Source organism: Enterococcus sp. DIV1096b, from assembly GCF_050498765.1.
Lineage (GTDB): Bacteria > Bacillota > Bacilli > Lactobacillales > Enterococcaceae > Enterococcus_D > Enterococcus_D entomosocium.
The window spans coordinates 1610001-1667671 of sequence record NZ_JBMHEK010000001.1 but is presented as its reverse complement, the minus strand read 5'-3'; the positions used below and the strand labels follow the sequence as shown (position 1 = coordinate 1667671).

The window sequence follows — 57671 nt, the reverse complement described above, 5'->3', positions numbered from 1 at the left end:
TCTTTGTCAAACAAGTTCTTACCATTGACCAATAATTGACCACCTGAAATGGTTTCTAGACCATTAATCGTACGGAGCATTGTACTTTTACCAGATCCTGAAGGCCCGATAACAACAACGACCTCACCTTTTTCAAATTCAAGGTTGATGTTTTTTAATGCATGGAACTTTCCGTAATATTTCTCTACGTTCTTAAATTCGATCATTGCCATTGATTCACACTCCTAGCTTTTTTTAAAATTAAATGAGTAATTGGAAAGATTTGATTCATATTATAGCTCAATCTTTTTTCATTTGTAAAGGTTCTTTTCCAATGTTCCCCCCTTATTTCTGAAAAGACAAGTGCTATTTTACTTTGATGTGAGGTTTTTGTCCATGAAAATTTTTCTCACCCCATCAGATCACAAGGAGAACCGGTTGTTTCTTTTGCTAAAAAAAGGTAAGATAAACCATATAACAAAGGAAAAGGTGGAAAAAAAGTGAATACGATTTTAACTGGCGACCGCCCAACTGGCAAATTGCATCTTGGCCATTATGTGGGGTCTTTAAAAAAACGGGTCGAAATGCAAGCTGACCCTGAAAATCAGCTTTATATCATGGTCGCTGACATGCAGGCACTAACAGATAATGCGAAAACACCTGAGAAGGTCTCAGCGAATATTTTAGAAGTTGCTTTGGATTATTTAGCCGTTGGATTGGATCCAGCAAAAACAACGATGTTTATTCAATCGCAAATCCCTCAGCTCTCTGAATTGACGATGTATTATCTCAATCTAGTCAGTGTTGCTCGAGTACGACGCAATCCAACCGTTAAAGCCGAAATTGAACAAAAAAAATTTGGTGAAGGCGTTCCTTCTGGTTTCTTCATCTATCCTGTCTCTCAAGCAGCGGATATCACCGCTTTTAAAGCAAATTTAGTCCCAGTCGGCGAAGATCAAAAACCAATGCTGGAACAAACGCAAGAAATCGTGCATAGTTTTAATTCTACGTATAGTGAAGTATTAGTCGAACCAAAAGCGGTTTTACCGCCAAAAGGCATGGGACGTTTAGCGGGGATCGATGGGAACGGGAAAATGAGCAAATCATTGAACAACGGCATTTACTTAGCTGATCCAGCCGATGTATTACAAAAGAAAGTGATGAGCATGTACACGGACCCAAATCACATTCATGTCAACGACCCCGGACAAGTTGAAGGCAATATGGTCTTCACTTATCTTGATGTATTTGGTACCGAAAAAGAAAAAATTGCTGAATTAAAAGAACATTACACCCGTGGTGGATTAGGCGATGTCAAAATCAAACGCTATTTGATCGATGTTCTAGAAGCCGAATTTGCACCGATTCGTGAACGCCGTGAAGCTTTTGCAAAAGATCCCGGTGAAGTGATGAACTTACTAAAACTTGGTAGTGAAAAAGCTGAACAAGTTGCCGCTCAGACGTTAGCTGAAGTCAAAAATGCAATGGGCATCAATTACTTTGCTTAAAAAAACAAGCCTTTACGGCTTGTTTTTTTGTTTACAAATCGGAATGAATTCTTTCATGCAAAACCTATGTACAAACTCTGTGTTAGATTTCACGAGAACACTTCCTCCCCAGACCGACACTTTGTGTATTTTGATTTGATGCTGTTTCTTGCGCAAAAATCGAGGAGCTGTCCTAAAAAATAACTTCATAAAACGCTGATTAGAAAATGCATTTTTTCAGCCTAGCCAGTGTTTAAAAAAGGTTGTACCAAAAAAGCTGGAATGCCTTCTATAGAGAAATCTTTTAAGGCTTTCACTCAACTCCTAACATTCTTGTGTCATCTGAGCATCTATTATAATAGTAGAAAACGTTCCCCACCCAACTTCTTTGTATGGTGGAGAACGTTTTTCTACTTATTTGATTAGCGGATTTCTGCTTGAACGTTTTCTTCTAAGTTACGAGTAATTTTCGCTATTGCTTGATTGATCTCTTCATCCGTCAGGGTAGCTTCCGGATTGCTAAAGGTCAGACTGTACCCTAGAGATTTTTTACCTGATTCAATGTTTTTCCCTTGATAAACATCGAATAAACGAATATCACTTAAGAAGCGACCTGCACTTTCACGAATGATTTCCATCACGGATTGGTTATCGATCGTTTCATCGAGCAAGAGTGCCATATCTCGGGTCACTGATGGGAACTTAGAAACTGGTTGATAGACCAATTGTTCTGTTTTAACTGCTAACAACTGATCTAAGTTCAATTCAGCAACATAGGTTTCACTCACTTCGTAGGCTTTGGCGATCGATGGGTGGACTTGTCCCAAGAAGCCGATTTCTAGGTCATCTAGCAAGATCATTGCCGTACGCCCAGGATGCATCTCTTTGATATCTGCCGTTTTTTGATAACGAATACGGTCGGTTAATGCCAACGAATCAAAAAGATTTTCTAAAATGCCTTTCAAATGGAAGAAATCAACTTTTTGAGCTTGAGTTTGCCAGTCTTTCTCATGGATATTTCCTGTCAATGCTAGCCCTAAGTGATTGACTTCTGTTGGCAGTTCGTGTTTACTGTCGCCCGTTTGATAGAAGACGCGACCAATTTCATATAAAGCAACACGATTGTTTTTACGTGCCAAATTGTACGCAACGTCGTCTAACAAACCTGAAATCAGATTCAAGCGCAAGACGGCACGCTCTTCGGTCATTGGCCAATCCAATCGAGTCACTTGGCTCGATTTATCCGTAAATTGTTGCGCCTTCTCTTCCGTTGTCAAAGCATAGCTGATGGCTTCACTGACCCCGTTGCCTTCCAAAAGAGTCCGAACTTCTCTAGTCAGACGTTGCGCTTTGGTTAAATGACCGGCAACCGTTTCTCCTTGCGGTAAAGTCGATGGCAAACGATCATAACCGTAAATACGCGCCACTTCTTCAATGATATCTGCTTCGATCGTAATATCCCAACGACGAGGTGGGACTGAAACAATATAGCTGTCTGCTTCTTGACGATGACCAAAGCCTAATGCATCAAAGATTTCTTGCACTTCTTCATCAGTGATTTCTGTGCCTAAATAGCTATTGATCCGTGCTAAAGTAATCGCAACCTCCACAGGTTCTACTGCTACTTGGGAACCTATTACTGCCTCTTTTAAGACCGTTCCGCCAGCAAGTTCCGCAATCAGTGCTGCTGCTGCATCACAAGCTTTTGCAACCGTTGCTTCGTTGATCCCTTTTTCAAAACGAGCGGATGATTCGCTTCTTAAATTGAATTTTTTCGAAGTCAAACGAATCGCTAATGGATCGAACAAGGCCGCTTCTAAAGCGACTGTGGTCGTCGTTTCCGTGATTTCAGAATCAAGACCTCCCATGACGCCTGCGAGCGCAACTGGTGTCGTTCCGTTGGTGATAACGATGTCTTCTGGGGAAAGCTGACGAGTTTCTCCATCTAAGGTAACCAGGCTTTCATTTTCTTTGCCGCGACGTACCAGTATTTCCTTGCTGTCTAGCTTTTGATAATCAAAAGCATGCAATGGTTGACCAAATAACAGTAAGATATAATTCGTCACGTCCACGACATTATTGATTGGACGAATGCCTTCATTCATCAAGCGATTTTGCAGCCATTGTGGACTTGGGGCGATCGTTACGCCATCAATGATTCGAATTTGGTAGGCGGGTGCATCCGTTACTTCAGTGACCTTCACCTGAATTTTATCGGCAGCAGCTACTTCACTTTCGGTAAGCGCAATTTCAGGAAACTTCGGTGTTTGCCGATAGATTGCACCGACTTCATAAGCAACCCCCCGCATGCTCAACGCATCCGCACGATTCGGAGTGATCGATAATTCGATAATGTGATCATCCATATCAAGATAAGGAAAAACCGGTGATCCTGGTTCTGCTTCTGCTGGTAAATAATAAATTCCTTCTGCGTATTCTTTGGGAATCACGCTATCGGCATATCCCAACTCTTGCAACGAACAAATCATGCCGTTGGAAACTTCTCCCCGCATCTTGCCCTTTTTGATTTTTACGTTGCCCGCGATTCGAGAGCCTGGTAATGCCACGATGACTTTGATGCCGCTTTTGACATTCGGCGCACCACAAACGATCTGTGAGTCTTCATCCTCGCCAATATTTACTTGGCAAATTGATAGATGATCAGAATCTGGATGTGGTCGGCAGTCGGTCACTTCTCCGACAACGATTTTTTTTAAACCCTCTTCAGGCACGTCAATACCTTCGACTTCGATCCCCGTCACTGACATTTTATCCGCCAGCTCTTTGGGTGTGATCTCAGACAGATCAAGGTATTCATTTAACCATTTGTATGATACTAACATTTATTGTTCCCCCTTGAACTGGCGAATGAAACGCACATCATTTTGATAGAATTGGCGAATGTCGTTCACGCCGTAGCGCAGCATTGCCACTCGATCAGGACCTAAACCAAAAGCAAATCCTGAATATTGGGTTGGATCGATCCCTGACATTTCTAAGACGTTAGGATGCACCATTCCAGCACCGAGGATCTCGATCCAGCCAGTTTGTTTACAAACATTACAACCGGCACCACCGCACTTGAAGCAGCTGACATCGACTTCGACCGATGGTTCTGTGAAAGGGAAATAGCTTGGTCGCAAGCGAATTTGGCGATCTTCCCCAAACATTTTTTGCATCATGACTTCTAAGGTTCCTTTTAAGTCACCCATCGTAATATTCTTATCGATTACCAAACCTTCAATTTGATGGAATTGGTGGCTATGGGTCGCATCATCTGTGTCACGACGGAAAACTTTCCCGGGTGAGATCATCCGCAGCGGCCCTTTAGAAAAATCATGAGTCTCCATTGTTCTCGCTTGCACTGGTGACGTATGGGTTCGAATCAGCACTTCCTCTGAAATATAAAAAGTATCTTGCATGTCTCTGGCTGGATGATCCTTTGGCAGATTCATCCGTTCGAAGTTGTAATGATCTTTTTCCACTTCGTAACCTTCGACTACTTGGTAGCCCATACCAACAAAGATATCTTCGATTTCTTCCATGATTTGCGTTAGCACATGGCGTGTTCCTCGGTTCATCTTTTTACCAGGCAACGTCACGTCGATGGATTCTTCAGCAAGAGCTTTTTCCAAGTTTGCTGCTTCGATAGACGTCTTGGCTTCTTCGATCGCTTCTGTCAAGATATCACGAATCTCGTTGGCATAGCTCCCCACCTTCGGCCGTTCTTCCGCAGAAAGATCTTTCATTCCCCGCAGAACTTCTGTGATAGGGCCTTTTTTCCCAAGCACTTCCACTCGAATTTGATTCAAGTCATTCATGGTTGGACTTTCTTTGATTTTAAGCAATGTCGTTTCCTTCAATGCTTCTAATTTCTCTTGTAAAGACATGTGTTTCCTCCTTCTATGCTGTGAATAGTGTAAGAATAAAAAGACTGGATTGACTGAATAAAGTGAGTATCATTCATATAAAGACAAAAAAAGACATCATCCCTTAAAAAAGGAACGACGTCTCGTGTTACCATCCTCATTCGCGAAAAAAACCGCGCACTCACTTCGGCTAACGACAGCAAAACTGCCGACTGACTGTAATCAGCAAGCTCCAGAAGTGAAATTCATTTTTCGAATACAGGACTTGCTTTCAGTCTGTGACAAGTCTCCCTTTTTCTGATTCAGCCAAATTACTAGTTTCTATCAACGCTTTTTATCTATTCATTTAAGCTTAGTTTACCTAATTTCCGGTGAGAAATCAACTGCATTCTTCCTCACGCACCCAGGTTTCTGCCCAACGCTTCACACTCATCATACTCTTTTCAAGAGCAATACCTCTTGGCGTCAAGCAGTAAAGATTGTTTTCTTTGCAGACAATTTCTTCCCGCTCTAATTCTTTCAAGCGTTCGACTAACACCCGATCACTCACTTGAGGAATCTTGTTTGCTAACTCAACAAATCTTTGTTTGCCGTCTTCAAGAAGGACATCAATGATCAAGCCGTTCCACTTTTTGCCTAAAATAGAAAAAGCTTTTTCAAATTTAGGACAAAGGGCATAATCCGATTCTACTTTTATCATTCTCCATCACCTCTTTTACCTATTATAGCATATGACTTACGAATTGTAAGAAACTAGGATCGATCAGCTAGAATGCCACGATCATTTTAGGTTTTAACAGCACTAAATAGGTCTGTTTCACTGGTTTGCTCAATGCTTTCTCCAATGCTTGGCAGTAGAGTTTCAATTGACCATAATATCGTTCGCGCATTTTCTTTTCAATCTGAGCCTGACTGCCGAAAACATCATCTGTTTTAAAGTCATATAAAATGATTTCATCCGCCAATTCAATATAGCCGTCGATAATACCATGGATCAAAAGCGGCGCATCTGGTTCGTCAAACCCTTCAAAGATCGTATCAGCCTCTTTTAGCATCGAAAACGGCTGCTCCCGCTTCACCACATCAGAGGATCGGTTCAGCAGTTCACCTAGTTCAGTTTGATAAAACCACAAAATGCTCGATCGGTCAATTTTTTTGGCGATTTCTTCAGAAAAAAATTGCTTTTTCACGAGTTCAGCAATCAGGAGCTCCAAAGTATCTTGTGTTGGCGTCATTCCTAATGGGATCATTTGCAAAACCGTATGTGTTGCTGTCCCGATACTGCTGGCGAGAGGCTTCGTTTCTTGCAGAAATTTTGGTTTCGCCAATTCATCCTGTACGAAGCGATACTGCTGAGGATTCGTCTTCTCGGAAACCGACCGCCATTCCAACAAAGTGGTCTGTTGATCATCGGGATCGTTATAGAGTCTTTTCAATTCTGATACAGATTGATAACTAGTCGTTTGGGTCGCTTTTTGATAAGGATAGCGATATGCTAGGCGTTTCAAAAGATCATCGATATTGCTATCTGGCGCAAGCAATCGTTTAGACTCCTCGACTGGCGCAAGGGTCTCTTGGACTTGTTGCGTGATCGTTTCTTGATTCCACCATGACAGACGAAAATGAGCAGGATGATCGATCGTCCGCTTGCGCTCTGACGCTTCAGAGAATACTGCTTCCATATCTGGATGGCGCATCAGGGTCCGTCCGACCCAATCCATCAAGCTCCCCCGGGCAACAAGCCGTAATGCAGGATCAAGAACCATCTCGGCTTGTGTCAGGCCAGATTGCCAAGTCTTAAAGGCATCCGCTTGATTTTTATAGGAGCCCACTAAGAAAAGCTTCTGCTCTGCTCGTGTCAATGCTACGTATAATTTTCGCATTTCTTCTGACAAGGCTTTTTTCAAACGAACTTGCTTGATGGCTTGAAACGGCAGTGTCTCAAATTTAAGGTTTTCTGCTGGATTCACATATTGGATCCCAGCCCCCAGCTGTTCTTCAAAGATATAGCGTTTTTGAAAATCTTGGTAGTTAAAGAATTTTGTTGTATCCAGTAAGAACACAACAGGGAATTCCAAGCCTTTACTTGCATGGACGGTCATCACTCGAACGGCATCTTCTACAGGAGTAGCCACAGGCTCCGCCAAATCTTTGTTTTTTTCTTGCATTTTTTCGATGAAGCGAATGAATTGGTACAAACCACGGAAACTGCTCTTTTCGTATTTTTCGGCTCTGTGGATCAATGCCACTAAATTTGCATAACGCTGCTGTCCTGCAGGAAGTCCCACAACATAATCCAAGTAAGCAGTATCTTCATAGATTTGCCATAATAAGGTCGGGATCGGTAATCTGCGTGCTTCTTCGCGCCATTGATTTAGTTTGGCTAAAAACCCATCCACCGTTTGCCACAAGGGTGACTCTTCTTGTTGAACATGATAATCCAATACTGCATCATAGTAGTCGCTGGAACGATTTGCTAAACGGATCTCAGCCAATTGATCTTCTGTTAGGCCGACGATTGGCGAACGCAAGACCGCCACAAGGGGGATATCTTGGTACGGATTGTCAATGATTTGCAGCAAAGAAACGACGGTTTGGATTTCCGTTGCCTGAAAATAGTTTTGAGCATCATTCACCGCCATCGGAATCCCAAACTGCTTAAAGACATCTAAAATGACAAGATTGTTTTTACGTGTAGGGGTCAATAAGACGATATCGTTGTAAGTGATTGGTCGATTTGCTTTGGCTTTTTTGTCATAGATCATGAATTTTGATTCAATCAACTCTCGAATCTTCAATGCAGTAATCTGCATTTCACCCTCTGTTTTGTCATCGATCAATTGTTCTTCGGATTCATGCTCTTTTTCATATAACAAGAGCTCTGTGGCAAAGGCGTCGCTTTCTGGAAAATGAGGAAAACCGGTAATCAAGGCTGCCGCCTCATCATAAGGGATTTGTCCAACCCGTTCATCCATCAGCTGTTGAAAAACTAGATTCGTAAAATCCAATACGTCGGAGCGAGAACGGAAATTTTCTGCTAAGACGATTCTCCGCCCACCATTCTCCGTTTCAAATGCCAAGTATTTTTCGATAAATAGCGTCGGATCTGCTAGTCGAAACGAATAGATCGACTGCTTTACATCCCCCACCATAAACATGTTGCCGGGGTTATGATCGACTTGTCTCACCCAATATAAAATTGCCTCTTGCAGCCGATTGACGTCTTGATATTCATCGACTAAAACTTCTTCAAAGCGATCACGATAATAGGTCGACGCTTCACTTCCACTACCGTCTCCTTGTAAAATCTGCAAGGTGAAATGTTCCAAATCATTAAAGTCTAAACGGCCTTTTGAAAGTTTCCTTTCTTGGAATGCTTTCATAAACGCTTCGGTCATAGCTGCCATTTTTTCAACGACAGGTGCGGACCGATGAAGCAGCTCCATCATTTCAGCCGGTGGGTATGGAAAGGCCGCTTTCAATTGCTCAACCAATTTTTTCGCATCATCTCGCAAAGGTTTAATTTCTTGAGAGAGTTCCTTTTGTTCTGGTTTGCGAAAAGCTGGGTAGCGAGCAAAACGCAACACTTGGATTTGCTCATAGAAGCCATCAACATCGTCTGAATCAAGCAGAGCCTTTAAGGTTTCCACCATTCCTAATTCGGTATCGATCAATAGTGCCGCTTTTTCCATCGCTTCATCAGAACGGGCATAGTCTTGCGCCGCCTGCAGCAAATGCGCCGCTGTCTTCAAGTTTTCTTGCAAAGTCGGCTTGATTTGCGATTGGTACAGGGTATTTTCAGCAAAGGTTTCTTTGCCGATATAGTGATCACTTAGATGAGCTAACCAGTTTACTGGATCCGGATTTGCTCGGGCAAAGTCATAAAGAGACAGGATCAGATCCCCGACGCCTTCATCGGAACGATCACTAGAAAAATTTTCCGTCAAACGAAAGAACGCTTCATCATTGGCTTCATATTGTTGATCTCTCAGCTGTGTCCAGATTTCTTCTTTCATCAATAAAATTTCGGTTTCATCAGTCATCATGCGGAAATTTGGATCTAAATCGATCAAATAATAAAAACGCCGAATCACAGTTAAACAAAACGCATGCAAGGTAGAAATGTTAGCTGTCGGCAATAGCTGCAGCTGACGGACGAAGTGCTGGCGCTTTTGCTCGTCACTTTCTTGATTGATGGCCTGCTGCAATGCCGCTTGAATCCGTTCTTTCATTTCTCGAGCAGCTGCTTCGGTAAAGGTCACGATCAGTAAAGAATCGATCGTCGTTCCTGCTTTTAGCTTTTCAATCACTCGCCGAACCAAAACGGTGGTTTTACCTGAACCCGCTGAAGCGGAAACGAGGATATTATCCCCTTTATCAAAAATGGCTTGCCATTGGGTATCCGTAAAGGTTTCATTTTGCGGTTTTAAAGGGATCTTACTCATCTTCTTCCTCCCTTAAGCGATGGATAATCTCATCTTTAGATAAGTTTTCTAAATGGTGGTACTCATTTTCTTTCAATAATACATCAAAGTCACAGATGCTGCGAAACGGACAAAACTCACACGCCCTTTTTTTGTCTTTTAATTTATAAGACGGGTTTAAGGCGATTTCACCGCTCAACAGCTTCTCACCACTTTGTTGCATATTTTTCCGATTGTGTTTTCTTAATAGTTCAAGCTCTTCTTCTGTATAAAACTTGTTTTTCGCCTGTGTTGTTTTTTGATAATTGCCGTTTTTGTCTTTCCGAACAGGAAATACCGGCGAATTTTTGCTGGCTTCAACTTCCTCATCGAGTAACGGGAAAACAGCCGGTTCGTCAATAAACAACCCGTCATACTTGAAACGTTTTAAACGTTCTTCTTCACTGGCTTCTTGTCCGTCCAAAAGCGGATTATGCACATGCAGATAATATGCCCCCGCTGGTCGAACCTTTGGCGAACCAACCAGTTGGACAGCATCCGTCAATGCGACGTCGAGATACGTGATCAACTGCATCGCAAGTCCGTAGTAGGCTTCAGAAAGGTCAAAATCTCGGCTGCTAGATTTATAGTCAACAACGGAAAGCCATTGTTCTTCTTCCGTTTTCGCCGTATCGACACGATCAATCTTCCCCCGCACATGTAGTTTCCCGCCAGAACTTAATGGTAATTCGATCCCGTTAATCCCATTTGAGCCAGCGATCTGGCCGAACAGCACCTCCGTCTTTTCAGGACTAAAATGCATTTTTTGTCCTTGTTTCGCTAATGCCCACGCTACTCGCTGAATCGTCTTGCCTAATTGATACCGAATAAAATTCATCCGAGCAGAACTCGTCAGTAAGCGATAACGGCTTTCGCCAAAAATTTCCTGCAAAACGACTTCCACAAATTGCACGCGTTGGTCAGCAGTTAACTGGGTCAAGGAAATATTTTCAGCAATTAGGACTTTGACAAAGCGGTCCAACGCATCATGGAAAAACTCACCGGTCATTGCTGGATTTAAGCCATAAACTTCCCGTTCTTTTAACCGTAATCCGTAGCTGACGAAATACTTGTATTCACACTGATAGAACGTCTCCATCTGAGAAATGGAGCTGTAGATCGACGGGCCATATAGCGCCGCAGCTTGTGCTTGAGACAAAGGAATCGGAATATTTTGATGGGTTTGGCTTTCAAATACTTGGGCAGCTAAATCTGTCCATTCCGAACGTAACAGCGCTTGTTTCAGTTGCTCCCACACTCGAGGCAAATTCTCTTTGTTTTTTTGCGCTTGCTGACTGAGATTATTGATTTGGTAGATCAGGCCACGATAACTGCCAACATAGTCTCTCGGGTCACTGACTAGCGCCAAGATCCCCCGCTCTTGCAGTGGTACATCCAAATGCTTGACCACGCGGTCTAAATAAGGCGACATCTTGATGTTTTGCTGTGTATCAAAATTAACGGCATAGGACAGTGATAAGTGCTCTGTCGCTGAAAGCAAGACAGAATAAAAGGCAAATGGTTCTTTGACACTCCCCTCCACCACTGTGTCTCTAAGGTATTTTTCACCATTGAATAACTGATTGAAATGCTGACGTTCTTCATTCGTCAATAATGTTTTATTTTCCATTTTTCTTGGCAAAGCCGTTTCATTCAATCCCGGTGCAAATGTGATCTTCGCTTGTTTCGGACGTGCCAAATCAAGGCGGTTGATGTTGACTTGGTCGATCGCTGTTGGGATCTTTCCGAAAGTGACATTTTCTAAGCCAGTCAATAAGACATCTTCAAAGAGCGCAAAATCAAAGGGCTCATCTCCATAGATCGTGGCATACTCATCCAGCAGATCCATTAAAGCTTGCCATGCTTGTTCATGATTGCGGGCTTGATCTAATTTTCCTTGTTGGATTGCCTGGTCTCGCCAATGCCTCAGCTGTTGCTCGACACCCGCATTCAGTAAAAAGCGATACAGCAGTTCGACCGCATCGCGGTTCGTTCTAGCAGCCGTCAGCCAGTCTAGAGTATCAGCAACATCTTGTTTAAAGGCCCTGCGCAACTGGTTGGTATACGCTGTCAAATCCACTTTATCCGTCTGCTCTTCTTCCGATTGTAAATACTCGATCAGTTCCCAATCTTCGTTTCTCGTCCAACTCGCTCCTTGGAAATCATGAGCCAGCGCTTTGTTCTCGGTAATATCCACCAACTTACGAAACTGGTCACGCCCAACAAGCCAATCTGCTTCGGAGCGATAGGCTGCCGGTAAGTAAAGTTCCGTTCTAAGCAACCGTAAAATATCATTTAAGCGAAAGCCATAGGATTGACAAGCAAAAAAAGCATTCAAAAACTCAACCAATGGATGTTGCGCCATCATCTGCTCTTCATCGATATAAAAAGGAATCTCAAACTCAGTAAAAATTTTAGGAATATACTGATGATAGACTTCTGGTTCGGCGATCAGTAATTGGATATCACGATACCTTAATGTTGGGTACCGTTTCTTATCACTCATCCTCCCGCGGATCGACGCTGCGATTTGACGAATCTCTTCTTCGGGATTCCCAACTTTCCAGACAGCCAAGAAGTCTTTGACGGACGTCTGCTGATGATAATTGGCTTGTGATTGGGTCTGCCGCCAAAAAGTTTCTACTTCCTTGTATGCCTGCGGGATCGATCCCTCGTCTTCTTTGTCCACCTCTTGGTTGACGGAAAGTTTCTGATCTAAGTAAATGTTCACTTGATTGTCACGAGCAAAACTGATCAACTGATAATAGGTCCGTCCTGCTTCGTAAAATAAATTCAATGGCGTGGGCATCTCTTGTGGGTACCCGCGATCCAAAATAAGATCAATCACTACATGACTTCTCTTCATCAGTACTTGAATCAACTGTTGCTCTTGTGTTGAAAAAGCGGAGAAACCGCTGATAATAAATAAGGCGTGGGAAAGATCTGGCGCTTTGTTCAAAGAAACAGTGGTTGGCATTGCATGATCCACCGAGGAATCGCCCAGCAAGGAACCTTCCAGAAAGCGTGTCAGTAAGGTGATCGGTTGTTCGACTTGCAAGGCACGCTCTAGAAGTTCTTGTTCAAATCGTTGAAAAATTATCGCTAATTCACTGTATTTTTTTTCTTCGTCTTGGGTTGCGCTTGGTGCAGCACCACCTGCTAATAAATCTTCGATCCCCAATCGACTTGTATGCATTTCTTGATAGAAAGCCAACAATTGTTGGATAAAACCCGCTTTGTTGATCTCACCACGGTATAAGACGAGTTCTTCTTCTAGTTCCAAAAGCAGCTTACGCATGATCATGGAGGCACCATTTTCAGTGATGGCATTTTGAGAAAGCAAGCCGGTTTGCTGCAGATAAAACCAAGCCAAACGGTGAAAACTATACACTTGCGCGCGAATAGAAGCAAAATCTTCTACGCGATCCTCTTTCAGTAATTGAAGGATCTCGCGCTCTCGTTCAAATTTGTTGTAGTTAGGTACCAGGAAAAATACTTCTTGATGGTCTTTTTCTAACCAGCTTTTTGCATTTTCTATCACTGCTTGATCATGACGACAACGGCCATCGCCAAGAATAAATCGTAAACTCATGAAAGGACTCCTTCTCTCCATCGTCTTTTAAAAAAATCCACTAAAAAATCAGCGACACGCTTTTTCGAATGCGTCTTTATTTTTAAGAGACTCTCCTTAAAAACAAAATAACAATCGCAGAATTTCATTCTTTGCCTACCATACCAAAATCGGCAATTGGCCAGAAAACAAATTTTACATCCCCCAAAATTGTTGATTCATCGATCAGACCTAATTGACGACTATCTTTGGAAATTCGACGGTTATCCCCTAACACTAAAATTTGACCTTCAGGAATGACTTCAACACCAAATAACCCCATATCAAAATCACTAGTCAACGGAAAGCCATCTGCGACAGCTGCTTTGAATTCATCCAAGTAGGGTTCATCGTATGCTTGTCCATTGATATAAAGGGTATCGTTTTGATAGGAAACCTGGTCGCCAGGTAATCCGATTACGCGTTTGATATAGTTTTTGCCTGCTTCATCCGGTGCTTCAAACGTTATGATATCGAAACGTTCGATCTCGGTATTTTTCAAAGCAATCACCCGCTCACCATCATGTAATGTGGGGTCCATCGAATCTCCTTTTACGATCACAGGGGTAAAGACATACTGTCTTAATAACAAGAGGAATAAAGTAAAGATCACGACAAATCCTACTGTTTTTAAAAGCTCTTTTACTTGTTGCACGCGTCCCTCACTCCTTGAATGTTTTAACTATATTTTCCAAGAATCGAACAAACATTCTTATTTTTCTATTCTACCATAAAATGAAAGGAGCAGGACATCTCCTCTCTGGTTCTTTATGAAAATTTGGGGAATCATTGGACTTGCGTATGAATTGTCATCTTATCTAATCCGTGCTACGGTTGAAATAGAACCCATTATTGAAAGGAAGTGCCAAAATGAACCAACAGTTACCACAAGTGCCCACGAAGTTATTGATTGACGGAAAATGGCTTGAAGGAACAAAAGAGTCGGTTTCGGTTACCAATCCTGCCACTAATGAAGAACTGGTAAAAGTCAGCCAAGGAGGCATCGATGAAACAAAGCAAGCGATCGATGCCGCCGCGAAAGCCTTCACAGATTGGTCAAAACGTTCGCCTCGAGAACGAGCCGATTTGATGAACAAGATTGCTGATTTAATGGAACAAGAAAGCGACCGTTTGGCAAAAATTATGAGCATGGAACAAGGAAAACCATTAAAGGAGGCAGAGGCAGAAATCCAATCCAACGTAGACAATTTCCGTTGGAATGCCGCCGAAGCACAACGGGTCTACGGCGAAGTGATTCCAGCTCCTGCACACAATCATTGGCTGGTGCGTAAAGAAGCCATCGGTGTTGTTGGTGCGATCACGCCTTGGAACTTTCCTTCCAATATGATTGCTCGAAAAATCGCTCCTGCCATGGCAGTTGGCTGTACCCTTGTTATGAAACCATCTAAAGAAACACCCCTATCAGCATTGGCTTTAGGTGAACTTTTTCAACAAGCGGGCCTTCCTGACGGAGTCGTCAATATCGTCTTAGGGGATTCTTCTGAAATCGGGAAAGAATTGACTGAGAACAAACAAGTCAAAAAAATCACCTTTACCGGCTCCACGAAAGTTGGGATGAAATTATACGAACAAGCTGCACCAACTCTGAAAAAAGTTTCATTGGAGTTAGGCGGCCATGCCCCGTTTCTTGTTTTTGCTGATGCTGATTTAGATTTAGCTGCTGAAAAATTAATTGCAGCAAAATTCCGCAACAACGGTCAGGTCTGTACATCCCCCAATCGAATTTTTGTCGAAGAATCCATCAAAGAAGCCTTTACTAAAAAGCTATTAGGGCAAATGGAAGCCGTAACTGTTGGTAATGGTTTAGAGAACCCCACCGTTGGTCCTTTGATCAATCAAGCAGGCGTTAAAAAAATCATCGACCAGCTGGAAGACGCGGTAAATAAAGGGGCTAAAGTCTTATTCGGTGGGAAGAAGCTTACTGAAGGTGAATACGAAAAAGGCAACTTCTTTGCACCAACGGTCATCGACGGCATCACTCCTGACATGACTATTTACTATGAAGAAACCTTTGGACCCGTGATTCCATTGATCTCATTTACGGATCGACAAGCAGTCATCGCTGCGGCAAATGATACGGAATTTGGATTAGCCTCTTACTTCTTTTCAACGAATCTGCAAACAATCTCGGATGTAGCCCAAAACCTCCAATATGGGATGGTTGGGGTCAATGACATTGCGATCTCAAACCCAGCGGCTCCCTTCGGCGGCGTCAAACATTCCGGTTTTGGTCGTGAAAACGGCAAATATGGTCCTGAAGAATACGTGACTGTCAAATTTATCGCCATTGATGCCCAGTAAGAAAAAAGTCAGGCGCGTTTGCCTGACTTTTTTCTTACAAAGCATTTTGTTTTACTAACATTAAGTAAGAATGTATACTTCATTCTATGACAATAGAAAAGGTGGGAATACTATGACAAAATTTCTTGATACGATCAAACAGCGCCGTTCAATCTATGGATTAGGCAATGATGTTTCACTCTCAGATACAGAAATCGAAGCCATCGTGAAAGAAGCAGTAAAAAACAGTCCAACTGCTTTTAACGCACAATCGCCACGTGCCGTGATTTTATTTGGCGATGCCCACGAAAAATTATGGACGTTAACGGAGGCTGCTTTAGAACCATTGACACCACCGGAGGCGTTTGAAGCAACGAAACTAAAACTTGCTGGCTTTAAAGCAGGTTATGGAACCGTTCTATTCTTTATTCACACAGATACCGTTAAGAACTTGCAAGACCAATTTGCCCTTTATGCAGATAACTTCCCGGTCTGGGCAGAACAATCGAATGGGATTGCCCAAGCGAATGTTTGGGTAGCTTTAGAAGAAGCCGGATTAGGCGCCAACTTACAACATTATAATCCAGTAATTGATGATGCTGTTGTAGCTGAATGGTCAATTCCTGAAAATTGGCAGCTGCGGGCCCAATTAGTTTTTGGTTCAAAACAAAGCGAACCAAATGAAAAAGAATTTTTAAATGATGACGAACGTTTCCGCGTTTTCCATTAAAACGATTCCCGATTTTTAAACAAAAGACCCTTGATTACGGCCACATACGGCAGCAATCAAGGGTCTTTTAGTCATTTTTTCCTTGATCATGATCGACCAGAATATCGATCGGTGTTCCTTCATTCAAGTGCTCCGACAAAAAAACCACCAATTCAGCTAACGGTTGTTTGAATTTCATTAATGGTCCCCGCATCCCTTTTCGAAAATAGTTCATCTTGATGGGCTGCCCTTCCTTTTCTTGAAATAATACGACCCGATCAATGTCTTGGTACAGTACCCCTTTAATACTCATTGGATGGACAATAATTCGATCTAGGGCTAACCCGCGGCTGTCTAGCACAAAGCTTAAAAAGACAAAACCTGAAACGATTCCTCGCACCTGATTATCCAATTGGTCATCCATCATCAACATGGATAGGATAATCATTACTGAAAAGATCGTAATAGCGATTTTGCTTAGTTTGCGCTCAACAGCAATAAAGTGAATCTCTTTGCGTACCACCAATAAATAGAGGTACAAAACGATCGTAAAGGCACACATCAATAGCGTTAACCCACTCATAAAACTCTCCGTTCTGTTTTCTTTTCCCTATTTTACCAAAAAATGATCTGTTACAAAAGGCTTAGCCTATTTCCTAGGTTTTTTGATATCTATTTTCACCAGAATTCGGTACAATAAGAAAAAAAGGAGGAATTATCATGAATGCATTTTTTGATAAATTACAACGCTATGACTTGCTTCGTGCCGTCGTATATATCGTCTTCGGCTTCATTATCTTGATTGCACCACGATCTGTTTTCAACACGATCGTTTATCTCGTTGCCGGATACATCGCATGTCTAGGGATCATCAGCTTGTATACGAGCTACAAAGAAAAACAAAAGGGCTATCGCAATGTGCAGTCGGTCTCTGGTATCTTACTGTTGATTGCTGCAGCTGCGATTTTAGTTTTTGCCAAAGGATTACTTGCCATCGTGCCATTTTTCTTAGGGATCATGATCACCATCAGCGGATGCACCCGCTTAATGGCAAGCTTTAACCAAAAACGCATTGGCTTACCTTACATCACGAGCTTAATCATCAGTCTTTTGATTATTGCTGCTGGACTCGTTCTCGTATTGAATCCATTCGCCACTTGGCTACTGTTCTTCCAAATTTTTGGCGGTATCTTGATTTTCATGGGGGCATCCGACGCTATTAATCATTTTCAACGAAAAAGAGCCTAATAAATGAGAATGTTTTAAAATTTTCTACGAATCTAACATCTACATGTAGACTTTTCCCGCTATTCCTTTTAAAATAGGAGATATCAAACAGTCAGTCCATTGAGAGGCGGGAGGTGCGACATGAAGAAAATTAAGCAAGAAGCAAAACATCCAAATGATGTGCCGGTAATTTTTTTGACCGATGCAACTGGCAAAGTCGTACGAAAAATCTCGATCAATGAGTGGCGTGCGTTAAAAGCGAATCCAGAACAAATCGAAGAACTCGATATCAAATTGTATCGTGAAGCGATCAGTTTCTATCTTCAAGAAGACTATGCGAAAGCAAAAGATCTCTTGCACTTCTTGATTAATAAAACGGACTATAGTCATTACGAATATGTTGAACGATTAGCCAATATCTATCGCATCGAAAATCGTCCTGCTAAAGAAAAAGTCCTATTGCTGACTGCTTATCATGCAATCAAACCGTTAGAATCCTCTGAAGGAATTCTAAGAAGGATCGAAAATCGATTACAAAAAATCGATGCCTTTGATTTTCCAACTTCGACACAATTCAGTCATTAAAAAGCAGCTATCTTTCGATAGCCGCTTTTTTTATGCTTCTGGTAGTTTACGCAAAAGACGTAACCCGTTAAACAATACGATCAATGTACTGCCTTCATGGGCAAATACCCCCAACCCAATGTTCATCATGCCGAATAGATTCAAGCCGACTAATAACGCGACGATAAACATGGAGAAAAAAATATTTTGCCAAATGATCCGATCCATCTTCTTCGCTAAGCGATAGGCATATGCAAAACGCGAAAGATCATTCTTCATGATCACTGCGTCTCCTACTTCAATCGCAACATCTGACCCTTCCCCCATCGCAAAGCCGATGTCTGCTTGAACAAGTGCAGGGGCATCATTGATACCATCACCCACCATGGCGGTTTGTCCGTATGCTTCTTGGAGTGCTCGTACTGCTTCCGCTTTGTTCTCAGGCAAAACATTGGCAGCCACTTGGTCAACCTTTAAGCGCTGACCGATTGCTTCACCAGCAGAAGCACTGTCTCCGGTGATCATAACAGTATGGATACCTTCGTTTTTCAAATAGTGAATCACAGAAGCTGCCTGTTCGTTCGGCTCATCCATCAATGCGATGATCGCCGTAACCTCTTCGTTGATGGAAAACACGACCATTGTTTTTCCTTGCGCTTCCAATTGACGGTACTGTTGCTCCATCAAACCTGTTAACTGGGTGTTTTCGGTTCTTTTTCCTAATCGATAGGTTTTTGTTCCTGCGACGGCACCTAAACCGGAACCAATCTCGTTTGTGACAGTCAACTGTTCGATTTCTCGTATTTTCTCTGTCTTCTCGAAATAAGTAACGATCGCATCTGCTAATGGGTGGTTGGCTTGCTTTTCCATCGAAACGATGACCGCTGCTGCCTCTGCTCGATCGATCGTATCAGCGAAAACGGCTTCCGTGACTGTAGGTTTTCCAACGGTCAAAGTTCCCGTTTTGTCAAAAGCCACCGCTTTGATCTGAGCGAAATTGGTCAAGTAATTGCTCCCTTTAAAAAGAATCCCTTTTTTCGCTAGATTCGAGATCGCCGACAAACTAGCAGGGACGGCGCTTGCCGCTAAAGCACAAGGAGAAGCCGCAATCATCATTACGATCCCACGATAAAAACTTGTATACCAATCCCAACCAAATAGAAACGGTGCAGTCAAAATGAACAAAGGGACTGCAATGAAAACAACCGTTACATAGATTGGTTCGATTTTTTTGATTCGTGTTTCGGTCGGTGATTGATTTGATTGCGCCGCTTCCACCACTGAAAGAATTTTTGCGAAGACTGTTTCAGAGCTGTCTTTCGTGACTTCCATCAAAAATGTGCCGTTTCCATTAATCGTACTCCCATAGACTTCGTCTCCTGTAGTCTTTTCTCGAGGAATACTTTCCCCATTGATCGAAGCTTCATTGATGGCACTCGTTCCAGAAAGGATTACGCCATCTGTTGCTAACTGATCACCAGGTAGCACTTGCAAAATATCTCCTTTTTTTATCTCAGAAGCGGCAATTTTTTTGGTTTTCCCATCCGGACCCATCAAACGGGCTTCAGTGGGATTCAATTTGAGAAGATTGGTGATTTCTCTTCGACTTTGTCCCTCGGCGTATTCTTCTAAGAAGTGAGCGCCTGCAAAAATCAAAATCAACAAAGCTGCTTCATTAAAATTTCCTATGACCATGGAACCAATCGCTGCCAACAACATCAAAAGATGTACATTCGGTGTGAATCGCCGATTGGCTCTGGTACTCTTTAAGGTATCTTCGATTCCTTCCCACGAAATGTGATAACCTGCTAATAAAACCGCAGCAAAATAAAACCCATCTTTCACCCATTGGTTCGGAACAAAAAGTGCCAGTATAAAGAGCAGTAAGCCTACAAAATAAATGTTACGTGGGAGAGTCCCATGATCGTGAGTATGAGAATGCCCCTCCGTTTTTGTGTGATCATGTTGACAAGTATGTTCAGCCATCATTAAAACCTCCTCTAGTCCATCTATCATATGAACGATCAATCATATTTATAGACTTATTATATATGAATAAACAATCATATGTCAACCGAAAGAAGTTTTTCTTGTGAAATGTAAGCGTTTTGGGTTTTGTGATTCCTTATGGCATGCTAGAATAAACTTAGGAGAGAAAGGAGTGTTGGTTATGAGAACATTTACTGGCGGTATTTCACTAAGTCCCCCATTAAAAATGTTAAAAGAAAAATTAATGATCGAACAAGATGAAATTCTTACCTTTTCACCTACGATGGTCTTTATCCCTTTAGCACAACATATTGGTGCTCCGGTGGAACCGATTGTTTCCGTTGGTGATTACGTCAAGCAAGGGCAAGTGATCGCTGAGTCTGATGCGTTTGTATCTGCCAAAATTCATGCATCTGTTTCGGGTAAAATCGTCGACATGGTCGATTGGCCGAATCAAAACAATGAAGAAGGAAAAACCATCATCATTGAAAATGATTATGCTTATCAAAATGATTTTTTGTCAGCCCCCTTCGACTGGCAATCTGCTGCTAACGAAACCATCCTCAACAAAATCCGTCAAGGCGGCGTCGCCGGCAAAGGCGGTGCAACGTTTCCCACCCATGTCAAATTCAGTATTGATGAAACCAAAAAAATCCATACTTTGATCTTAAATGGTTCTGAATGTGAGCCGTTCTTACGCAGTGATGCTTTCTTAATGCAAAAAGAAGCCCAGAAAATCATTCACGGTGCAAAGATCGCCCAAAAGTTACTGGATGGTCCAAAAATCATAATAGGCATCGAAGATGACAAACCAAGAGCCATTTCAGCCATGCAAGCCGCAAGTGCAGAGGATGACACGATAGAAGTCGTTACTGTCCCAACTGTTTATCCAACCGGTGGTGAAAAGCAGTTAGTAGAGTTATTGACCGATCAAGAGGTGCCGTTAGGTGGTTTGACTGCCGATATCGGTATCGTCTTGATCAATGTTGCCACCAGCTTTGCCATCGCCGAAGCGGTCTGTTATGACAAACCGTTGATTGAACGCTATACAACCGTTACCGGCGATGTTCAAAATCCCTGCATCGTCAAAAATCCGTTAGGAACACTCGCAGGAGAATTGATCGACTTTGCCGGCGGCTTTCAAGGAGCCCCCAGCAAATTGATTCTTGGTGGACCAATGATGGGAAAATCCGTCAAAACCTTGAAAGTTCCGGTCACCAAAGGCAGCAACGGCATCGTTGTTTTTAATGAAGAAACCGATTGGCTCTATGCCGAAAACCCCTGTATTCGCTGCAACAAATGTGTCGAAGCTTGTCCAATGCGCCTCATGCCAATGGAGATCGATCAGTTTTATCGAGCGGGGGATTATCAAAAGTGTGAAGAATTATTGGCAGAAGCATGTATCAATTGTGGTGCCTGTACCTTCGTCTGCCCAGCTAAACGTTCCTTAGCTGCCAATATCACTGCCGCAAAAGGCAAAGTTGCCCAGTTGCAAAAGGAGGCGAAGGAAAGTGCCTGATTATTACAAGGATTCCGATAGCGAACGTCTCTTTCAGCAAAGGAAAAATCAAGAAACACCCCCAAGCCCCCATATTCGCAGCAATGACGAGACCATTAAAATCATGGGGTGTGTGGTATTAGCCTTGCTGCCAGCAGTTTTATTCTCTGGCTACCTTTTTGGATTGAAAGTTTATGGCTTGTTTTTCATTGCACTAGCCACGGCGTTTGCTGCCGACGGACTTTGGTCCTATCTTGTCAAACGGCCGTTTCGCTTCGATTTAAGCATCGTCGTGACGGCCTTGCTTTTAACGATGAACCTCCCACCAACCGCACCTTGGTATTTTCCCGTGATTGGGGTGGCGTTTGCCGTAATCATCGTCAAAGAATTTTTTGGCGGTATTGGTTATAATTTTCTAAATCCAGCCCTCGGCGGTCGAGCCCTGTTGATTGGCTTGTTTTATAACCAAATGTTTCTAATCAGTTGGCCTGATCCACCTTTTGGCAGCATCGCACCTGATGTCGTTTCGCAGGCTACAGCGAACGATGTTGTTTCTGGTGCCACACCATTAGCTGTCATGAAAGCAGGAGAAACGTTGAGTGGCTCTGAACTAGTGGACGCCTTTTTAGGATTTACCGGAGGACGAATCGGTGAAACCAGTGCCTTACTTTTACTGTTGGGTGGGATTTTTCTCGTTTACAAGAAAATCATCTCCCCTCGTATCCCACTGATTATCTTTGCGACGATCGGGCTCTTTGCTTTTATCCTTGGTCCAGAAGGACTTTTTACTGGCAGTTGGCAAACGGTCATCGGTCATATCATCAGTGGTGGTGCCATGTTGGGTGCGATTTATATGGCGACTGATTATTCTTCGACACCAGGAACAAAAGCAGGAGAAAATCTTTTTGCCTTAGGCGTTGGCCTCCTCGTTGTGCTCTTCCGTTTCTTTGGTTTTACAAATGAAGGCATGAGCTATGCCATCTTGATCATGAATTGTTTCACCCCACTTATTGATCGCTTCTTACGCCTTCGCATATTAGGGGAAGGAAAAAAGACCCCGTTCAACCTTAAAATCATGAGCTAAATCGTAAAAAAGGAGGGTTCCTTATGATGATCGCCAATCGGCTAGTGGTCTTTCTAGTCATTCTACTCACAAATTACGCCTGTCAAAATTTGGCACCGACCGTCAAAGAGAAAAAACCGAACGTGACGACACGGGTGGTTTTCCTCTCAGGGATCATTGCGGTCGCTTACTTGTTCAGTGGGTTAAGCTTTTATCTTTTACTTCAAAATCGTTTCGTCTATGGCAATCAAGTGGTCACCAACTTGGTAAGTGCTGCCATCATCGCCTTGATTGCGGGGGGCTTGTGTTTACTGATCGTTCCTGCAAAAAAACGTTTCTTGACGACTGATCTAAAAAAAACGCTCCTAGTCAATGTTCTCTTGCTGACGATCGCCACCGTGAGCCAATTTCCCTATACCGATTATTTAACCAATTTATTTGTTGCTGTAGGCATGTATTTCCTCTTTTCTTGTGCTTTGTCAGGGGTTCATACACGGAATCAAATTGCCACGATTCCGCCAATTCTAAAAGGTTTACCACTGGATATCGTAACACTTTTTCTATTCTATCTAAGCTTTTCCTTTCTCAATGGTGTCTTCTTCAATTATTTATTCTAAACAAAAAGCAAGTCCCGCTTTGGCAGCGGAACTTGCTTATTTTTTGCGGAATAACTCTCTGAAGGAACCGATCAAAAAACCAGTCGAAAAAGCATTTTGTGCTTTTTGCTCTTTTTCAGCAGCGATTTTTTGTCGGGTTCGCAGCCCCTTATTGGCATTTTTGGACTTCTTCCCTTCACGGAGTTCTTTCGAAGCCTTTTGAAACTCATTTGAGAAACGATTATACCCAACCATGTCGTTTCCCTCCTTTCTTTGTGCTTGACCTATAATAACGAGGATTTATTATAGGAATTGCCTTTCTGATGCAAATCAGGTAACATAACAGACAGAAAGATGATTTATCCCAGGTTTATCAGAAAGGAAGATCCCATGAACGAAACCCACACTGGATTGTTAGTCAATAGCCGCGTTTTTCAAGAAACGCCAATGATGCTGACAGGTATCCAACTTTTAGAAGACCACAAAATCGTAAATTGCATTATTAAGGATCGCTACTTAGCCAGCTATGTCTTACGCCTTCCATTAAATAAATACCAATTAGAAGTTGAAGGAAAATGGAACAAGCGGGAACAGTTAGTGATCAAACATATGAAGATCAAGAATATCGATGAATTTATTAAAATCGTCGGTACGCCAGAATAACAGGACTCACGAAAAGCAAGTGCAGACAACTGCCCTTGCTTTTTTTCTGAAAAAATCCAACTGATTTTTCCCGCGTGTTCCTCCGATGTTTATCGCGACATTCTGGTAAACCGATCGATCAAGGCTTTTTGCTCCTCTTTGATACCGATCGCCAACGGTTTGATCATTAATTTGACAGTGGTCGAAGGTGTCTGAATCTGAACTTTTTTATTTACCACACCGCCTAGTTGTAATTTTGTGATCTCATGGATCATAATTGTCTGCATCCCTTTTTCATGAAATTGCAGATCTAACTGAATCAAGTGGATTTTTTCTTCGTCAACCACCACGATAAAATACTTTGGTGTTGGCAGGGCAATCTTTTTGGCTTCCTCGGCATAACCAGCCAGTTTTCCATGGAACTTCGCACGGTAGCTTTCTAAATCATCTTTTTTCACGATCCATTTCATCAAAAGCCACATCCTTCCTTAGATACCTTAAGGATACCTGCAGAAAACGCTTTTGCACAACAATATGCCTGCTTGTTTCCTCACATAGCCCCATTCAACACGTTTGATCATCAAAGACTTTTTCTCTAGACATAGATGTTTTTGTCACCACGACTGCTGAGTCAAGCAAAAAGACAGCGAGGCGCTTAGTGCCCTTCGCTGTCTTTATTTGGATAGTAGTGTTGGAAAAGTCGCAGAAAAATCGGTGCCAGCATCAAATAAAAGATGCCATTCCCCGCTGCATGCAACGCATCAAAGCTCAATCCTTGAAAGTAATAAGCCCAAAAGCTGGGAAACCCATAAAGCTTGACACTGATCCAAGAAATCACAAAGCCATACGCAAAACCTGCAAATACACTATAAATGACTTGTAAATACAACTTTTTCATAAACAGTTTGCTTTTTGATAATAGATACATTCCAAAAATTACGACGGCATAGCTAATCAATTGGGCAATCGTCCATACCCCCATTCCCATGTAAAAATTGGTAATCAGCATCGAGAGCAGACAAACGATCAATCCACGACTAAGACCTAAATGGATGGTTACTAATAAAAAGATCACCGTCATTGGTTGAACATTGGGTAAGGGTTGAAAAAGTGTCCTGCCGACGACGGCTGCTGCTACAAGCAACCCTAAATAAGCAATTTCTTTTCCAGCAAATACAAGTGGTTTATTCGAATTTTTCATAGGTGAAAACCACTTTATCGTTGTTTCCTAAAAAGGTATCATCTGCCCCAGTCGTAATCATTTCATCATTGATCGTATATGTCCAATAATAGCCAGCTTTTTCATCTTGGGCTAAACCTTCGATGCTGGTGATCATCCCTTGATTTTCTTCCAAGTCAAAGTTCTCTTTCATGATAGTCATCAAAGAAACCCCTTCTTTAAAAGTGACGGTTTTGGTTTCGATCTCCTGGTCTTGCTCTTCACTTTTATTATTGAAGCTGATTTGGGCAGTGCGCTCTTCGGCATTTTGTTGGACTGACGAAGAGTCACTAGAGGAGTTACCCGCATCCATCGATGGTTTGGCACATCCGGCAAAAACCAGACTTAGTAAAAAAATATAACTAAAAATTACTGTTTTCTTCATAATAATGGCTCCTTTGATTTTTTTTACAACACCTTATTGTACTAAAAATAAATAAAAAAGGCGAAATTTTTTTGTTCCCCTCTATAGAAAGCATTGTAAATCCATGTGACTATGGGTATACTAGCTTCAATCATTCGTAAGAAGAAATGAAGGAGTGTTGGAAAGATGGATAGAAAAAAAGCGTCCTGTACCACTTTACTAGTAGGAAAAAAAGCATCGATTGACGGCTCGACCATGATTGCCCGTAATGAAGATTCAGGGAGCGGTTCGGAACCGCAAAAATTCGTCGTCATCACTCCAGAACAGCAAGGAAATGAATTTTACGCCGTTTTAAGCGGCTGTCGAATCCGTTTACCTAAGGATCCCTTACGTTATACTTCGACACCTGAAGCAGATGAATCCCAAGGAGTCTGGGCAGCTTCAGGAATCAATGAAGTAAATATCGCCATGACTGCGACAGAAACGATTACGACCAATTCACGCGTTTTGGCCATTGATCCATATGTGGAAGATGGTATCGGGGAAGCTGATTTCGTCAGCATTGTACTGCCTTACATTCATTCCGCTAAAGAAGGTGTTCTTCGCCTAGGGGAACTCTTAGAAACCTATGGGACCTACGAAGCCAACGGGATCGCGTTTTCTGATGCCGAGGAAATTTGGTATATGGAAACCATCGGTGGACATCACTGGGCAGCTGTTCGCATACCAGATGATGCCTATGTCGTGGCACCCAATCGCTTAAACATTGATCACTTCGATTTCGCCTCAGAAATGACGTTGTGTTCGCAGGATCTCGAACAGTTGATTGAAGACTATCAATTAAATCCTGATTTTGAAGGCATTAATCTACGCCATATTTTTGGCAGCTCCTCAGAAAAAGATACCCGTTACAACAACCCGCGGGCATGGTACATTCAAAAACACTTTAGCGGAACAGTTGCTGAACCGATCGATCAAGAGCTCCCGTTTGTATGCTACCCAAAACAAAAGCTATCCGTGGAAGATGTAAAATGGGCATTGAGCTCCCACTTCCAAAATACGCCTTTTGACCCTTACGGTACAGGGACCGAGACACAAAAAACACAATTTCGATCGATTGCTCTCAATCGCAACCAGCAAGTCCATATTTTGCAGATCCGCAACCACGTGCCTGCAGCAATCGCTGGCATTCATTGGCTCGCCTTTGGCCCCAATACCTTCAACGGCGTTGTGCCCTTTTATGCAGCTATCACTAAGACCCCACTTGGCTATTGTGATACGACAAAGACCTACGATCCAACAAATAGCTATTGGTTAGGACGCACCTTGGCGTTGATTGGGGACAGCGACTACGATCGCTATAGTGATCTTGCCAACCGTTTTGAAATGGAAACGATGGCGGCTTGTCGCCGCATCCAACAAGAAACTGATCGTAAAGCTTCCGCTGAAAAGGAGCCTACTCGTCTGCTTGAAGAAGCCAACGCTGAGATGGCCGAACTGTATTTAAAAAATGCAACAACGTTACTAGGAAAAATGGTGGAGTCTGGCAGTAATAAAATGGCCTTGCGTTTTTCTTTAGCCGATTAGTCAATCGTTGAAAATAAAAGAATTAACAAAATCTTTACATGGAATTGCAGCAATCTAAACATTGCTCTCCTATACTAAAGATACCAATTCGTTTTCTTTTTCCTTGCTGGTACAAATCAAGCAATTGATTTGTACTGGTCCCCCTATTGAAGACCAGTTGGGAAAAAACGTTGGGAGGAATGAGCATGACTGCAAGTATTTATCGGACTGTCACCAACGAAATTGTTAAAGGTGAAATCATCAAGAGCCAGAGTCAGCAAGATATGCTGATCATTCAAGACAAAAAAGGCTATTTCCATGTCGTTGAACCAATCCCCGCTACTACTACATCAACTCCCCACAGGACGAAAGACTAAAAAATCCACTGGCGATCAGAAAGAATACAGGATCTTTCTGATTGCTCAGTGGGTTCTTTTTTGTTATGTCAAACTCAATGTGAATCGGTTCAATCCATCAATGAGTTTTTCTCGCGAACAGCCAACGTTTAGGCGTAAAAAATTTCTCCCTTCATTCCCATAGATTTCCCCTGACATAATCGCGACTTTTCCCTTACGAATCATTCGTTGCTGCAATTCCACCATCGTTAAATCCAGTGCTGTACAATCAATCCACATAAGATACGTGGCTTCGCTTTTCGTGACCACGAGTTCTGGATGATATTCCTGTAAATAAGCAATCACATAAGCAATGTTATCATCCAGATAGTCATTGAGCTGATCCACCCACTTACTTTCATTATCGTAGGCAGCAATCGTTGCGGTCATGCCAAAAATACTGGTGGAGCTCAACCCATCGGCTTCTTTTAACTGAGTTAAGAAGCGATCACGCAATTTGGAGTCAGGAATGATTCCATAAGAATAAATCAACCCTGGGAAATTAAACGTTTTGCTACCCGAAGTAACAAGGGCTACATTTTTTTGCAACAAATCAATGATTGGTTGATGCCTTTGTCCTTTTCTTACAATATCCATATGAATCTCATCAGAGATGATAAATACATCATGGGTTTTCGCCAATTCGATCATTCGTTGCAACTCATCTTTTTGCCAGACTCTCCCAGTTGGGTTATGAGGACTACATAAGAGAAGAACTTTGTTTTCAGGCTGTGCCATCAATCTTGTTAGCTCTTCAAAATCAATGCGATACGAGTTGGCATCATAGATGAGTGCATTAGGTACGATTTTTCTTTTGTTCTCTTTGATCATTTTATAAAACGCATCATACGCTGGCGTCTGAATAATGATCCCATCTCCTGGATTGCTGAGTAAGGTGACGAGTAGTTTGATGCTATACATGACGGAAGGACTGTAGACCAGCCAATCGCTGTCGATCCTACTTTTAAAGCGTTCAGAATACCATTTGCAGACTGCTTGCTTGAATTCATTGTGATTCCAACGTGTATACCCAAATACCGGGTGCTGCATCCGCTTGATAAGTGCCGCTTCAACTGCAGCTGGCACCTTGAAATCCGTATCGGAAATCGTAAATGGCAACAAGTTTTTTTCACCAAAACGGTCTTCCACATAATCCCACTGAGTACACTGGGTTCCTTTACGATTGATTGGTTCATCAAAAAACATTTTCTTCACTCCTACTACTTGACAATTTTGCTAAAGAATCGCATCAAGTTGATTTCTGACTGTTGTTACTTTCGTTCCAATGATTACTTGAACGTTCGTATCATCTAAGTGAACGACCCCAAGCGCACCTAGTTTTTTTAGCCGTTCATCATCAACCAATGTACCATCGTTTAGAACGAGGCGTAGCCGGGTAATGCAATTGTCTAAAGAATCAATATTGCTTGCTCCCCCTAAAGCTGCCAAAATACCATGGGCATCGTAGCCACTCTTTCCAGAATAGGTCATTTCCTCTTCCAACTCATTCGTTTGATCGTTGTTCTCTTCTCTACCAGGTGTCTTCAAGTTCTTGCGAAGGATCACTGTTTTAAAAACAAAGTAATACAGGGCAAACCAGCAAGCTCCTACGATCAGAACGAGCCACCATTTTGTATATGCGCCTTGCATCACGCCAAAGATAAGAAAATCAAGCACGCCCCCATCGGTATTTCCAATCGTGACACCCAATAGACTCATTACCATAAATCCAGCACCTGTCATGATGACATGAAAAATCCATAATAAAGGGCTGATGAATAAGAATAAAAATTCGATTGGTTCAGTAATTCCTGTCACAAAAGTTGCAATGACGCCTGAAATCAACAAGCCTTTTATCTTTGAACGATTCTCAGGTTTTGCCGTCTGGTACATAGCTAATGCTGCTGCCGGTAAGCCAAACATAAAGGTTGGCATTTTCCCTTGAGACAAGAACGCCGTTGCACTTGGTGAGATGCTTAAACCGTTTTGTAATTCCGCATAAAAAATATTTAACGCCCCAAAGACTTGCTGACCATCGATCAGCTGACTTCCCCCTGCTTCGGTAAAGCGAATCATGGAAACCAAAATATGGTGTAACCCAAATGGCAGTAATAAGCGCTCACCTGAACCAAATAAGAACGGACCGAAAGGACCAGCTTGTTGGATCAAATGTCCGATTCCTGTGATGATCATAGCAAACAATGGCCAAATCATCGGAATGATCACCCCGACCACAGCTAAAGTAAGCGAGGTGATGATTGGAACAAACCGGGCTCCTGAAAAGAAGGCAAAACTATCTGGCAATTGAAAATGGTAGAAGCGCATATGCAATTTATAAACGATCAATCCTGCGATAATACCACCTAGAACACCCATTGATAATGTTTGAATGCCAAAAACGATCTCTTGTCCTGCTTCTCGAAGTTGATCTGCAGTAGCTAATTGATTCGTTTCTTGTAAATAAAAATTGATGGATAAATGCATCACGACATAGCCCACAAAGCCTGAAAATGCCGCAACTCCCTTCTCTTTTCGTGCTAGACCTAAAGGAATCGCCATCGCAAACATGACGGGTAAGTAACTAAAGGCAAACCCACCGATCGTTGACATGAAACGAAAAACCACTTGGAGCCAAGGAGCACCTAAAAATGGGAAAACGTCGATCGTTGAAGAAGATGAAAATGAACTACCAATCCCTAAAAATAAACCCATGAATGCGAGTAAAGCGACTGGCAACATAAATGTTTTCCCAAGTCCTTGAAAAATTTCCATCCAGCTTGCTTTCTTTCCTTTTTGCATATCATTTCCTCCTAACACTTTTATCTCTTAAAATGTAAACGATATCAAGAAGGCTTACAATACAGTTACCAAAACAAGAATGACCATTCACAAAATGGAATGGTCATTCAGGATCAAGTCCTGGTTCGATTTGATTGGCGTATTGAATAATTAAAATATCCAGTAACGCTGCTAAAGAGATCCGTGGGCTCAAATCGACTTCATGATGATAAATCGTTGTCATTTCAACAGAAAAAGAGAAGGTGGCAAGCTTTTCCAACGTGCTTGTTGATTGACCAATACAGGCTAAAATCGGCACACCTCTTTGTTTCAACCGGTTAGCATAATTTAGCATCCCGATTGTTTCCCCACTATGACTAATAAAAATAGCCATATCTTTTTTTGATAGTTGATTAGCGATGGTTGTCAATTCATCCCAATCCGTTGAAGCGCCAACCGTTTTTCCTAAGAACCGCAACTTTCGACTCGCAGATAATGCAACCGGCGCACTTTGCCCTAAAGCAAAAAATTCGATTCGTTGTGCTTGCTGAAGCATTTCCACGGCACGCTGAAAGTCGGCTTCTTCGATCATTGATAAGGATGCCGCCAGCTGGTCAATCATTTGCTTGATCAGTGGGGATAAACCAAGAGAAGCTTGAGTAGATGATTTTTTTTCAAGAGTTTGATAATTCTTCAGTGAAAATTTGAATTCTTGAAAACCGGTAAAGCCAAGCTTTTTTGCCATTCTGCTGATCGTCGCTTGACTGGTGTACGTTTGGGAAGCTAACTCATCGGCCGTCATTTCTGAAACTTTCTCGGGCGCCCTTAAACAATAGTTAAGGACCGTTCTTTCTACTCGGTTCAGCTCTGGAATTTTGTATTGGATTCGTTTATATAAATGATTCATCACCTGCTTCTCCTCTCTACTATTGCTTCATTCTTCCGTCTCCACTATGCTTCATTTACTCATTATACCTTCCCTCAACAAAAGTACAAACTGATGATGAATGGCTTGAAATAAAAAAAAGGACTCACCCTTTGAGGAGTGAGCCATCTTTGTTATTTTCTTTGCATCGGTCATCTGTAGACAGTCACTTCAGTAAACTCTTGCCCGTTGCCGTAATCATTTTCTTTCGTATGACGCTTTCCATCAATTCGTTGTTTGCAATTGGCAAGTCCATTTTCGACATAGTTCACTGTATTTGCAACGATCCTTATTATAGTTGCTAGACCTTTCATCAAGGGATCATTTGATTCCATCCTCTATTCCCCCATTTCTATCACGCTTAAGCCGCTACTGGCTTTTTCTTATAACAAGTATAAAAGAAGTACCTTAAACGAAACTAAAAGAGAAGAACTTCGACAAAAAGAAAAGCAGACTAGTTTCTCTTTTTGGTAAAATATGGTAAATGTAATAGGAAAGGATGATCAGTCTCATGATAAAAACTTTAGTGGTAGCCAGCCATCCGGATTTCCACAATTCGCTTTCCCAACGATTCTTTAGTGAAAGTGCCAAGCTTCCTAACGTCACCATGCATTTCCTTGATGATCTTTCTGATTTTTCTCTCGCCAATGAACGGATGCTGTTGCAAACATGCGATCGTTTGATTCTACAATTCCCCCTATATTGGTACAGCGTTCCAGCAAAAATGAAAGCTTGGATCGATACGGTTTGGGAAAAATGTGCCCCTGCATTGGTGGGCAAGGAAATTAGTTTCGCCGTTTCTACCGGCGTTGCCGCCAAAGAATTTCAGCTAGGCGGCCGAGAAAATACGACCTTCAATGAAATTTTGCACCCACTGGTACTCATGGCAAAAAAACACCAAATGACGGTACTCCCCATCGTTGTCCTCGATCAACTGATGTATAAATCAGAACAAGAGAAACGAGCCTTTGTCATTGCCTATCAGCAACTGTTATCAATGCCGGCTCCCTTTACATTTGATCAAAAGCAACAATGGTTTAGCGAAAAGCTGGCGCGTTTGGTTTCTGAAAAACCGCAGCTTGCTCCTTTGCTATCCCTGTTGCAGGAAAACCATGAAACATTGACCGAATTAGAAGACGCTTTAACTGAATTGGAGGTGCTGTGATGGATCACGAATGGCTGAAGCCACTGATAGAGCAGTCAATAAAAGAAACAGCTGACTATCACGAAAAAGCATTTTTGCAAGAACTAGAGAAGTTGCTTCATCAGCAAGAAATTCGAATCGAATTGAAACAAGGAGAACTTGACGGAAAATTGTGGAATCCTAGTGAATGGTAAAATCTGCACTTGTATCCAAGAAAAAACTTTGGTCCACCTAGCTATAAAACATGCTGGGTGGGCCAAAGTTTTTTTGAATCGTTTCTTTTGCTTGTTAACTAGGATTCGCACATACTCTTTGTAGCAGCGATATAGGCTGCTTGCAAACGTTTCGTGATCGAACCCAATGTACCATCGCCAACTGATTTCCCATCTACTTTGACGATAGGCACAATTTCCCAGACAGAATTGGTCAAAAAACATTCTTGCGCGTTGTTTAGTACCTCAACAGGGACAGGTTCTTCTCGATAAGGAATTTCTAATTGCTGACACAACTGTAGCACCTTCATTTTCGTGATACCTGGTAATACCAAGCGTCCATCCGGATGTGTATAGACGATACCATCAATGACAAACCAGAGATTTGATGCCGAAGCTTCCGTGAAACATCCATCTCGTTGCAGGAGTGCATCATCGAACCCCGCTTCGATCGCTTGATCTAGCGCTAACAGATTTCCTAACAAGCTCAATGATTTGATATCACAATGCAACCAACGCTCATCTGGAAGAACGGTCGCAGTTAGCCCTGCATGCTGCATTTCCAGAGGTCGTTCAAAGGGGATCACATTTGCGGTCACGACTCCTTTGACTGCTCCAGCAGACGGAAACTCGTGATTGCGGGGAGAGGCGATTCCTCTGGTGATTTGAAGATAGATCTCTCCTTCTGTGATTCCTTCGGTTTTAACCAGTAACTTAAGGTTTTCAGTTAATTGGGGAATTGTATAAGGCAACGTCAGTTTAATTTTTTGCGCACTACTTTCTAAGCGAGTCATATGCTCCCCTAACATAAAGCAGCGACCATTATAGATTCGAATCACTTCATAGATTCCGTCACCATACTGATAACCGCGATCTTCAATGTCAATTTTCACCGCTTCTCGATCAACGATTTGATCGTTCCATAAAACCTTCATTTCCTCACTCCTATCGTCCTTCTCGTTTCAATAAGTATAGCATTTGTCTTTAGGCCTTGCTACGTAGTGCTTAAAAACAAAAAAACCTGCTGATGGAGACCGCTCCAACAGCAAGGTAGAACATTTTCGTTATAATGAATCTTTATCAATTACAGATCGTTCTAATTTTCGTTCTTGAAAAAAACGCAACAATGTACCAGACATTGCCATCACGATCGAATACACTGGCAGTGCCACAATCATGCCTACAAATCCAAGCAAGTTGCCGGCAATCAATAATAAGAAAACCGCAATGATTGGATGGATATGCAATACTTTTTTCATCACTAATGGTGAAACAAGATATGATTCACCTAACTGAATGATCGTGATTCCGACAATCAGAAAAATAGCTGTTCGAATGTCTTGACTTAACGCAAATAAAAAGGCTGGTGCTGCTCCGATAAAGGGGCCGAAATAAGGAATAATGTCCAGAACGCCGCAAATTAATCCTAATAGTAAGGCATTTTGTAAGCCTAGCAAAGAAAAAATGAAATAGCTTGAAACCGCAACATAAGAACAAACCAGCAATTTCCCACCGATGTACGCTGACGCTGCTTGATGAAAATCACTACAAAGTTGTCGCATTAAGCCTTGATAGTTTTTCGGTGTCTTACTTGCCAAAAAATCAGGAACTTTCTCACCGTCTTTAAACATATACACTAATAACAGTGGGATCGTAAACAAGACGATCGCTGAATGAGAAACGATGGAGATCAAACTCGTCAGACTATTGGTTGCCCCGGTAATAAACTGTAAGGCAAAGTTGCTAGCTTGGGAAATATCAATCGAATCAATAAAAGGACCAAATAATTCTTCTAAATAAGAATGATCAATAGTATCGATCACCAAATTGATGATGATGGGAATTTGATTGATAAAACGCCCCATCTCATAGGCTAATGCTGGTCCAATCACCTGAACGATCAAATACGCTGCAAAAACGATCAGCAGCAATGTCGAATATAGCGCAATGCTTTTCTTTTTCGTTCTTTTTTTTACCCAATTAAAGAAAGGTAAAAAGATGTAAAAAATAAAAATTGAAATCAATACTGGTAAAAAGACACTAGAAAAGATGGCTTCCAGTGGTCGAAAGACAAACAGTATATTTGAATAGATCCAGACCGCGATCCCTAAGAGACAGACGATCACTAGACCTGCAAAAATTTTTGATTTTTTAAGAAACTCCAATAATAAATCCTCCTGATTCTAGAAAGTAATTCAACTTCTTTCAGTTTAGCATAATTTTAAAAACGAAGGATGATTTCAAGAAGAATTTTTCAAAAATCCATGTTTTTCATAGCAAACTTTCAATTAATTTAATTTTTTTCATCTCTATATCTCGAATCTAATCAATTTTGATGAGCTGAAAACGGCAACGGAATATGCAACCGTCTGACAAAGTAGACTGCTGAAGCAAACTGGAGCAACCCTAGCAAAAAGAAAATCACATGCAAGACATTCCATTCTTGTAATAAGATGACCTGCACGATGATCCAGACAACTAAACTCATGCCTAAAAGCATTACCCCGTGGTACCCTTTGTTAAGCCGCAAGAGGAAAACAACAATCAGATTACCCAAACCTAAGATAGCGAACAAAAACAAGCCGGGAATTAAGAAGGTCGTGAAGGGTGTTCCTTGCAGCATGGCCGCTTCCAAACCAGCAAATGTCTCCCCTTTGCTTAACGGCTCAATGCTTTTAAACGCCAATAGACTTCCTCCACAAGCGCCAACACCAATAAAGAGACACAAAAAAAGTAACGCAAAGCGCATCTTCATTTTTCTCCACTCCTTCTTAAAACCCAACGCAACTAAAAAAATATTCTCAGTGACACATCGATTTTCTTATTCCTTATTCGCTTTTTGCTGAATAGATAAATGCGGCAATTTGCTGCTCTTCCACAGAGGAAAAGCCACACGCCTCATAAAAATGACGCGTTTTTTCTGTGTTGTCCGTAATCAAAACCTTTTGCCGTATTGATGGATGATTCGCCAGCATTTTTTTGAGTAATCGCTGACCAATTTTTTGACCTTGGAACTCGGATGCTACTAATAGATCTTGAATATAAAGAATGGTTTGTCCATCGGTTATGCAACGGATAAGCCCCACTAGCTGCTCTTCAACATAGGCCGTGATCACCTCTGAGTGGGCTAACGCTTTTAAAAGACGCTCGGGATCTTTAGTATAGGCGCTCCAGCCAACTCCCTCATACAAAGCGAGTACTTGATTTGAATCAGATGGTAATTGGTCTTTAAAGACGATCTTCATACTTTTCCTCCTTGTAATAACTTAGCGACAGGGTGGAACAATAGAAATAGAGTTGACAACTCTTTTCCAAACAAACTCTTGTTATTAAGCCGTAATGCATTGCTTGACTAAAGAGTATCCTGAGGAAAAGCGGCTGTCAACTCTAATTACGAAATACTTGAAGAACAAAATTGAACTGGTTCTGTTTCTAAGCCAGGACGTTAATCAATCAACAACTCATTTTTTAAACGTTGGCTCGTCGTCTGTTGCTCTTCAGGCGTTACTTCTTGATAGGAAATTCCATATTCTCCTCTGAAGCCATCGCCGGTGAACCCACTGCCAGCCATTTGGTAAGACTCGACAGTCCCTAATGCTGATTGATATTGGATAAATAATTGACTCATTTGCGAAAAAGTTAGATCGGTTTCGCCATTTTCTCCAATGATCGTTAGCAGATCCTGAATCCGCATCACGCTGGAAAGTGAAACTAACTCTTTTGCCAGAATCTCAGTCACTTCTCTCTGACGGCGCTGACGGCCATAGTCACCTTCTGGATCATCCTTTCGCATACGAGTATACTGAAGCGCCTCCCAGCCATCTAAATCGAGGATCCCCTCTGGGTAATCGATTTTCTCAGCAGTAAAAGCAAATTCATTTTCAACCGTGATGCCACCAATTGCATCAACAAGATCTGCCATCCCATCCATGTTTAAGGAGAAATAATGATGGATCGGTATATCAAGATATTGTTCGACGGTTTCAATCATCATCTTTGCCCCACCAAAAGAATGGGCATGATTGATTTTATCATGGTACCCTTGTCCCACGATTTCCACATAAGCATCTCTAGGAATACTCGTGAGGGTGGTTTTTCTTGTGGCAGGGTTCAACGTTGCTACCATGATGGTGTTGGCGCGAAAATCGGTTTTGCGACGAGAGTCATTGGCGATCCCTAACAAAAGAAGGCTCAGAGGCTCGGCATTTTCGATGACTTCCGCCTCTTCTCGTCCTTCGATTGGACGATGGATCGAGTGGGCAACATCCTCTACTTGAAAATACACCCTAACCGCATAGACAGTTCCTGCTGAGATAATTCCGGTCAGCAATACCAGGAAAATGATTATTAGTTTTTTTGCTGTACTCAATTTATCTCCCCCTAAGTACATATTTTTTGATTGAAAAGACGAAAGCATAGGTGATATAACTGATCCCACTTGCCAATAAAATACTTGCTAGCAAGTCGCTGGGATAGTGAACCCCAAATAGCAACCGACTCATCATAATCAGCAACAAATAGATCAATCCTAGAAATAGGGCCATGTTTTGGATAAAGTGACGCTTGCCTCTTTTGGCAGGAACTGTTTGCCCCAAGAAAAAGAGGAGAGAAATAATCAACGTGGTCGCTAATAATGTATGTCCACTCGGAAAACTTGCTGATGCCCGTTCCATACTGTCAGCAAAATCCGGTCTCGGTCGATCAACTACTTTCTTGATCACTTGACCAACACCACTGATCACAATCATATTCCCCATCAACCAAAGACTTTCTAACCGCTGCTTGCGCATAAATAAAATACTTGCTAACAGGAAATGAACGACAGCTATGGGAATGATCGTAGCCGTACTGGCAAGTGGGAGAAAAAGCGATTCCACAGCAGGTGTCCGCCATTGAGGCAACTGGGAAAACAGGTTGTCGATGCTTTGGAACCAGCGCGGTTCTAATGCAACGAGGAAAAACAGCCATGCAAAACAGCTGCAGAGTATTCCGCCTATCACTCCTTTTTTTGCTGTTTTACTCATGTTAAGCCCCTACTTTCTTTTAATGGATACGACCTATTTTTGGCTTTTATCGGAAATTTGTCTAACCCAAAGATAATTCCCATAGCAATGCTGATCGCAATCAGAGAGGTTCCTCCTTGACTTAAGAATGGTAAGGGAATGCCGGTTAAAGGCAGCAAACCGATCGCCGCTCCGATGTTTTCAAAAATTTGAAAAACCAAACCAAACACATAGGTAATCGCAATATAGACCGATGCTTTGTTATTTGTTTTTAAAGCAGCAAAAATGATTTGATAGATCAGATAGAAATAAAGGAAGATGACTAAAGTACTTCCTAAAAAGCCATACGTTTCTCCAATGACTGTAAAGATCATATCTGACTCCCGAACCGGCACATACACCGTTGTATGGGTATCAGGTGCCCCCAATAAGCCGCCAGAACCAATCGCCCACATACTGCGGACTTGTTGGAAAGCGATGGAATCTTGGTACGCGAGTGGATCTGCCCAGGCTCTCACCCGATCCAATTGATATTGTGAAAAGTGAAGGCGAAACAACACACGATTGCCCCATTCCGTGAATACGAGTAGCAACAAAATAGCACCAAGAGCGGCAATCAAACCGATCACGACGGTCAGTATTTTCCAATGAACACCGGAAATGATGAATAAGGCACCTAACATCACGATAAACACCAAACTCGTTCCAAAGTCCCGCTGCATAAACATCAATAAAAATGTGGGTAAGCTGTATAGCAGGATCTTAGTAACATAGATCAAATCGGATTTGATTGTTCGTTCTGCTTTACGTTTCTCATAGACTAAAGTGAGATAGACCATAAAGAGCATAAAGGCCACTTTCATAAACTCAGAAGGCTGAATCGTAAACGCACCAAATCTGATCCACCGTTTGGTGTGCGTTTGTTCAAACATCGTTTGATCGTAAAACCAATGAAGAGAGGCCATCAAACCAAGTGATAGTAAGTACAAAAGACCAGAAAAGCGGAGGAGTAAATTCGTAGGAATCAAACTCGTTACAAAAAGAGCAATCGCCGAAAGGATACAAAAGAGGATCTGCCGAAAAACAATCCCTGAAGGATCATTGCCATCCATCACAGAAGCCTGATGTTGTACCCAGATACTTAACAAAAACAGCAGGAAAATCGGCAGCAATAAAGCATAGTTTGCTTCATGTCGTTTGAGGAACTTCATTAAGTATACCCTCCTCTCGTTCTAGTTTCAGGCATAAACTGAAGGCAAATGAAAGAATAAAGTAACTGGAGCCACCATAACTAATGAATGGCAAAGGTACCCCCGTCATCGGCATCAACCCTAAAATACTGGCAATATTGATACTTGTTTGTAATAACAGCAACGTGCTGGTTCCCAATAATATTAAGCCAATCTGAGGATTTGCGATTGCCGCTGATCGTATAAACAGACGTAAAATGATTACGAATAATAAAGCGATGACAAAAATGCCGAAAATCAACCCTAATTCCTCTACTAAAACGGAGAAAATAAAATCAGTCTCTGCTACTGGTAAAAAGCCTTTCTTGGTGATGCTATTTCCTAAACCAAGGCCCGTAAGACCACCATTGAACAAAGCATAGTAGGAATGGATCATTTGGAATCCTTGATTATATGGGTCGGAAAATGGATCTCCCACTAATCGAATTCGGTTATACACATGCATAAACATGTGGGGCAATAAATCATTGTTTCCTAAAAAGAGGATCAACATAGCAACCAAGAACAGACTGATTAATAACCCGCCAAACAAAAGAGCCGTGAGTTTAACGGGTACCTGAACCGTGGTAATCATGATAAAAGCCAAGAAAAGTAAAATCATCACGCCGGCTACTTTTGGTTGAATGAGGATCAACACACAGCACAAAAATAAAACGAAAAGCGGACGTTTCATTTCCTGCAAGGTAGTTTTTGCTGATTGAAAGTAATGAGCAAGGTATAAGACCATGCCCACATTCACGATCTCTGAGGGCTGAAATTGTATCCCTACAATCGAGACCCATCGTTGCGCTCCATTGACAGAAACACCGAAAAACGGCAAACGTGCCAATAGTAAAGTAAAGACGCCAAATGCCAACAGACCGATCGCTAAATATTTACTGAGCAGAATCTCACGCCGTGTTCGCTGAATAATGAAAAGGAGCACCCAGCTGAGTAACAGAAAGACAAGCTGACGCATAAATAAGCTTGCTGGCGGCTGATCTCTCGTTAATAAACGATAAGAACTTGCACTATAAATCATTAAAAGACCGATAAGGCTCAATAGCAAATAAGCTATGATCAGCAGCCAATCGATCTTCTTTTTTTCTATCATTGCTTCCACTCCTCTTGCCTTGGAGTAGGTGTTCAGACGGTACCAGTTATTATGCCCTTTGAGCTTAGTCATCCATCAAAGAGAAAAGCAAAAAAGTCTCACTTCTCTTAGGACGTCAGACTTTGCTAGCAATCTCATCGTCCGAGTTTTAGCACTATACAACGTAAAGAAAGTTGTTCCCTTTCTTAGCTATTTTATGAAAAGCCTTAATCCGACAATTCCTGTTTTACACATTGGCGTCTTTCGACGTTTCTGCGCAATAGCTTATGTTTGTATAGGAGCCTCACCTAACAAGGTTATATGTTATTTTCAATCCACTATGAATGGTACCCTTCCTCGTATAAAGATACAACCCATTCTTTGTTATTTTTATTTTTCTTTAACTTTTCTTAAAGAATTTAGATATTTCGAGTAATTTCCGACATTTAAAGAAAAATCAATGGAAATCATTCGACCATCACTGGATTCCCTTCGATCATACACGTTATTAAAAAACGGTCATTTTCAAAAAAGACAGCTCTTTTTCTAAAACTCGAAAAAGAGCTGCTTTCTTGATTTTATACTCCCGCTCTAAATATATCTGTGCCGATCAATCCAATGATCGTTTGGCCTGACGCTCTTGCGCTGCTTTTCGTAACTGCTTTTGCGCTTTTTTAGACCCACGTTCAATATCTCGGGTAAATTTACGTTGGGCAAAATCGGAAAATAATTGATCTAGATCATAGCCGGCTGGATAGAGTGCTTCTCGTTTGGTGAGCAGTTGCAATCGCCGAGCAGCAACAACGAAACATTGTTTCTCAATATAAATCTTCGCTTGTCCCTGTTCCAAGTATTCATAAAAGACTCCCCGTTTTTCATGCTCTGCTGAAAAGACCTGGTCTCCCTTTTGAAAAATGTGCTCAGACTTTGTTTCCTGAGGATCGGTTCGTTTTCTGGACGTCTCAAAAGGCTGCTTCTCAAAAGAATAAGATTTATTCTTTAAATAGTCCTTTGCCGTTTGCACGACCTCAGCAGGAATCGCCATTTTTTCGGCGATCCAAAACGCATTACTTTCACCGACCGCATTGGTCAACAAGCGGTATTTCGGCGTCAGGGTCTTGGCATCAAAAGCCATCGCCGCTGTTTCAAAATCTTGGTGATCAAGAGCAAACTGCTTGATTTCACCATAATGAGTCGTGGCGATCATTAACGCCCCCGATCGATAGATCGATTCCATAATGGCGATCGCTAAAGCTGCCCCTTCATTTGGTTCAGTCCCGCTGCCAATTTCATCTAACAAAACGATACTGTTCCGGCTGGCATTCGTCATGATCTGTGCAATATTCGACATGTGTCCAGAAAAGGTACTTAAAGAATTTTCTAGACTTTGCTGATCCCCGATATCCATCCAAAGACTTTTTAAAAACGGCACGCTGCTGTTGCCATTATGCGCTGGAAACAAGCCGTAATGTGCCATCGCACAAACGAGTCCGACGGTTTTTAAGACAACCGTCTTACCACCAGCATTCGGACCTGTGATGACCATACATCGGTTCTCTTCTCCTAGTTTTAAAGATAGAGGAACAGCATCAGTGCCCAGTAAAGGATGCCGGACTTGATCAAGAAGCAAAACTTCTTCTTCAGTAATTGCTATCGGTTGACCATTGATTTCCCGACAATACTTTCCACGAGCAAAAATAATATCTAGTACCACTAAAATATCAAGACAGGCAAATACTGCATTCATTTGTTCGGCGATTGCCCCGGTCAATTCTGATAAAACTTGGTATTGGGCGGCCGTTTCTTCCGCCTGTGCCAAAATCAATCGATCATTCAGACGGGCAGCTGCCTCTGGTTCAATAAAAACAGTCGCGCGTTTATTAGAACGTTCGATGATCGTCCCTTTAATTTGCTGTTGAAATTCAGCACGTACCGGCAGCGTATAACGGTCGTTCTTTTTGATCACACGGTTTTCTTGCAGATAGCGACTTTCTTTAAAAAACTTTGCAAAAACTTTTTTTAAATCGGCCTCATATTTCTCAATTGCGCCACGAATTTTCCGTAATTCTCGGCTGGCGTTACTATCTACCTGACCATTGCGAATTTTTTGGAAAATCATTTCGGCGATTTCAGAAAAGTCGGCCAACCCCTGAGCATAGTGATGCAATCTTGGGGCAATTGATTGATTTTTCTCAAACAATTGACGGATGATTCGAAAAGACCGTAAAAAGTCTCCGTATTCAATCAATTCCTGCGGCTCCAATACAAAGCCTTTTTCAATCTTCTCCGTATGATGTAAGACATGCTGAAGCCCCATGAAAGGGACTTGACGTCCGGCGTCTAATAGCGCCATCGCTTCAGTTGTCTCAGACACTCGTTTTTGGGCGGAATGGATCGTAGCTGCTGGTTTTTCATTGGCAAAACGTGCTTTACCATAATCGCTGATTATTTTTTTACTTACTTGTTCTTTAATTTGTTCAAATTCAGTTGCTTGAGGTATCTTCATGAGTGATCCTTTCTTGTGCCTGAGGATCCCGGTAACATCCCCGTCCAAAAAAGTGTACAAAAAAAGCGATAGTCTCCCATCACCTGATTCATCAATAACGATTTTTATCGGTATCTACAGGCACAACAAATAAACAGTCTGTTTTTGCTTATTTGTTTTAATTAGCTGATTAGATACCTACGACACTCATTAATATACCTCTTTCTTTTTTGAACGAGTTTTTTTCATTGTAATATAGAAACTGTCCTTCTGTCAACTTCCTTCAAATCTCCTTCCCCTCAAAGAAAAAACGTCTCAGAAGCTACTAGAAGCTCCTGAGACGTTTCTGATCTAGATCAAATAATAAGCTACTTACCTACTTACGAGCGAATCAGGTAATCAAACGCACCTAATGCAGCAGTGGCACCTGAACCCATTGAAGTGATGATCTGTTTGTATACACTATCGGTACAATCTCCCGCTGCAAAGACCCCTTCAATGTTGGTTGCGCCATGTTTGTCCACCAAGATCTCATTGCGTTCATTTAAGACGACACGATCTTTTAACCATTCAGTATTCGGCATCAAGCCAATCAAAATGAAGACACCCTCCACAGCTAAAGTGAATTCACCATTCGTTTCACGATCAACGTAGGTCAATTGTTCGACATGATCGGATCCAACAATTTCCTTCGTTGCCGCATTCGTAATAACAGTCACATTATCTAACGTGTTCAAACGGTTTTGTAGCACAAGGTCCGCTTTTAGTTCTGGTAAAAATTCAAGAACATAGACATGTTTCGCCATGCCAGCTAAATCGATTGCTGCTTCGATCCCAGAGTTTCCGCCACCAATGACAGCAACCTCTTTCCCAGCAAATAACGGACCGTCACAATGCGGACAATAGGCAACACCTTTATTTTTGAATTCTTTTTCTCCCGGAACATTGATGTTGCGCCAGCGAGCGCCAGTTGCTAAAATGGCCGTTTTGGTTTTTAATACTGCACCATTTTCTAATTCAACTTCGATGACGTCATTGCGGCGAATATCTTTCGCACGCTGACCTTTCATCACGTCTACATTGTATTCGTTGATGTGCTCTTCTACCTGACGCATTAATTTTGGACCTTCGGTATAAGGGGTACCGATCATATTTTCGATCCCCAGGGTTTCCATTACTTGTCCACCCATTGTTTCGACAACCATCCCAGTATTGATGCCTTTACGCGCTGCATAAATCGCTGCGCTTCCGCCTGCAGGTCCGCCACCGACAACTAATACATCGAAAAGCTCTTTTTCAGCAAAGTCATCTTTACTCGTCGGACCAGCTGCTTTTTCCAACAACTGTTCGATCGTTTGTCGGCCGCTTGCAAATTCTTCCCCATCTAGAAAGACTGTTGGCACAGCCATAATTTTTTTCTTGTCAATTTCTTCTTTGAACATCCCACCTTCGATCATGGTGTGACTGATGGAAGGATTTAGCACTGCCATAATGTTTAACGCTTGAACAACATCAGGACAGTTATGGCAGGTCAAACTGACATAGGTTTCAAAATGTAATGGCTTATCGATCGCTTTGATGCGCTTTTGAAGTGCTTCATCAATTTTCGGCGGACGACCGCTTACTTGAAGCAACGCTAAAATAAATGAAGTGAACTCATGTCCTAACGGTAAACCAGCAAAAGCGATGCCGCTTTCTTCACCGGGACGATTGATCGAAAAGCTTGGTGTCCGTTCACTTGCTACAGCTTGAATCGTGATTTTTGACGACATTTCTGCGATTTCTTCTAAGAATTCACGTACTTTCGTTGAAGAATCATCCTCACCTAAAGTCGCCGCAAAAACAACCTCTGATTCTAGCATCGCTAGATATTGCGTCAGTTGGTCTTTGATTGCCTTATCTAATGCCATGAGAGCCTCCTAAATCTTGCCTACAAGGTCTAAGCTTGGCGTTAAAGTTTCTTCGCCTTCTTTCCATTTTGCAGGACATACTTCACCTGGATGGGTACGGACATATTGTGCGGCACGGATTTTATCGATCAAACCACTAGCATCACGACCGATACCATCCGCATTGATTTCAACCGTTTGTACCACACCATCCGGATCGATGATAAATGTACCACGTTGAGACAAACCTGATGCTTCGTCTAATACATCAAAGATTTCTGAGATCACATGAGAAGGATCAGCAATCATGATATATTCGATTTTATTGATTGCATCAGAGTGGTCATGCCACGCTTTATGTGTGTAGTGGGTGTCAGTTGATACAGAATAAACTTCTGCGCCTAATTCTTTTAATGATGCATATTGGTCTTGCAAATCCTCAAGTTCTGTCGGACAAACAAATGAGAAATCTGCAGGATAAAAACAAACAACGTTCCATTTTCCTTTAAAATCTTCTGATGAAACATCGATAAATTTTCCATTGTGGTAAGCTTTCGCTTCGAATGAACCAATCTCTTTTCCAATTAATGACATATCATTTCCTCCAATTAGAATAATTATTTGAGAATAATCTCTATTAATTATTAGTATATCTAACTACAAAATGCAATAGTTTATTCAGAAATAGTCAAAAAAAATGTTATCATCCTCAGAAATGAGCATATTTATTTTTTATCGAAAGCAAATGGAGTATAATAATAAGTTTGGCTAATCATTTCTAAGCAAAGTTCCTACCTGTTAGATTCTCAATTACATCTCTTATTCTCAATTAAACAAAAAAAGATTGCCTCTTCCTATGATTCCTCGCAATGGAAAGTGAGTCATAGAAAAAGACAATTTTTTTATTTAGTATTGAAATAGTTGAACAATCCACCGATCGTTCGCTCCTTCAATGTAATCCGCTTGCCGTCTAGAAAAACTTCTTCGACTGGGTAATGATCTTGAAAAGGTGGAACTTCCAAGTATTGACTTGCGAGAAAGCGCTCTGGGGATTCAATTATTGTTATTTCTTTGCTACCATTTTTCAGATAATGAATTTCTAACATATCCATTGCCTCTTTTCTTGTATTCTGAACTTTTGAAAAAGCATTGAGAGGATCTTATTTCTCGCTGTTCTTTTTGCTTGGTTCAGTTACAAGCCGTATTATAGTCTTCCTTTTTTTAAAAGTAAAGAAACCACTCTCGGTTGAAACATCTCTTATTTTTTGGCTTTTGTCTGACCGATAAAGTAGTCCTCTAAGACACCACCAATCACAAAAATGACCCAAGAGTATGCCCATGCATGAAACATGAAGGACCAAAGCATATAAACGACCAAAATCACTGGCCAGTAGACTGTTCGAAAAAAGGTAACTCTACCAGCGGATTCGCCATATTTATGACGTGTTGCTCGATCACCAAGATTCTCTTCGTCACGAATAAAATACGTCTCAGTTGCCAGCTTCGCAAAGCCTGTACGAATAATACTTACATAAATAATAAAGAACACACCCACTGCAACTGTCAAGAAAAACAAGGAAATACCAAACTCAACAGAATAATAAAACAATTCACTTAAAAGTACAGGCGCAATTGATAAAATACAGGCACCAATTCCTAAAACAAGACCAATACGAAAACTTTTTTCATAATTTGCTAGTTGCTGAGCGGCTTCTCGTTTGGCATCCCTTTTGATTGGTCGATCATCTAACTGCTTACGAGCACCGGAAAAGTGCAAACTGCTAGAGATGATAAAACCAACCCCGATGGCGATGAAAAGAAACATCACCATTATTCCAAAGGTCTCAGCATAAACACTAACAAAGAGCATTAGGGCTGCTAGGGAGGCGATACAAAAGCCGATTCCTATCGACAACGAAAAAGCAAAGTGCCGCACAGTTCCCCAATAATCAAACGCATCGTCTTCTGTGATGGCATCGGACCAATCATCAATCGGCTCTTCTTCTTTTGAAACATCTAACTCTTGCAGCAGTTCATCCACCGAACCAAACTCGCTGATCACCGCACCGATGGCTTCATGCTCACTTTTCCCTTGGTGAATCAGTTCCAAGTAATGGTCTTCCATAATCGCTAAAAGATCTTCTTTTGCCTTCTTCGTTTCCGGTGTGATGGGTACTGATAAAAATAAGCTGTCTAGATAGTCATGAATGGTTTTCATTTGTCTCCTCCTTGTAAGAACTGGTCAACGACGATCTTCGTCTGCTGCCACTCCAATAGTTTCTCCGAAAGGCTTGCTTTTCCGTCTGCAGTTATCTGGTAATAGGTCCGCTTTTTGCCATGTGTCACTTCTCCGGGATACGAACGGATCAATCCTTGTTTTTCTAACCGAGTAAAAGCGGAATACAACGTCGTTTCTTTGATCACATATAAAGCATCTGTTCCTTCACGAATACGCTTGGATATTTCATATCCATAAGAGTCTTCTTTCGAAAGAATGGATAAAATGATTGCGTCGTTATAGCCGCGAATTCCGTCACTCGAGATCACGCAATCGCCTCCTAAATTACTTCATCTGTCGTACTAATTATAAATCAATTACTACGACAGGTAAAGTAAAGCTGGATAACTTGTCAAAAATCAGTCGCAGGTCCTAGAAACAGTTTGAATAAAAAGACACGCTTTCTCAGTAAACTGATAAGCGTGTCCCTTATTACTTAATTTTTTTCACCTATTTATTCAACGGCTGGCTTGACATCATCCATCATCAATTGGATCGACTCCAATCCGGAACCAGCTAAATACCAAACCGCAGCATCCAATTCAATCACTTGATCGTTTTGCCCTGCATTTGTTTCTTGAACAATTTCATTTGCAACAAATTCACTTTCGCTTTCATTGCCACCGATCGCTTTTGTCCGATCGATCACGAAAATGACATCAGGATTTTTTTCAAGCAAGTACTCATAAGAAATACTTTGTCCATGTGTCGACGCCTCTAATTCCTCATCTACTGCTGGGAAACCAAACGTGTCATACAAGATACTGTAACGAGAACCTGGACCAAAAGCAGAAAGATTGCCTTCATTTACCATAACAACCAAGGCTTTCTCGTCAGCATTTTGCGCTTGCTCCTTCAAGGTATCAATCTGACCTTGTAACGATGCTAGTTGTTCTTGCGCTTCCTCTTCCTTACCAAAAATTTGACCAATGGTCGTAATGTTGGCTTCGATCGATGCCCAAGTATCACTATTGTCAACGCTTAAGAAAACGGTTGGCGCGATTGCAGACAATTCCTCTTGGAAATCACGTTGTCGACCAGAAATAATGATTAGGTCTGGCTGCAGTTGATTGATTTTTTCTAAATCAGGCTCTTTGATTCCCCCTGCTGATTCAACATCCGCATACGCTGATAAATAATCTGGCAAATTGCTGGTTGCGGCAGCAACGATTCGATCCCCAAGGCCAAGTGCATCCATCGTATCTAATGCACTGTTGTCAAAGACAACAACTTTTTCCGGCGCATAAGGAACAGTGACAGTCCCATTGCTGTCCGTAATCTCGACTTCTGTCGGCGTTTGTGTACTTTCTTCTACTTGGGTTTGAGCTGTACCCGTTGAATCTGTTGTCCCTGTATTATTCGAGCCGCAAGCGGTCAACCCCGCTAATACGAAAATACTCATAAAACTTACTGCTATTTTTTTCATTTTTTCCTCCTTTGAAACATATTTTTTATTGGAAGGTGTAGCAAAATTGCCGCCCATCCACTTGTACCAGTTTGATTGGAATCTCATACAATGATTCTAATAGTTGTTCTTGAATCACTGCCTCTGTGTCAGCCGCTTTAAAAATCTGACCATCTTTCATCGCGACGATGTGATCGGCATACCGTGCTGCAAAATTAATGTCGTGCAAAACGATCACAACAGTTTTCTGATAGTCTTCCACCAAGGTTGTCAATAGCTTCATCAGCTGGTTGGCGTGTTTTAAATCTAAATTGTTTAACGGTTCGTCCAAGAGTAGATAATCTGTATCTTGGGCTAAAATCATCGCCAAGTAAACTCGTTGTAACTGACCACCAGAAAGTTCATGAATCGATTGATCACTATATTCGGTTAGAGATAACTTAGACAAAGCGTCATCAATGATCCCATCATCTGCTGCCGATTGTCGCCCCCGGTTATACGGATAGCGACCAAATGCCACCAGTTCTCTTACAGTCAGATTGACGGCATAGCGATTGCTTTGCTGCAAAAAAGCCATTTTTTTTGCTAGCTCTTTGGACTTCCATTGACGAATCTCCGTTCCATCCAGATAAATATCACCGGTGCGTTGATCCAACATCCGACTGACTAAAGAAAGCAAGGTACTTTTTCCGGCACCATTGGGCCCGATGAAGGCAATCATTTTCTGTTCCGGCAACGCTATGGAACATTCCGTCAAAACTTGTGTTTTTGCATAATTCTTGGATACATTTTTGGTTTCGATCATGATTTTTTCCTTTCCAGCAGCAATTTGCTTATAAAGAAGATACCGCCTAATAATTGGATCACGGTGCCGATGGTCGTTTGCCATTGAAAGACCTGTTCCACTAGGAATTGACCTCCTACCAACAGGAGAAAACCAATCAAACTCCCACCGAAAAACAACCAGCCGTGACGATAAGTTGGGAAAAGCTGATAGGTGATCGTTGCCACCACAAAGCCTAGAAAAACTGCTGGACCAACTAAAGCAGTGGCGGTGCCTGTCAGTAAAGCAATCAAAAATAAGACACCTTTATGAAGCCATTGAACAGATACACCTAAACTTTTGGCTTGCCCACTTCCTAAATGGAGCAAATTCAATTCTGGAATCAGCAGAACCAGACAGATACTCCCTAGCAAAATGATCGCGGCAGCAATCAGTAGATGCTGGGTATTGATATTGCCAAAGCTGGCAAACAAACGACCTTGTAGTAAATCATATTCATTTGGATCCATCAACACTTGCAGAAAGGTGCTGAGACTACCGAACATCGTGCCACAGACCATCCCTGCCATCAATAACAAAAACAACCCAGCGACTGCTTTTTGATAGAAAAAGCCAATTAAGAAGCTACCTAGAACGGCAGTTAAGCCGACAGAAAACAAAAACATCGTTGCTGTTTCTTGGCTCAGCATCTGAATTCCGCCGATAAAAAAGAAACAAAGGGTTTGAACAAGAACATACAGTTGGTCCAAGCCTAAAATTCCAGGGGTCAGATAGCGATTGCTTGTCAGTGTCTGTAAGGTGATGGTACTAAAGGAGATGGCGATTGCAACTAAGGCAAAAGCCAAGATTCGGCGTCCCCTTAATGCAAAAGCAAATGACCAGTTTCCATAGGTGTTATAGGTCAGATAGGCACCACATGCACAAAGGATCAGAAACAACAAAAGAAAGAGTTTTTTCTTCATCGAAATTTCCTCCCCAGAAGCAAAATCAAGAAACAGCAGCCACCCAGTACGCCGGCAACAACACTGACTGGCATTTCATAAGGTGCGATGACGATTCTCGCCAATACATCACACAATAGCAAGAACGCGCTTCCGGCAAAGCTGATCAAAAGCAGATTGTTTTTCAAATGATCCCCAAAAACCATGCCGATCATATTTGGGATAACGATCCCTAAAAAAGGAATTTGCCCCACAGTCAATAAAACGATACTGCTAGCAAACGCCACCAGCGCAAATACAGCAAAACGCAAGAACAAGTAATTGATTCCCAGACTCTTAGCCGCACTTTCTCCTAAACCGGCGATCGTGATCTCATAAGCCAAGAAATACAATAGACCGAAAACGGGAATCGTCAAATACAAAAGTTCATACTGTCCAACCATAATGGTGGCAAAATTTCCTTGCAGCCAAGAAGAAACGTTTTGAACCAATTGGAAGCGATAGGCTAAGAAGCTACTGATAGCGCCGATGATATTACCGAACATCACCCCTGTTAAAGGCAGCATCATTGGATCTTTCTTTGGTAGAAATTGGCTTAAAAATAAAAAGAACAACACACCTGCGTAGGCAAACACAAATGCTGCTGTAGTGCGAATCAAATTTGAGGCATTTGGTAGAAAGAGCATAACCAGCAAAATTCCTAAACGGGCGCTATCCGTCAGTCCAATCGACTCCGAGGCCACAAATTTATTTTGCATCATGTGTTGCATAATTTTTCCACAGATACTAATGATCCCACCTGCAATGATCAAACTGATCGTCCGTGGAAGCCTAACTTTTACCAAAACAAGCCAATGATTCGGATCACCCTGCTGTAAACCTGATAAAGACAATTCATGGGTGCCTGCCAACAAGGAGCAACCCACTAGAAGAACAAAGATCAGCAGTAATCCGATTTTTTTAAACATGCCCCGCCCTCCTTATTGAGAATGATTCTCACTCTCTTTAATAGGGTAACGTATTTCACTTAAAATCACAAGAATTTTTTTAAAAAAATCCCTTTCCTATCGCAATTTCGAAAAAATGAGTGTGTAAAGAAAAGGATTATGTGATGTTTTTCTCTTATATCCTTGCGAGAAAACTTATTTTTATCTCAATATTGTCTATTTTATTGCTTTAATTATAAAATGCTCGCTCATACTATATTCATTTTATGAGGATCATTCAATAACAGATCACTTAGATTTGCAATTATTTTTATCTATTGAAACCCTTGTAAAGCCAGCACTTACTGATACAATGGTGATGTAAATTTTCAGATAAAAGCAAATGACGCGCCGTCTCCTCCACCTAAACACCATTCGTCTATCGATAAGAATTTGTGAGTAAAAACAGTTTAGTCGTGGAACGAGTTTTATAGTTTTCGTTTTGAGTTTCTTCTTCCAAAAAATCATGATACCAGTTGAATTCAATCTCCGACAAAAGCCTACCTATTTTCAATACGCGATACCAGTCACTGATTGTAATCGATAGTCTCTCCCGATTATCTGTAATTAAAAAAAATAAACCTACGATCATCGCAGGTTTATCAAGAGTTATTATTTTACTTTAACAAGCCATCAAGGGCTAATTGATTCAAAAAGTGCAAAGGGAAAGAAATGGTTGGATTGAAAAAGTAATCCATTGTCGCTAGTTGGTGCAAGGTCGTCTTGCTATTGATCAAGGTTGAGATCGTATTGATGATCTCCAAACTTCCACGATCACTCGTAATGATTTGTCCCCCCATGATCACTTTCGTTTGCTGATCAAAAATCAGTTTTAACGTTACTTCAAAATCCTCATCTGTCGCGAAAAATGTCCGAGAATGAAATGTTTGCGTCACTGAATCTACTTCAAAGCCGTAATACGGTGCCTCGGTCTCATTAATACCTGAACTGCTGACGAAATAGCCAAACAATTTACTGACGACGGTCCGTTGCATTTTTGGAAAAGGAATTTTCGTTGTTCCCCGTTCATTTGCCAATAAATTGGTGGCAGCAACGATCCCGGTGCGGTAAGCATTCGTTACTAAAGGAATATACAAGGAGCTATCCGAATGATTAAATGGGATCGAAACAAGGTCCCCAATTGCATAAATCGCTGGGTCAGACGTTTGCAAATACTCATTTGTCGATACCGTGCCATCCAGATTTAGTTTTAGAAAATCTTCTACTAACGCGACATTTGGACGTGGATTGACAGCATAAACGACCACGTCAGCTTGAATCTTCGTTCCATTTGACAGCTCAATACCTTGATAATCGCCTTTCTCATTTTTGATCGTATGAGCGACATTGCTGTTAAGATAGATCTGCAAATTTTTGGGAAAGCGTTCCATCAAAATTTTGGCAATTTCATGATCAAAATAACGGAACAACAGTGTGTCCATGCGATCGATCAAATGAACGGCTTTTTGTTGTCCGCTTAAAGATTCCGCTAATTCAAACCCGATCAGACCAGCACCGACGATCGCAACGGTTTGGGCATTCTCAATTTTTTCTAATGCTTGCTTTGATTGACCAATGGTTTTGTAGGTCGTTATATGTGCTTCGACATCTGAGGCAAACTCCGAACGGAAAGTACTCGATCCCATCGCCAAAATCAAGCCATCATAACTCACTTCGTCTTCTTGCTGATAAGATTCCGTTGATGTGACAAAATGAACCGTTTGTTCTTGCGGAAAGATTTTTGTGACTTCACTGTTTAACATCACATTGATTCCTTCAGAAAGAAGCTCACTCGCAGTTGCCGTTCGGGAATCTTCCAATCGTTGAATGTAGCCTTCCAGCACTAAATTCAAACTGCTAGCAACATAACCCAGAACGCTTGATTTTTCAATAATTATCACATCGACTTTTGGGTCAACTTTTTTTAAATGACGGGCAGCAGCAATTCCTGCATGAGAGCCTCCAATAATCACTATTCTCATATCTTTTCCAACTCGCTTTCAAGGTTCTCATTGCGTATTTCATCCACGATTTGATGAAGCCGCTCTTCTTCAAATGGGGTTGCCCCACCTGTTAAAATCAATCGTTTTTTATAACGATAGCCTTCCGAGATCTCAGAATGATCAACGATCAATAAATCATAATCCTTCTCCTTCGTCCCCTCAAAATGAATATTCGGATAGCCAGCCAATTCTTTGATCAAAAAACGCCGCAAAAAGCCACTGCGTAATCGTGATTGAGTCAACAAAATGCCGACCGTAAATGCTTTTTCCTGTTTTACTTGAATCCATTGACGGATCAAAAGCAATTCATTGGTCAAATGCTGCTTTTTCTCAAGAGAAAAGGACTGGTTTACGTTTTTCTCCAACTGTTCGATTGCTTGCTGTGCCACTTCAATCAAGCTCTCATTCGCAACACTTTGCGGCTGAAATTCAGCAAAGGCAATAATGCCGCCATGAATATACAACGCTTGGATCGTCACACTCGTCAAGAAGACGCATAATTCCGTAGAAGTTTCTGTAGTCTTTCTCTCACTATCACCAATTGCCTGCAGCAGCTCCCCATTTAACGCATCGATCTCTTGGAAGAAAAGTGATTTTTGCAAGGAGTCATCCAGTGAAGGGCGAATCAAGCCTTCAGCTAATAAAAATAAATAGAAATAAACCGTTTCATAATCGCTCCAGGATACGGCAAAACGACTGAGATAGCGTCCTAATATATTCCGCAAAAGCTGGAACATCGCTTCATTTTCCAATGACTTCAACAATGGATACGATGCTTCATGCTGCTGCGAGCCACGATAATCAAAACGGGCTTCCATAATACCTAACCACAGCCCGACTTTCCAGCGTTCGGATTGACTAAACGTTGTCTGTAGCTGTTTTTCGATTACTCGAATCAAATTGTTGATGGCTGGTGCATTCAAGCGAGCGATCAATTCTTCATTGGGATAACTTTGTGAAAAAAACTGATAATAGAAAAAGCGAATCTGTTTTTCATCCCCAAGCAATTTTTTATTTTTTAATTGGATGTCGAATTCTTTCAATAACTGATTGATGGCTTTGAATCGACGAAACAATGAAGCTTCACTCAACATCAGTTCTAACATCATTTTCGTCGTTGACTCATCTCGATGAAAAAACAAATACGACAATATCTGAAAATCGATTGCTTCTGAAAGATACGCATAAAAGAATTTTTTTAGTGAGAAATCAAGCGGAAGTGTTAACTGTACTTGATCATTTTCTAAATAAGTCAATGCCGCATCCTCATGGAAAGCGACTAAATTTTGATGAAGATTTTGAAGTTCTTTTTGCAAAGTGGGTGCGGAAATGGATAATGTTTTTGCAAGTTTCTTGTAAGAGATTTCTGAGCCGTTCTGAAAAAAAACAGCTAAAATTTGAAAATGAACCTGCTGATTTTTTTCAAGCAGCTGCATAACATTCATTTTTGAACCTCCTTCACCTTTCACATACTAATTTCCCAATTAATGGGTCGTTTGTCAACTATAAAAATTGCCTGAATGCCTTTGAGTTATATGGAAAAAGCGTTATTTATTGTTCCTAAAGCGCGGGAATGGTAAAATTCTTGAGAAGAAAGGTGGTGAACTATGGGAAAACGAATGTTAGCATTTTTTCGAACGGATCGATTATTTTCGATTTCCCTGTTACTAGCACTCATTGCGTGTTTTTTCGGCACCTTCCGTTGGTCATTTATTGACTTTAAAGTGATTTTATCACTGTTTGGGTTGATGTTAGTAATCAATGGGTTAGAAGAAGCTGGTCTTTTACGAGCATTTGGACAAAAATTAGTGGAAAAAAGTCGCAATCTGCGTGACTTGATCCGTTCAATCGTCTTGCTAAGCTTCTTCAGTTCGATGTTTTTAACAAACGACGTGGCTATCTTAACATTATTGCCCATCTACTTACTCTTAACGAGGAAAGAACAACAGCGCACCAGTGTCTTATTAGGCGCTGTCTATTTGATTGTGGCAGCCAATTTAGGAAGCAGCCTGTTTCCATTTGGAAATCCGCAAAATCTATTTTTATTTTCTTACTATCAGATTTCGCTGCCACAATTCATGTGGACTACCGGCACCTTTGTGGGACTTTCTTTGCTATTACTCCTTGTTTCGATCCAGCTCATCCCAAAGACTCCATTGGAAATCGCCCTGCAAGAAGAGCCCTTTGAAAAAAAGCCAGCGCTGCTCAATGCAGGATTATTTGTCCTTATGATTCTTGGTATTTTTAGTGTTCTACCTATTTCAATCGCTGTGCTCGTCGTCGCAGCCGTGGTTTGGTTTAGCAACAAACGATTATTCGCAAAAGTTGATTATCGGTTACTACTTACCTTCCTCTGCTTCTTCTTGATCGTTGGGAATATTCAAGACCAACCTTTGGTCACCGATCACATTCGACCATATTTTCAAGAAACACATCGCGCTTTTTTAGGTAGTATTTTACTCTCCCAAGGAATATCTAACGTTCCTGCAGCGATTTTGATTGCTCCTTTCACCGATTTAGAAAAAGCCGTTCTTTTGGGCGTCAATGTGGGTGGTTTGGGTACATTGATTGCTTCTTTGGCGAATTTGATTGGGTACAAATTACTGAAACAAGCCAGACCCAAAGAAGCGGGAATGTTTCAAAAGCTATTTTTTATCGTTAACGTCGTTTTTTTACTGTTATTAGGCAGTATCGTCTACCTTTTATTGTAGTAAATTCACTGTAAAACGAGATACCAGCATAAGATGTTTCCAGTCAGCAGTCAACAGAACCCTACTTGCTGTACCTGTTTCTTGATCTTATGTCAGAATCTCGTTTTTTGATGTCTATTGTGTGATTTCTCCTAGGCTAAGAGAAGCTCAAAGGTGATTTTCGTTTGGCTTTCGACAGTCAATGCCTCACCAAAGACATGTTGAACCATTTCTTGCCGCTGTTCCAATGAATACTCCTCCTCAAAATAAAGATGAAATAATTCTTGATCGATCTCTTCCTTCAAAATATACTCGAATTGCCGACTCTGCCAATCGATCGCTTCTTCTGTAAACCACTTCTTGTAACAAGTATTTAGGTTCAGATCGTTCTTCGCTGAATGATTTTTTTCATAAGGCTGAAACACGTTCTCTTCTTCTGCGATCATTCTTAGAATAATTAATTGATGGGCCTTTCTTTGAAACTGAAGCAAGGTTTCTTTGTCTCTGACTGCTGGATTCATTGCCATAAAAATACAGGGCCAGTGCTGGTCTGCAGATAAAAAGTCTTTTTGGCTCTGCTGAACCAGATGGAGCTTGCTCATCGGATCTTCCATCGGATCTTCCATCGTTTCTTCGATGATTTTTAACATTTCTTTTGAAAAATCAATTGCGTAATACTCATCTACATAAGGATAAAAAGCTGAAATGTAGCGACCAGTGCCCGCAGCAAAGTCAACGAAGGTCGATATCGGGAACACTTTCTGCTCCACCAAAAAAGCTGCTGCCTCTTCGGCAATTTTCAATTGGGATTCTCTTTGAATTTGCGCATATTCTTGCGCAAATTCATCCCAAAACAGCATCGCTTCCTCTTCTTCCATCTAGCGGACGCCTCCCGTGATCACTGTTTTTCCTTTTGTTCCTTGCTCAACCGCTTTTGTAGCGTGCTTTAAGGTCTCGATGGTAATTCCTCCATCAAACGTTTGGACCGCAGTCGTATGGATCTTTTTGTCAGCGAGCAACGAGGCGATCCGTTGCAAAATGCCCCCTTGTGTTTCAATCATCAACTGAGCATCTGTTTTTGTGAACATATACTCCCAATAAAAATCGATGCCGAGGTTTTTAAATGGATTTAAATCTAGCGCTTCTTTCGTATTCACGATCATTCCGACTTTGCCAAATGGCAAGATTGCTTTCGTTAATTGTGGCAAATAGGCCGAGGCGTCATAAAAAAGTGCAACGGCTGAAAAAGGTTCAGTGATTTGTTCAGCTAACGGCAAGCGGTGATTCAGTACCTGATCCACTTGATTGTCTTTAAGCCACTGATCGTTCTTAGGACTCGCAGTGCCATAGACTGTCAATCCTGCCCATTTTGCTAGTTGCGCCGCAATCGAGCCAACACCACCGCTGGCATTGACCAATAAAATTGATCCTTCATTCGCGTTTTCTTCAGGCACATACCCAAATTTTTCAAAAAGCAATTCCCACGCTGTAATACTCGTTAATGGCATAGCTGCAAGATCACCGTCAGAAAAGCCGGCTGGCGCCTTTGCTGCGATTCGAAAATCAACGACTTGAAACCTTTGATTCGCACCAGGTCGTTGTGTGGTTCCAGCATAAAACACCCGATCACCAACGGCAAAGCCATTAACTGCTGAGCCGATTTCATGTACTATACCTACTGCATCATATCCCTGGATATGGAATTTCTCACTTAAAGTGGTTGTTTGGCGGCGTTTCGTGTCAATTGGATTCACAGAAACAGCTTGCACTTCCACCAATAGATCGTTTGCCTGACAAGTTGGCATTGGAAATTCCTTTTCAATAAATACTTCTGGATCATCTAAAGATCGTCCTTCATAAAAACCTAGTGCTTTATTTATCATCATACTGCTCCTTCCAAAAAAAGTGCTGAATAGTTATAAAAACCATTCTAGCACTTTTAACCAATTTAGAACATTTATTCTTCACCTTGAACGACAAGCGGAACCAAAAACGGATAACTTGTGAAGAAATCCAATAAAGATCGCTTCCATTGATCCGAGTCAATCGTGAGTAACGTTGATTCTGTGTACAAATGAATCGTCAAACGCTGATTTTTATCAAGCAGAACAAGGATCTCGCCTTTGTTTTCTGTGATAAAATCATACGACTGATTCTCCATCGTGATGATGAAAATTTGGTCAAGGACTTCCGCTGCAACAGGAAAATCTGTTTCCATATCGACAGCTAAGGTTTGGGTATTGTCGATCAAACTTGGCGAGACAGTAAAATCCAATTCTTTTAAA

Annotated in this window: 54 protein-coding genes and 1 riboswitch (2 of these 55 cut by a window edge); of the genes, 14 read left to right on the top strand and 40 right to left on the bottom strand. The window is 41.6% G+C overall.

The genetic code is table 11. The annotated features are described in order from the left end of the window. On the bottom strand, positions 1–212 hold the start of the coding sequence (locus IGJ17_RS07920) for an amino acid ABC transporter ATP-binding protein (protein ID WP_008381909.1). It extends 526 nt beyond the left edge of the window; only the first 212 of its 738 coding nucleotides appear in the window; the start codon lies at positions 210–212; its stop codon lies off the left edge, out of view. Between the two features lie 267 nt (positions 213–479). Here IGJ17_RS07920 and trpS point away from each other — a divergent pair, with 267 nt between their 5' ends. After that, positions 480–1487, top strand: a complete 1008-nt coding sequence (trpS, locus tag IGJ17_RS07915) for a tryptophan--tRNA ligase (RefSeq protein WP_005236112.1) — start codon at positions 480–482, stop codon at positions 1485–1487. 401 nt (positions 1488–1888) lie between these two features. On the opposite strand, the gene pheT is transcribed toward trpS, so the two are convergent. The 6 genes from pheT to lepB all read right to left on the bottom strand — a co-directional run bounded on the left by pheT (position 1889) and on the right by lepB (position 14063). After that, complete coding sequence (pheT, locus tag IGJ17_RS07910; RefSeq protein ID WP_429961222.1) at positions 1889–4309, bottom strand: phenylalanine--tRNA ligase subunit beta; 2421 nt, start codon at positions 4307–4309, stop codon at positions 1889–1891. Then, positions 4310–5356: a phenylalanine--tRNA ligase subunit alpha gene (gene pheS, locus IGJ17_RS07905; RefSeq protein ID WP_008381915.1), complete on the bottom strand. Its 1047-nt coding sequence runs from the start codon at positions 5354–5356 to the stop codon at positions 4310–4312. It abuts the gene before it with no gap. A 358-nt stretch (positions 5357–5714) separates the two neighbouring features. Further along, positions 5715–6035 carry a winged helix-turn-helix transcriptional regulator gene (locus tag IGJ17_RS07900; RefSeq protein ID WP_005226192.1) on the bottom strand — a complete coding sequence of 107 codons (321 nt, stop codon included), beginning with the start codon at positions 6033–6035 and terminating at the stop codon, positions 5715–5717. A gap of 67 nt (positions 6036–6102) precedes the next feature. Beyond that, positions 6103–9780, bottom strand: a complete 3678-nt coding sequence (gene addA / locus IGJ17_RS07895; RefSeq protein WP_429961221.1) for a helicase-exonuclease AddAB subunit AddA — start codon at positions 9778–9780, stop codon at positions 6103–6105. Further along, the gene (locus IGJ17_RS07890; RefSeq protein WP_429961220.1) at positions 9773–13390 is read right to left on the bottom strand and encodes a PD-(D/E)XK nuclease family protein; all 3618 of its coding nucleotides are present in this window, start codon (positions 13388–13390) and stop codon (positions 9773–9775) included. The genes addA and IGJ17_RS07890 overlap by 8 nt, the downstream gene beginning before the upstream one ends. A 124-nt stretch (positions 13391–13514) precedes the next feature. Next, a complete protein-coding gene (gene lepB / locus IGJ17_RS07885; protein WP_005236123.1) occupies positions 13515–14063 on the bottom strand; it encodes a signal peptidase I in 549 nt (182 codons plus the stop codon). A 215-nt stretch (positions 14064–14278) separates the two neighbouring features. Between lepB and IGJ17_RS07880 the strand changes: the two genes are divergently transcribed. Then, positions 14279–15730: an NAD-dependent succinate-semialdehyde dehydrogenase gene (locus tag IGJ17_RS07880; protein ID WP_005236125.1), complete on the top strand. Its 1452-nt coding sequence runs from the start codon at positions 14279–14281 to the stop codon at positions 15728–15730. Positions 15731–15842: 112 nt separating this feature from the next. Continuing rightward, positions 15843–16439, top strand: a complete 597-nt coding sequence (locus IGJ17_RS07875; RefSeq protein WP_429961219.1) for a nitroreductase family protein — start codon at positions 15843–15845, stop codon at positions 16437–16439. Between the two features lie 67 nt (positions 16440–16506). Here the strand turns inward: IGJ17_RS07875 and IGJ17_RS07870 are convergent, their stop codons facing one another. After that, positions 16507–17001, bottom strand: a complete 495-nt coding sequence (locus tag IGJ17_RS07870) for a hypothetical protein (RefSeq protein WP_005236128.1) — start codon at positions 16999–17001, stop codon at positions 16507–16509. Positions 17002–17138: 137 nt separating this feature from the next. On the opposite strand from IGJ17_RS07870, the gene IGJ17_RS07865 reads away from it, so the two are divergent. Together IGJ17_RS07865 and IGJ17_RS07860 are read left to right on the top strand one after the other, a co-directional pair. Continuing rightward, positions 17139–17666 carry an HdeD family acid-resistance protein gene (locus tag IGJ17_RS07865; protein WP_008381929.1) on the top strand — a complete coding sequence of 176 codons (528 nt, stop codon included), beginning with the start codon at positions 17139–17141 and terminating at the stop codon, positions 17664–17666. Between the two features lie 120 nt (positions 17667–17786). Beyond that, the gene (locus IGJ17_RS07860) at positions 17787–18230 is read left to right on the top strand and encodes a hypothetical protein (RefSeq protein WP_008381931.1); all 444 of its coding nucleotides are present in this window, start codon (positions 17787–17789) and stop codon (positions 18228–18230) included. Between the two features lie 30 nt (positions 18231–18260). Here the strand turns inward: IGJ17_RS07860 and IGJ17_RS07855 are convergent, their stop codons facing one another. Next, on the bottom strand, positions 18261–20195 hold the full coding sequence (locus tag IGJ17_RS07855; RefSeq protein ID WP_429961218.1) for a heavy metal translocating P-type ATPase: 1935 nt from the start codon (positions 20193–20195) through the stop codon (positions 18261–18263). Between the two features lie 184 nt (positions 20196–20379). Between IGJ17_RS07855 and rsxC the strand changes: the two genes are divergently transcribed. From rsxC to IGJ17_RS07840, 3 genes are read left to right on the top strand one after another with little or no spacing between them, the layout of a single operon-like run. Continuing rightward, entirely contained in the window at positions 20380–21717 is a 1338-nt protein-coding gene (gene rsxC / locus IGJ17_RS07850) for an electron transport complex subunit RsxC (RefSeq protein WP_042890379.1), read from the top strand. Then, positions 21710–22780, top strand: a complete 1071-nt coding sequence (locus tag IGJ17_RS07845; protein ID WP_005236139.1) for an RnfABCDGE type electron transport complex subunit D — start codon at positions 21710–21712, stop codon at positions 22778–22780. Before rsxC ends, IGJ17_RS07845 begins: the two co-directional genes overlap by 8 nt. 23 nt (positions 22781–22803) lie before the next feature. Continuing rightward, positions 22804–23376, top strand: a complete 573-nt coding sequence (locus IGJ17_RS07840; RefSeq protein WP_429961217.1) for a hypothetical protein — start codon at positions 22804–22806, stop codon at positions 23374–23376. 36 nt (positions 23377–23412) lie between these two features. Here the strand turns inward: IGJ17_RS07840 and IGJ17_RS07835 are convergent, their stop codons facing one another. Beyond that, positions 23413–23610, bottom strand: a complete 198-nt coding sequence (locus tag IGJ17_RS07835; RefSeq protein ID WP_005236143.1) for a hypothetical protein — start codon at positions 23608–23610, stop codon at positions 23413–23415. A 135-nt stretch (positions 23611–23745) separates the two neighbouring features. Here IGJ17_RS07835 and IGJ17_RS07830 point away from each other — a divergent pair, with 135 nt between their 5' ends. Continuing rightward, the gene (locus IGJ17_RS07830) at positions 23746–24018 is read left to right on the top strand and encodes a hypothetical protein (protein ID WP_005226206.1); all 273 of its coding nucleotides are present in this window, start codon (positions 23746–23748) and stop codon (positions 24016–24018) included. 89 nt (positions 24019–24107) lie between these two features. On the opposite strand, the gene IGJ17_RS07825 is transcribed toward IGJ17_RS07830, so the two are convergent. From IGJ17_RS07825 to IGJ17_RS07815, 3 genes are all read right to left on the bottom strand, one after another. Beyond that, the gene (locus tag IGJ17_RS07825) at positions 24108–24479 is read right to left on the bottom strand and encodes a hypothetical protein (RefSeq protein WP_142424837.1); all 372 of its coding nucleotides are present in this window, start codon (positions 24477–24479) and stop codon (positions 24108–24110) included. Between the two features lie 173 nt (positions 24480–24652). Next, a complete protein-coding gene (locus tag IGJ17_RS07820) occupies positions 24653–25198 on the bottom strand; it encodes an ECF transporter S component (RefSeq protein ID WP_244733609.1) in 546 nt (181 codons plus the stop codon). Continuing rightward, positions 25182–25601: a DUF4430 domain-containing protein gene (locus IGJ17_RS07815; RefSeq protein WP_142424835.1), complete on the bottom strand. Its 420-nt coding sequence runs from the start codon at positions 25599–25601 to the stop codon at positions 25182–25184. The genes IGJ17_RS07820 and IGJ17_RS07815 overlap by 17 nt, the downstream gene beginning before the upstream one ends. A gap of 165 nt (positions 25602–25766) precedes the next feature. Between IGJ17_RS07815 and IGJ17_RS07810 the strand changes: the two genes are divergently transcribed. After that, positions 25767–27167, top strand: a complete 1401-nt coding sequence (locus IGJ17_RS07810; RefSeq protein ID WP_005236152.1) for a C69 family dipeptidase — start codon at positions 25767–25769, stop codon at positions 27165–27167. A 185-nt stretch (positions 27168–27352) separates the two neighbouring features. Then, positions 27353–27523 carry a hypothetical protein gene (locus IGJ17_RS07805; RefSeq protein ID WP_005236154.1) on the top strand — a complete coding sequence of 57 codons (171 nt, stop codon included), beginning with the start codon at positions 27353–27355 and terminating at the stop codon, positions 27521–27523. A 63-nt stretch (positions 27524–27586) separates the two neighbouring features. Here the strand turns inward: IGJ17_RS07805 and IGJ17_RS07800 are convergent, their stop codons facing one another. The 4 genes from IGJ17_RS07800 to IGJ17_RS07785 form a co-directional block, all read right to left on the bottom strand. Beyond that, positions 27587–28747 carry a MalY/PatB family protein gene (locus IGJ17_RS07800; protein ID WP_429961216.1) on the bottom strand — a complete coding sequence of 387 codons (1161 nt, stop codon included), beginning with the start codon at positions 28745–28747 and terminating at the stop codon, positions 27587–27589. A 30-nt stretch (positions 28748–28777) separates the two neighbouring features. Continuing rightward, complete coding sequence (gene malX / locus IGJ17_RS07795) at positions 28778–30340, bottom strand: maltose/glucose-specific PTS transporter subunit IIBC (RefSeq protein WP_429961215.1); 1563 nt, start codon at positions 30338–30340, stop codon at positions 28778–28780. Between the two features lie 103 nt (positions 30341–30443). Further along, positions 30444–31226, bottom strand: coding sequence for a MurR/RpiR family transcriptional regulator (locus IGJ17_RS07790; RefSeq protein ID WP_087664169.1), 783 nt, complete (start codon positions 31224–31226; stop codon positions 30444–30446). Positions 31227–31396: 170 nt separating this feature from the next. Further along, a complete protein-coding gene (locus tag IGJ17_RS07785; protein WP_016612107.1) occupies positions 31397–31579 on the bottom strand; it encodes a hypothetical protein in 183 nt (60 codons plus the stop codon). A gap of 164 nt (positions 31580–31743) precedes the next feature. On the opposite strand from IGJ17_RS07785, the gene IGJ17_RS07780 reads away from it, so the two are divergent. Continuing rightward, positions 31744–32409: an NAD(P)H-dependent oxidoreductase gene (locus IGJ17_RS07780; RefSeq protein WP_142424833.1), complete on the top strand. Its 666-nt coding sequence runs from the start codon at positions 31744–31746 to the stop codon at positions 32407–32409. Then, complete coding sequence (locus IGJ17_RS07775; protein ID WP_005236169.1) at positions 32409–32582, top strand: hypothetical protein; 174 nt, start codon at positions 32409–32411, stop codon at positions 32580–32582. Before IGJ17_RS07780 ends, IGJ17_RS07775 begins: the two co-directional genes overlap by 1 nt. Positions 32583–32680: 98 nt before the next feature. Here the strand turns inward: IGJ17_RS07775 and dat are convergent, their stop codons facing one another. From dat to IGJ17_RS07675, 20 genes are all read right to left on the bottom strand, one after another. Then, a complete protein-coding gene (gene dat, locus IGJ17_RS07770; RefSeq protein ID WP_142424832.1) occupies positions 32681–33535 on the bottom strand; it encodes a D-amino-acid transaminase in 855 nt (284 codons plus the stop codon). Positions 33536–33664: 129 nt separating this feature from the next. Further along, a complete protein-coding gene (locus IGJ17_RS07765) occupies positions 33665–34765 on the bottom strand; it encodes an AI-2E family transporter (RefSeq protein WP_008381956.1) in 1101 nt (366 codons plus the stop codon). Positions 34766–34926: 161 nt separating this feature from the next. Further along, on the bottom strand, positions 34927–35355 hold the full coding sequence (locus IGJ17_RS07760) for a hypothetical protein (RefSeq protein ID WP_008381958.1): 429 nt from the start codon (positions 35353–35355) through the stop codon (positions 34927–34929). A 73-nt stretch (positions 35356–35428) separates the two neighbouring features. Further along, complete coding sequence (locus IGJ17_RS07755; RefSeq protein WP_005236183.1) at positions 35429–35845, bottom strand: GNAT family N-acetyltransferase; 417 nt, start codon at positions 35843–35845, stop codon at positions 35429–35431. A 200-nt stretch (positions 35846–36045) separates the two neighbouring features. Continuing rightward, positions 36046–36969 carry an LCP family protein gene (locus IGJ17_RS07750; RefSeq protein WP_034878590.1) on the bottom strand — a complete coding sequence of 308 codons (924 nt, stop codon included), beginning with the start codon at positions 36967–36969 and terminating at the stop codon, positions 36046–36048. Between the two features lies 1 nt (position 36970). Beyond that, positions 36971–37624, bottom strand: a complete 654-nt coding sequence (locus IGJ17_RS07745) for a phosphatase PAP2 family protein (protein WP_005236185.1) — start codon at positions 37622–37624, stop codon at positions 36971–36973. Beyond that, positions 37621–38814 (bottom strand): FtsW/RodA/SpoVE family cell cycle protein, encoded by a 1194-nt coding sequence (locus IGJ17_RS07740; RefSeq protein ID WP_005236186.1) that lies wholly within the window; start codon positions 38812–38814, stop codon positions 37621–37623. The genes IGJ17_RS07745 and IGJ17_RS07740 overlap by 4 nt, the downstream gene beginning before the upstream one ends. Further along, on the bottom strand, positions 38792–39946 hold the full coding sequence (locus IGJ17_RS07735; RefSeq protein WP_008381965.1) for an FtsW/RodA/SpoVE family cell cycle protein: 1155 nt from the start codon (positions 39944–39946) through the stop codon (positions 38792–38794). Before IGJ17_RS07735 ends, IGJ17_RS07740 begins: the two co-directional genes overlap by 23 nt. 126 nt (positions 39947–40072) lie before the next feature. After that, a riboswitch (M-box (ykoK) riboswitch) is annotated at positions 40073–40248 on the bottom strand. A 287-nt stretch (positions 40249–40535) separates the two neighbouring features. Beyond that, on the bottom strand, positions 40536–42431 hold the full coding sequence (locus IGJ17_RS07730; protein ID WP_429961214.1) for an endonuclease MutS2: 1896 nt from the start codon (positions 42429–42431) through the stop codon (positions 40536–40538). Positions 42432–42790: 359 nt separating this feature from the next. Then, positions 42791–44320, bottom strand: a complete 1530-nt coding sequence (gene ahpF / locus IGJ17_RS07725) for an alkyl hydroperoxide reductase subunit F (protein ID WP_429961213.1) — start codon at positions 44318–44320, stop codon at positions 42791–42793. Positions 44321–44329: 9 nt separating this feature from the next. Next, positions 44330–44893 (bottom strand): alkyl hydroperoxide reductase subunit C, encoded by a 564-nt coding sequence (gene ahpC, locus IGJ17_RS07720; protein ID WP_005226227.1) that lies wholly within the window; start codon positions 44891–44893, stop codon positions 44330–44332. 308 nt (positions 44894–45201) lie between these two features. Then, the gene (locus IGJ17_RS07715; RefSeq protein WP_429961212.1) at positions 45202–45405 is read right to left on the bottom strand and encodes a hypothetical protein; all 204 of its coding nucleotides are present in this window, start codon (positions 45403–45405) and stop codon (positions 45202–45204) included. 152 nt (positions 45406–45557) lie between these two features. Beyond that, the gene (locus tag IGJ17_RS07710; RefSeq protein WP_008381974.1) at positions 45558–46517 is read right to left on the bottom strand and encodes a permease prefix domain 1-containing protein; all 960 of its coding nucleotides are present in this window, start codon (positions 46515–46517) and stop codon (positions 45558–45560) included. Next, entirely contained in the window at positions 46514–46846 is a 333-nt protein-coding gene (locus IGJ17_RS07705) for a PadR family transcriptional regulator (RefSeq protein ID WP_016612097.1), read from the bottom strand. Before IGJ17_RS07705 ends, IGJ17_RS07710 begins: the two co-directional genes overlap by 4 nt. A gap of 185 nt (positions 46847–47031) precedes the next feature. Then, the gene (locus IGJ17_RS07700; RefSeq protein WP_008381977.1) at positions 47032–48003 is read right to left on the bottom strand and encodes a siderophore ABC transporter substrate-binding protein; all 972 of its coding nucleotides are present in this window, start codon (positions 48001–48003) and stop codon (positions 47032–47034) included. 25 nt (positions 48004–48028) lie between these two features. Continuing rightward, a complete protein-coding gene (locus IGJ17_RS07695; RefSeq protein WP_008381979.1) occupies positions 48029–48787 on the bottom strand; it encodes an ABC transporter ATP-binding protein in 759 nt (252 codons plus the stop codon). Further along, positions 48784–49728 (bottom strand): iron chelate uptake ABC transporter family permease subunit, encoded by a 945-nt coding sequence (locus tag IGJ17_RS07690; RefSeq protein ID WP_086317367.1) that lies wholly within the window; start codon positions 49726–49728, stop codon positions 48784–48786. Before IGJ17_RS07690 ends, IGJ17_RS07695 begins: the two co-directional genes overlap by 4 nt. Further along, positions 49725–50675, bottom strand: coding sequence for an ABC transporter permease (locus IGJ17_RS07685; protein WP_008381981.1), 951 nt, complete (start codon positions 50673–50675; stop codon positions 49725–49727). Before IGJ17_RS07685 ends, IGJ17_RS07690 begins: the two co-directional genes overlap by 4 nt. A gap of 635 nt (positions 50676–51310) precedes the next feature. Further along, on the bottom strand, positions 51311–52675 hold the full coding sequence (locus tag IGJ17_RS07680) for an FAD-dependent oxidoreductase (protein ID WP_429961211.1): 1365 nt from the start codon (positions 52673–52675) through the stop codon (positions 51311–51313). After that, on the bottom strand, positions 52672–54141 hold the full coding sequence (locus IGJ17_RS07675; RefSeq protein ID WP_008381983.1) for a helix-turn-helix domain-containing protein: 1470 nt from the start codon (positions 54139–54141) through the stop codon (positions 52672–52674). Before IGJ17_RS07675 ends, IGJ17_RS07680 begins: the two co-directional genes overlap by 4 nt. Positions 54142–54303: 162 nt before the next feature. On the opposite strand from IGJ17_RS07675, the gene IGJ17_RS07670 reads away from it, so the two are divergent. Then, complete coding sequence (locus IGJ17_RS07670) at positions 54304–55407, top strand: SLC13 family permease (RefSeq protein ID WP_086317363.1); 1104 nt, start codon at positions 54304–54306, stop codon at positions 55405–55407. A gap of 131 nt (positions 55408–55538) precedes the next feature. Here IGJ17_RS07670 and IGJ17_RS07665 read toward each other — a convergent pair whose 3' ends face one another. From IGJ17_RS07665 to IGJ17_RS07655, 3 genes are all read right to left on the bottom strand, one after another. Beyond that, a complete protein-coding gene (locus IGJ17_RS07665; protein ID WP_429961210.1) occupies positions 55539–56264 on the bottom strand; it encodes a methyltransferase domain-containing protein in 726 nt (241 codons plus the stop codon). Continuing rightward, entirely contained in the window at positions 56265–57272 is a 1008-nt protein-coding gene (locus IGJ17_RS07660; RefSeq protein WP_016619978.1) for a zinc-binding alcohol dehydrogenase family protein, read from the bottom strand. 71 nt (positions 57273–57343) lie between these two features. Next, a protein-coding gene (locus tag IGJ17_RS07655) for a hypothetical protein (RefSeq protein WP_429961209.1) crosses the window boundary here: on the bottom strand, positions 57344–57671 show its 3' portion. It continues 728 nt past the right edge of the window; 328 of the gene's 1056 nt are visible here — the last part of the coding sequence; its start codon lies off the right edge, out of view; the stop codon is at positions 57344–57346.

Excerpts from the sequence above, each read along its gene's own strand:
- pheT (WP_429961222.1), bottom strand. The coding sequence starts at position 4,309 with ATGTTAGTATCATACAAATGGTTAAATGAATACCTTGATCTGTCTGAG.
- pheS (WP_008381915.1), bottom strand. The coding sequence starts at position 5,356 with ATGTCTTTACAAGAGAAATTAGAAGCATTGAAGGAAACGACATTGCTT.
- IGJ17_RS07900 (WP_005226192.1), bottom strand. The coding sequence starts at position 6,035 with ATGATAAAAGTAGAATCGGATTATGCCCTTTGTCCTAAATTTGAAAAA.
- addA (WP_429961221.1), bottom strand. The coding sequence starts at position 9,780 with ATGAGTAAGATCCCTTTAAAACCGCAAAATGAAACCTTTACGGATACC.
- IGJ17_RS07890 (WP_429961220.1), bottom strand. The coding sequence starts at position 13,390 with ATGAGTTTACGATTTATTCTTGGCGATGGCCGTTGTCGTCATGATCAA.
- IGJ17_RS07880 (WP_005236125.1), top strand. The coding sequence starts at position 14,279 with ATGAACCAACAGTTACCACAAGTGCCCACGAAGTTATTGATTGACGGA.
- IGJ17_RS07875 (WP_429961219.1), top strand. The coding sequence starts at position 15,843 with ATGACAAAATTTCTTGATACGATCAAACAGCGCCGTTCAATCTATGGA.
- IGJ17_RS07870 (WP_005236128.1), bottom strand. The coding sequence starts at position 17,001 with ATGAGTGGGTTAACGCTATTGATGTGTGCCTTTACGATCGTTTTGTAC.
- IGJ17_RS07865 (WP_008381929.1), top strand. The coding sequence starts at position 17,139 with ATGAATGCATTTTTTGATAAATTACAACGCTATGACTTGCTTCGTGCC.
- IGJ17_RS07860 (WP_008381931.1), top strand. The coding sequence starts at position 17,787 with ATGAAGAAAATTAAGCAAGAAGCAAAACATCCAAATGATGTGCCGGTA.
- IGJ17_RS07855 (WP_429961218.1), bottom strand. The coding sequence starts at position 20,195 with ATGGCTGAACATACTTGTCAACATGATCACACAAAAACGGAGGGGCAT.
- rsxC (WP_042890379.1), top strand. The coding sequence starts at position 20,380 with ATGAGAACATTTACTGGCGGTATTTCACTAAGTCCCCCATTAAAAATG.
- IGJ17_RS07840 (WP_429961217.1), top strand. The coding sequence starts at position 22,804 with ATGATGATCGCCAATCGGCTAGTGGTCTTTCTAGTCATTCTACTCACA.
- IGJ17_RS07835 (WP_005236143.1), bottom strand. The coding sequence starts at position 23,610 with ATGGTTGGGTATAATCGTTTCTCAAATGAGTTTCAAAAGGCTTCGAAA.
- IGJ17_RS07830 (WP_005226206.1), top strand. The coding sequence starts at position 23,746 with ATGAACGAAACCCACACTGGATTGTTAGTCAATAGCCGCGTTTTTCAA.
- IGJ17_RS07825 (WP_142424837.1), bottom strand. The coding sequence starts at position 24,479 with ATGTGGCTTTTGATGAAATGGATCGTGAAAAAAGATGATTTAGAAAGC.
- IGJ17_RS07820 (WP_244733609.1), bottom strand. The coding sequence starts at position 25,198 with ATGAAAAATTCGAATAAACCACTTGTATTTGCTGGAAAAGAAATTGCT.
- IGJ17_RS07815 (WP_142424835.1), bottom strand. The coding sequence starts at position 25,601 with ATGAAGAAAACAGTAATTTTTAGTTATATTTTTTTACTAAGTCTGGTT.
- IGJ17_RS07810 (WP_005236152.1), top strand. The coding sequence starts at position 25,767 with ATGGATAGAAAAAAAGCGTCCTGTACCACTTTACTAGTAGGAAAAAAA.
- IGJ17_RS07805 (WP_005236154.1), top strand. The coding sequence starts at position 27,353 with ATGACTGCAAGTATTTATCGGACTGTCACCAACGAAATTGTTAAAGGT.
- IGJ17_RS07800 (WP_429961216.1), bottom strand. The coding sequence starts at position 28,747 with ATGTTTTTTGATGAACCAATCAATCGTAAAGGAACCCAGTGTACTCAG.
- malX (WP_429961215.1), bottom strand. The coding sequence starts at position 30,340 with ATGCAAAAAGGAAAGAAAGCAAGCTGGATGGAAATTTTTCAAGGACTT.
- IGJ17_RS07790 (WP_087664169.1), bottom strand. The coding sequence starts at position 31,226 with ATGAATCATTTATATAAACGAATCCAATACAAAATTCCAGAGCTGAAC.
- IGJ17_RS07785 (WP_016612107.1), bottom strand. The coding sequence starts at position 31,579 with ATGGAATCAAATGATCCCTTGATGAAAGGTCTAGCAACTATAATAAGG.
- IGJ17_RS07780 (WP_142424833.1), top strand. The coding sequence starts at position 31,744 with ATGATCAGTCTCATGATAAAAACTTTAGTGGTAGCCAGCCATCCGGAT.
- IGJ17_RS07775 (WP_005236169.1), top strand. The coding sequence starts at position 32,409 with ATGGATCACGAATGGCTGAAGCCACTGATAGAGCAGTCAATAAAAGAA.
- dat (WP_142424832.1), bottom strand. The coding sequence starts at position 33,535 with ATGAAGGTTTTATGGAACGATCAAATCGTTGATCGAGAAGCGGTGAAA.
- IGJ17_RS07760 (WP_008381958.1), bottom strand. The coding sequence starts at position 35,355 with ATGAAGATGCGCTTTGCGTTACTTTTTTTGTGTCTCTTTATTGGTGTT.
- IGJ17_RS07755 (WP_005236183.1), bottom strand. The coding sequence starts at position 35,845 with ATGAAGATCGTCTTTAAAGACCAATTACCATCTGATTCAAATCAAGTA.
- IGJ17_RS07745 (WP_005236185.1), bottom strand. The coding sequence starts at position 37,624 with ATGAGTAAAACAGCAAAAAAAGGAGTGATAGGCGGAATACTCTGCAGC.
- IGJ17_RS07740 (WP_005236186.1), bottom strand. The coding sequence starts at position 38,814 with ATGAAGTTCCTCAAACGACATGAAGCAAACTATGCTTTATTGCTGCCG.
- IGJ17_RS07735 (WP_008381965.1), bottom strand. The coding sequence starts at position 39,946 with ATGATAGAAAAAAAGAAGATCGATTGGCTGCTGATCATAGCTTATTTG.
- IGJ17_RS07730 (WP_429961214.1), bottom strand. The coding sequence starts at position 42,431 with ATGAAGATACCTCAAGCAACTGAATTTGAACAAATTAAAGAACAAGTA.
- ahpF (WP_429961213.1), bottom strand. The coding sequence starts at position 44,320 with ATGGCATTAGATAAGGCAATCAAAGACCAACTGACGCAATATCTAGCG.
- ahpC (WP_005226227.1), bottom strand. The coding sequence starts at position 44,893 with ATGTCATTAATTGGAAAAGAGATTGGTTCATTCGAAGCGAAAGCTTAC.
- IGJ17_RS07715 (WP_429961212.1), bottom strand. The coding sequence starts at position 45,405 with ATGTTAGAAATTCATTATCTGAAAAATGGTAGCAAAGAAATAACAATA.
- IGJ17_RS07710 (WP_008381974.1), bottom strand. The coding sequence starts at position 46,517 with ATGAAAACCATTCATGACTATCTAGACAGCTTATTTTTATCAGTACCC.
- IGJ17_RS07700 (WP_008381977.1), bottom strand. The coding sequence starts at position 48,003 with ATGAAAAAAATAGCAGTAAGTTTTATGAGTATTTTCGTATTAGCGGGG.
- IGJ17_RS07695 (WP_008381979.1), bottom strand. The coding sequence starts at position 48,787 with ATGATCGAAACCAAAAATGTATCCAAGAATTATGCAAAAACACAAGTT.
- IGJ17_RS07690 (WP_086317367.1), bottom strand. The coding sequence starts at position 49,728 with ATGAAGAAAAAACTCTTTCTTTTGTTGTTTCTGATCCTTTGTGCATGT.
- IGJ17_RS07685 (WP_008381981.1), bottom strand. The coding sequence starts at position 50,675 with ATGTTTAAAAAAATCGGATTACTGCTGATCTTTGTTCTTCTAGTGGGT.
- IGJ17_RS07680 (WP_429961211.1), bottom strand. The coding sequence starts at position 52,675 with ATGAGAATAGTGATTATTGGAGGCTCTCATGCAGGAATTGCTGCTGCC.
- IGJ17_RS07675 (WP_008381983.1), bottom strand. The coding sequence starts at position 54,141 with ATGAATGTTATGCAGCTGCTTGAAAAAAATCAGCAGGTTCATTTTCAA.
- IGJ17_RS07670 (WP_086317363.1), top strand. The coding sequence starts at position 54,304 with ATGGGAAAACGAATGTTAGCATTTTTTCGAACGGATCGATTATTTTCG.
- IGJ17_RS07665 (WP_429961210.1), bottom strand. The coding sequence starts at position 56,264 with ATGGAAGAAGAGGAAGCGATGCTGTTTTGGGATGAATTTGCGCAAGAA.
- IGJ17_RS07660 (WP_016619978.1), bottom strand. The coding sequence starts at position 57,272 with ATGATGATAAATAAAGCACTAGGTTTTTATGAAGGACGATCTTTAGAT.